The sequence below is a fragment of the Burkholderia sp. AU45274 genome (genome assembly GCF_030482505.1).
Taxonomy (GTDB): Bacteria; Pseudomonadota; Gammaproteobacteria; order Burkholderiales; family Burkholderiaceae; genus Burkholderia.
Genome location: NZ_JAUJQE010000007.1, coordinates 167566 through 223674, shown reverse-complemented (window position 1 = coordinate 223674; position 56109 = coordinate 167566). Strand labels below are relative to the sequence as shown.

The window sequence follows — 56109 nt, the reverse complement described above, 5'->3', positions numbered from 1 at the left end:
GGTGAGGGTTGAATGCCTGCGACAGCTCGCAGCTTCGCGTCGCGATCTCGCCGAGCGCGTGCAGATCCGAGGTGCGGATCGCTGTTTTCATGCGCGCCAGCATGCTGCGGTATTCGTCACGCACTTCCGCGGGCGGATCGCGTTTCTTCCGGTTGAATTCGATCGTGTCGCATTCTCCGCCGCGATCCGCGCTGACGATCATGAGGGCAGGCGTCTTGCCAAGCTGCTCGTCGAGTTTTACCTCGCGGTGGTAGAACGAGACGATGCCGTCATACATCACGCCGTCCGTCGGTTCGATGAAACGGAGGATCGATTCGATCGTCTCGGGCGTCGGCGTCCGGCCGTATGCCGACGCGGCGGCACGGATCGACGCGACCATATCCGCCGACGAGCTCGCCAGTCCCTTGCCGACGGCGAACATCGACTTGAAATGCAGCATGCCGCCCGGCGGCAAGTCGTGAAGGCGCAGATAGTCCTGAACCGCGCGACACGCCTTGGTCTTGAACCCGACATCGACCGCGACATGATCCGAATGCGTGATCTCGAATTCGACGATGCTCTTCAGGTTGACCGGCAACGTGACCAGGAAGTGCCGGTCGTCCGGCAGCACGCCTTGCATCAGCTCGCCGAAGGTCCCGTGGCATTCGCCTTTGGGAAACGGCGACAGGTGTCCGTCGCTTCGTAGCGCGTCAGCTTGCTCTGAGAGAACGGCCATTTCTCCCCCTCGAAATGAAAAAATTTTGAGTGTCGAGCTGGAAGCATAGCGACGGCAGCTCTCCATCTTCTTTGCAAAAATTGCTCACTAGTATCGAAATATTGCTCCGGAACCGGGGCGCGGGGAGGGTGCCGGCGGCTTGGAAAGTAGCCTGGATTCGATCGGCCGGCCCCGCTCGCAACGCGGTGAAAAAGGCCGCCGGATTGTTGTCGCGAAAGGGTTTGCGGCCGCGTGAACGGCGCGGCATTCGGGCTCGCCGATCGGCGTGCCATTGCGTGGCGATGCGTGTCGAGTCGCGCGATCGCGCGATGGCCCGGCACTTTACGTGCGCGGTGGGGCCGGGATAGAGTATTTCCACGACGATGAGGATGTGTCGGGCAGGGAAACGCGGACCAACAGAATTGGAACCGACGTTCCCTCCTGGAGCCTGTTCCGCAGAACACGGCATCACGTGCCGCCGAAAAATCAATCGCGGCTTCTCCGAATTAAATGGAATCGATGGAATTCGAACGCTCGGTTCGAAAGCCGTTCTGTTGATTTGTCATCCTTATCAAGTTTGAAAAATCAATCAAACTATCCGGGAAACGTGAAATGGAAACGATGTTCGCTGGCCGGTTCATGACGTTCGACGGGCGGGACGTGAGCAGGAACATGACGCTGCGCGACGCCGTCGAATGCGTGCGCGATCGGGAAGTCGCCGCGGCACTGCTGGACGTGGTTGCGCCCGCCGACATCGATACGTGGTGGAACGATCGCGGCTTTCCCGATATGCGCGGCCACCAGTACCATCGCGCCCTGAATGCGACGGGCATCACGCTCGGCCAGTTGCAACGTTCAGGATCCGAAGCGCTGGTCAGCAATATTGCCGAGTATTTCGGGCACGCCGGCGTGGCGAATCTTCACATGCGCGAGACGCATTTCATTCAGCTGTTCATCAAGGAGTTGGGTGCGGAAACCCTGCGATTCGGCAACTGGAGTCAGTTCATGCTGGCCACGAAGCGTGAATATCCTCCCTTCGAAGGGGATCCGTTCAGCTTTGCGCCGCATTGCGATTGCATCGACTTCGGGCGCGAGGTGGAGCGTTGGCCATTTCGACTCAATCTCGAGCAGCTGGGTGCGTTCATCACGATCCAGAAGGCCGAGAACGAAGCGGGCTTCGTTCTGTGGAACATCCGCCCGGAATCGCGCCGTCAGCTGGACCAGTGGGCCGAGGAGTATGCGCAGCACAAGACGCTGGGCGTGCTCGAGGGCGTCGATGCGCTGACCGTGCGGCCGAAGAGTGGCCAGCTCTGCGTCTTCAACAGCCGCAATCTGCATGCGGTCGAGCGATGCTCGTCGCTGCGTCGCACGATCGGTACGTTCCTGGTGTATCACGAGGCGGGCTGGAAACTGCTGCACTAGTCAGGCCGACGTGCATCGTGTTCAGCCGATGGTCGTACGAGGCATCCCATTTCATTCGCAAACCCAGCATATGTACGAATCGTTCGTGACGGCGTCTGACGGAGAGCGGCTGCGAGTATTTCGCGGGGATTGGCGCGAAGCGAAACCGTTCTTGACGCTGATACTACCGTTCGGGCTTCGCCTCGATGCGGCCGGAACACTGTGCGCGATGCTGTCGGGCGAATTCAACGTGGTGACCTGGCAAGGTCGCTCGCTGTGCGATCAGCCGCCCGCCGAGCACGAAAGCGGGATGACGCCCGAAGTCCATGTTCAGGACATGTGCTCGGTGCTGGACGCGTTGGGCGTATGCAAGACGGATGTGGTCGGATTCTGTTCGGGTGCCGGCATCGCACTCGTCGCCGCGCGCATCGAAGGGCATCGAATCGATCGTCTCGCGCTGGTTTGCGGAGAGTACATGCTGAGTCCCGCGGTCTGCCCTCAATCGAATTTCCAGCGGGAAGTGGACAGTCTGCTGCCGTTGGCGGCGGAAAGCCTGAACTATGCGGCCGCGTTGTGCGAGAAGCTCACGGCGAGCCGGGTAGGGGTTCCCGCCAAGACCGAGTTCGACGAAGAAGTTCTCGTGCCGTTTTCATCGGCCGCTCGCCTGCATCGTCACGGGCTGAACTACCTGTCGTATCGCGGCACCGACTTCATGGCGCTCGCCGGCGAAGTCCCGCACCGCACGCGCGTGATTTCGACCGATGGCGACGAGCAGGTCTGCCCTGCCAGCTCGCGGGTCATTGCCGCGCTGTTGCGCAATGCCGAGCGACATGTCGTGGTGCCGGGAGACCACTACGAAATTCTGCGCGAAAAGAACGCCGTCAACGATTCGATCATCGAGTTCCTCGGTCGGCGGGAGGCCGTATGACGGCGTGCACCGTGGTTCGCGTCGGGCCGTCTTGCCGCCCGGAGACGAGCGTCTGCCTTGTGTCGACCTGGAGCCGGAGATGAGCATACTCGAGCGATTCGGACAGGTGGTCCGGCTTCATGCGACGCACACGGCGCTTGCCGCGCGAAGCGCGCGTTACACCTACGATCAGCTTGACGCGCTGTCCGATCGGTTGGCGGCCTGTCTCGACGGATTCGACGTGGCCGCCGGTTCGCCGGTTGTGCTGCTTCTGCCGCGCTCGCCCGGTGCGGTGATCGCGATGATCGGGGTGTTGAAGATCGGCGCCTATTACGTTCCGGTCGATCCGGCCGGTCCGACCGCGATAGTGAACGAGCATCTGCGGGAGCTCGGCGCGCGCGTCGTACTGACCTTGCCCGAATACGCCGCGCATCTGCAGCTCGATCCGGATCTCGAAGGCATCGTGCTCGTCGAGGTCGGTCGGGACGGGGTGTTGTGGACCCGGCATGACGTTCTCGACAGGCCTGCATGTTCGCGGGCGGTGGCGCCGGATTCGCCCGCCTACGCAATGTTTACCTCCGGCAGCACGGGCAGGCCGAAGGGCGTGCTCGTGCCGCATCAGGCGATCCGGCGGCTGGTCGTCGAGACGAACTACATCGAGCTGAATGCGCAAGATCGTGTGCTGCAAATGGCGCCGATTACGTTCGATGCGTCGACTTTCGAAATATGGGGCGCGTTGCTCAACGGTGCGACCTTGGTGGTCGAGGAATCGCCGGTGCTGGATCTGAATGCCATGGGCTGTCTCGTACGCGATGAACAGGTCACGGTCATGTGGTTGACGGCTGCACTTTTTCATCTCGTGGTTCGCAACCGCCTCCCGTTGATGGCGGGGCTTCGCGTGCTGCTGGCGGGCGGCGACGTGCTTCAGCCGGAGTCAGTCAGAACCGTGCTGTCCGCGTTCCCGTCGCTCACCGTGATCAATGGGTACGGGCCGACCGAAAACACGACCTTTACCTGCTGTCATGCGATGACGGCGGCTACGCCACCGGGCGCAACGGTACCCATCGGCAAGCCGATCACGGGTACCACCGTACGCGTACTCGACGAGAACGGGCGGCCGGTACGCCGAGGCGAGGCGGGCGTGCTGTATGCGGGCGGGATCGGCCTCGCGCTCGGCTATCTGAACGATCCGGAACGAACCCGTGCCGCTTTCGTCGACGATCCTGACGGTCAGGATCGGAAGCTGTATCGGACGGGTGATCTCGTTCGCGAACGTGACGACGGTACCTACGAATTCATCGGTCGTCTCGACAGGCAGGTGAAGATCCGCGGGTATCGCGTCTCGGTGGAACAGGTGCAGCAGGTGCTCGCGATGGCCGACGGTGTCGAGGACGCGATCGTCGAGGTCGGCCAGGACGAGCTGGGGGAGAAGCGGCTCGTCGCATTCGTACAGTCGCCCGGGGATCCTGCCAAGGTCAGGGCGGCGGTCCGACAGTATCTTCGGCAGCGTCTGGCGGGTTACATGATCCCCGACGTGATTGAAGTGCAAGCGGCGCTGCCGTTGACTGCCAACGGCAAGGTCAACAGGAAGCGTCTGATGAGTTCGCGGGAGACCCGCAACACTGGAGAGGAGCATGAGCGAATCGCTGCAGTTCAAGGAGCCCATTCGGAAACGGCTGGCGGGGTTGTTGAAGGATCGTGAGGTCGGCGACGACGACGATTTTTTTGATCTCGGCGCAAGTTCGCTGTCGATCGTCGAACTGCAAGTCAAGATCGAAGCGGATCTGGGGGTGACCGTACCCACGGCCAAGCTGATGCTGACGCCGACGCTGGCCGGCTGGGCCGAGCTTTATCGCGCGGCGGCCGTTGCTGCGACGGCCGTCGAGAAATAGCACGAAGTGACTCAATCAAGAGGACCGACATGACGCAGTTTTCATTGACTCCGGACGAACTCGCTCAATTCCGCGCACAGGGCTTCTTCGGGCCGTTTCGCGTGTACTCGCCCGAGGAGGCGCGCAAACGCTACAGGGCAATCCGGGCCGAGCTGTTCGACAGGGAATACGCGATCTACGACCTGCCGGCAACCAGCCCCATCGCCAATTACGATCGTCACCTGGACGTGAACCTGCTCAGCGAGCATATCGGCAAGCGTGAGATCGTCGATCGCGTGGCGGGCATGCTGGGCCCGGACCTGCTGTGCTGGCGATCGGAGATGTTTCCGAAGTATCCGGGCGACGAGGGTACGGACTGGCATCAGGCCGACACGTTCGCGCATGCGTCGGGCGAACCTCAGATCGTCTGGCCCGGGGACAGCCGGTTCGGCGGTGCCATCACCGCATGGACGGCATTTACCGACGCGACCGAGGAGAACGGTTGCCTTCGCTTCATCCCCGGCACGCACGAGGAGATGTTCTACGACGAGTCGAAGAAGATGGCCTACGACTCGTCGAAGATCAATAACCAGGAAAAGGACGGGATCAAGCGCGGCTTTTTCGGTTACGACTACCGCACCCTTCAGAAGGATCCGTCGTGGAAGCCGGACGAATCGCAGGCGGTGTCGATCAAGATGCAGGCAGGCGAGTGCGTGATCTTCTGGTCTACGCTGATGCATTCGTCGTTTCCGAATTCGACGACCGACACGACGCGACTTGGATACGCGAGCCGTTACGTTCCGACCGGTGTGAAGGTGTATCCGAATACGGATGTCGTTGAGGAGTACGGCAGTTCCATCTCGCTCGACAAATACGGCGTGGTCCTGGTGTCGGGAGAGGATCACTACGGGCATAACAAGCGTGTCCATAACAATGCGAGAGGGCAGGTGTTCGCCTTCGAGGGTCGCGGCTGACGGCCCGGCACGGGAAATATCCGGAGCGCCGCATCCTGCGGGATGGCAAGGACGGCGGCGTTCCGATCAATGCGACGGAGTGGACATGCAGACAACCAGGGCACTCGTGAAGCGCCTTTTTTCCGAATCGCTCGGTATCGAGCACATCGCTTCCGATGCGGATTTCTTTGTGCTCGGAGGTGGATCGCTGGCAGCGGCGGTGCTGGTGACGAAGGTCGAGCAGGCATGCGGCATCGAAGTATCGCTGCTGGACTTCATGAACCATTCGACGATCGATGGCTTCGCCGGTATCGTCGAACAGCGCCTGAGCAGCGTCGCATGAGCCACGCTACCTGCTCGCCGGCCCTCGCGGACGGAATGCGCGGCGCGGTCGATGCGGACGACGTCGAGATACATTACCTGAAGCGAGGCAGCGGCCCGTTGGTCATATGCTCGCATGGCTTTCCCGACAATGCCTTCACATTCCTGCCGCTGGTCGACGCACTGGCGGAAGCCGGCTTTACCGCGGTCGCTCCGTACCTGCGCGGGTATGCGCCGTCGGGCGCAGCGCCGGTGGATCAGTACCACACCTGCTATATGGCTCGCGACCTGATCGCGCTGATCGACGGGCTTGGCTTCGAGCACGCGATTCTGGTCGGACACGACTGGGGCGCGCAGGCGTCCATCGCGGCCTCGATCCTGTTTCCGGAGCGCGTGACGAAGCTCGTCGCACTGGGTTGGAGTCGTCCCGATGCCGCGCAGCGATTGCACTACGAATACCTGAAGGGAATCTGGCATACGTTCTTCTTCCAGTCGCCGTCGGCCGAGCAGGTACTGGCCCATGACGATTTCGCCTTCATCGAAGCGTGGTGGCGCGATGCTTCCCGAAACTGGGACGTGCCGCGAGACACGATCGAATCGGTGAAGCGCACGTTTCGCCAGCCGGGCGTGCTCGAGGCTGCGCTCGCGCAATATCGTTGCCGCCACGTCCCGTTGCGTGATCCGCAGCGTCATGCGGAGCAGGCACGCATCGTCGCCGGGCCGGTACCGGTGCCGACGCTTCTGATGCATGGCACGCACGATCGGGAAGGGCGCCTCGACGCCTTCGTCGGCGACGGCGTGCCGGGGTATTTCTCGGCGGCGCTGACACGCAAGGTCGTCGAGGGGGCAGGGCATTTCCTTCACCTTGAAAAGGCAGCCGAGGTGAATCGCTCGATCATCGACTTCATTCTGGCGCAATCATGAACCGGATTCATCTGTCGGATATCCACGTGGACGACTTCGCCGAGCAGGACATCGCCCCCTGTCTCGACTACTGGTATCGCTCGCCTTCGACCCTGATGGAGTCGATGAATGTCGATGTCGACAAGCTGCCGAGCGAGCGCCGGATGCGGGAGCTGCTGACGATTCTGGTGCGATGGAACCGCAGCGGTGCCGCACCTGCGCCGATCCTGGCGATCCGGCACATGGGCCGCGCAATCGGCGTACATGAACTGACGCATCTCAGCCCGGGATGCAGCGCCGTCATGCATGCTCATATCTGGCAGTCCCGGTATCGCGGCATCGGCATCGGGTCGGTTTCGTATCCGGCGGCCATGCGCATTTTCTTCGACCGATTCGCGCTGAAATGCATCCGCTTCGAAACACCGATCGACAATCTCTCGGCGCAAAGCGTCAAGCGCAAGCTCGGGATCGAGCCGCAGGGTGAGGGCACCATCGATATGCCGATGCTTCGGACTCCGGTAAAAACGATCAGCTATCGCGTGCTGCGCAACGAACTGGAAGATATCGAGAAATTCGTCAACCCGATCGCAGGTTGACCGCGAATCACGATCAACGCCCGCTGCCTCCCGGCAGCCATTGCAATCCTATCCGTCACGAGGCACTTCATGTCGTTTGCTCTTTCATCAGGAATCGACCAATTCAAACCACTGGCGGTCGCTGCGTATATTCTCGCGTTGTCGATTACGCCGGGCCCGAACAACGTCATGCTTGCTGCTTCGGGGGCGAACTTCGGATTCGTGCGCACGTTGCCCCATCTGCTGGGCATTACGGTGGGCGCGACCGTTCTGGTGATGCTGAGCGCAACGGGGCTCGGGGTCGTCTTCATCGAGTATCCGGCGGCGAGACTGACGTTGTTCGTGATTGGCGCGCTCTATCTGGCGTACCTCGCCTACAAGATTGCGAACGCCGGGCGGCCCGCCGCGAAAGAGGCGGAAACGAAGCCGTTTTCGTTCGTTCAGGCCGCCATGTTCCAGTTCGTCAATCCCAAGACCTGGCTCATGGCCGCGAACCTGATCGTTCTGTTCTCGGTCGATGGCCAGGGATTCGTTTCATCCGTGATCGGCATCTGCATCCTGATGATCGTGATCAATTTCCCGGCGGTGTCGGTGTGGGCGGCGCTGGGCGTCGGCATGCAGACCCTGTTGCAGACCGAGCGCGCGCGCGTGATCTACAACCGCACGATGGCGCTGCTGCTGCTGGCGTGCGTGCCGTTGCTGTTCTGGAAATAAGCTCGATCGAGCGCATTCGCCATGCCGGAAATCGTCAAGTCGAGCCGCGGTCTCGTGTCTTTTTCCGCGCACGGGAAACCTGACGCGCGGATTTATTGCCTGCCCTACGCGGGCGGCAGTGCCTCTATTTTTGCCGGTTGGCGGCAGGCGCTGCCGGCGAACCTCGAGGTGTGCGCGATCGAGTTGCCCGGGCGGGGGGGCCGGTTTTCTGAACCCGCGCTGACGCACATGGATGCCGTCGTCGATGAGCTGGTTCGTGTCGTCGGCGACCGCGCGGACATTCCTTTCGCGCTGTTCGGCCACAGCATGGGGGCCGTCATCGCGGTCGAGCTGGCACGTCGGCTCGTCGACTTGGGACGTCGTCCGACCGCACTCGTCGCGTCCGCATGTGCCGCGCCGCACCTGCCGCTGCGCCGCGAGCACGTGCTGCACATCCTTCCGCGCGATGCGTTGATCGACGCGTTGATACGCCTCAACGGGTTGCCGGCCGTCGCGCTCGAGCGCAGAGACTTCATCGACACCTTCATGCCGACCATCCGTGCCGATCTGCAGTGCCGGGAAACGTGGCGCAGTACGCCGCGCGACCTGGGCATACCGATCCACGTGCTCGCCGGGAAGGACGACGAACTGGTGTCGGAAGCGGATGCGCTGGCGTGGCAGGTATTCACGTCGGCGCAATTTTCGATCACGCGCTTCGACGGTGGGCATTTTTTCATTCAATCGGCAATGCGGGCCGTACTGGATCACCTGGCCACGATCGTCCTGCGGTCGCTGCAGCCTTGTCACGGCAGCCCGGCTTCGCCCGCACGCGTCACGTGCGCCCTCAATCACGACAGAGGCATGAAGTGACTCATTTTGAAAACTGGCAGATCAGGAAACCCGTGGTTTCGGCTTCCGGCGGCATCGTTGTCAGTCAGCACTACAAGGCATCACGCATCGGGGCAGCGGTGCTGGAGGAGGGCGGTAACGCCATCGACGCGGCGATCGCCGCGAGCTTTGCAATCGGTGTGCTTGAACCCTGGCAAAGCGGCTTGGGCGGCGTGGGGCATATGGTCGTCGCGCCGGCCGACGGAACCGCATTCAACATCGACTTCGCGGCGAAGGCCCCGTTGGCGCTCGAGCCCGACGACTATCGCCTGACCGGAGAATCCGCACGGGGCATGTTCGGGTGGCCCGCGGTCGTCGACGATCGAAATCTCGAAGGCCCGTTTTCAATCGGTGTGCCGGGGCAGGTCGCCGGCATGACGCTGGCCCACCGTGAGTTCGGTTCGCTCCCGTGGCGGCGGCTCGTGGAGCCGGCGGTTCGCTGTGCCCGCGAGGGGCTCGAAGTCGATTGGTATCTGACCTTGAAGGTGGCGTCGGCTGCCCCGGGGCTCGCACGTTATCCGGCGAGCGCGGCATGCTATCTGCCCGGTGGGCACGTGCCCGCGTCGGACTGGTCCGGCGCCGCCCCGCCCATCATGCTCGAGCATCAGGCCGCCACGCTGGAGGCGCTTGCCGAACGGGGCGGCGAGGATTTTTACCGCGGCGCGCTTGCCCGCCGGATCGCTGCCGATTTCGCGGCGGTGGGATCGCGCCTGTGCATCGACGATCTGGCCGCCTATGGCGCGGAGATCAAGCAGATCGAAGCACTGTGCTACCGGGATGCGACCATCCTGACCTCATCGGAACTGACCGCGGGGCCGGCGCTGGCCTGCGCGCTATCGCTGTTCGCACGGCAACCGGCCGGCGACGACATGGCGGTTCCGGACGCGCGATTCTTTTCGCGCATTGCCGACGCGCTGGCGCAGACCTATGCCGAGCGTATCGGCGCCGGGGCGCCCACGGACGACGCACGACGCGGTACGTGCACGACGCATATCAGTGTCGTCGACCGACATGGCAACGCGGTCGCGTTGACACAGACGTTATTGTCGATGTTTGGCTCGAAAGTGACGTTGCCGCAAACCGGCATCGTCACGAACAATGCCGTCATGTGGTTCGATCCCCGGCCGGGGAACGCCAACTCGATCAAGCCCGGTGCGGTGCCGCTGTCGAACATGTGCCCGACGGTGATCCGGCGAGCGAGTGGCGACGTGCTTGCGCTGGGCGCGTCGGGTGGTCGACGGATCATGCCGGCCGTCATGCAGCTCATTGCGTATCTGGTCGATTGCGGCATGTCGGTCGAGGACGCGATTCACTTCCCGCGCCTGGACGTGAGCGGCGACCCGTGGGTCACGGTCGACGAGCGTATCGAAGCATCGGTCGTGAATGCGATCGGCGCGACGCACGAGGTTCGGCGCGCGGCCAACCTGATCGCGCCGAATCTGTTCGGTTGCCCTAACGTCGTACTGCGCCATGCGGAAACCCGACAGCTGACGGGCGGTGCGTTCGTCTCGTCGCCATGGTCGGCGGCAGCGGCGGAGCGCGACACACGTCGGGACCGCCACGATCCAGTTCATGATTGATCACGCCATGCATGCAGAATTCAACTATCTGACCGGTATTTTGAACGCACCCGTCTACGACGTCGCGGTCAAGACGCCGCTCGAATGCCTGTCCCGGCTTTCCGAGCGTTTCGGCAGTCGTGTGTTGCTCAAGCGCGAGGACATGCAGCCGAGTTTCAGCTTCAAGGTGCGGGGTGCCTACACGCTGATGGCACGGCTGTCGAGCGACGCGCTCGCGCGCGGGGTGGTGACCGCTTCGGCCGGCAATCACGCGCAAGGCGTGGCGCTCGCGGCGCACACGCTGGGCTGCAAGGCCAGCGTGTTCATGCCTCACACGACGCCTGCGATCAAGGTGCAGGCCGTGAAGCGCTACGGTGCCGAGGTGGTGCTGTGCGGTGACAATTTCGACGACGCGTGCGATGCCGCGCTGTCCTGCGCGAACGATCGAAAGCGTACTTTCGTGCCACCGTTCGACCATCCTCATGTGATTGCGGGTCAGGGCACCGTCGGGATGGAGATTCTGCAGCAGACGACCCAGCTCGATGCGATTTTCGTGCCGATCGGCGGCGGAGGGCTGGCCGCCGGCATTTGCGCGTACGTCAAGCGCGTGAAGCCGCAGATCAGGATTTTCGGCGTGGAGCCGAACGATGCCGACAGCATGAGTCAGGCGCTCGCCGGCGGCGCGCCGGTGCGGCTCGCACACGTCGGTCGCTTTTGCGACGGTGTGGCGGTACGCCAGGTCGGGGCGCACAGTTTCGCGTTGTGCAAGCAGTATCTGGACGGCATCGTGCTGGTGAACAACGACGAAGTCTGCGCGGCGATCAAGGACGTCTTCGTCGATACCCGCTCGATTCTCGAACCGTCGGGCGCACTGGCGCTCGCCGGATTGAAGGCCTGGCAGCAGCGCGAACAGCTGCAGGGGGCGACGCTGGTTGCGATTGCGTCCGGGGCCAACATGAATTTCGATCAGCTGCGCTATATCGCCGAGCGCTCGACGATCGGTGAACACCGGGAGGTGCGTCTTGCCGTATCGATCGCCGAGCGTCCCGGGAGTTTTCGCGCACTCATCGAGCAGCTCGGCGAGCGTGTCGTGACGGCATTCGACTACCGCCGCACGACCGGACGCGAAGCGCAGGTTTTTGTGGGGGTGCAGACGCCGGGTGCCGAGGAGGCGCAAAGCATCATTCACGACCTGGAAACGGCTGGCTACCGGGCCACGGATCTTGGCGGCAGTACGTTGTGGAAGACGTATGGCCATCAGCTCGTCGGCGCGGACGCATGGCATCTCGAGCAGGAAAAGCTCTTTCAGGTGATGTTTCCGGAGCGCCGCGGCGCGTTGCTGGAGTTCCTGCTGACACTCGACGATGCGTGGGATATCAGCCTGTTCCACTATCGTAACGAAGGGTTCGACTACGGGCGGGTGCTGATCGGGATTCGATGCGATCGCGCCGATTCGTCCCGGCTGACCCGTGCGCTGGAAGCGACGAATTTCGAGTTCAGCGAACAGACCGATGCGCGGCCGTATCTGGCATCGCTTCATCATCCGGAATACTGATAAAAAGCGGCTAACACGTCGTTCGAGGCTACGTTGAATACTCACCAATTGATCACGATGTGTTTTTACGCGGTTCTGGTGCTGGTTGTCCCGGGGCCGACCAACACGTTGCTGTTTTCATCGGGCATCAGTGTCGGCCTGGCGCGAACGCTGCCGCTCGTGCTGGCCGAGGCGGCAGGCTATGTCATCGCCATCTCCGTGTGGGGATTTTCGCTACTGACGTTCGCCGCGGCGCATCCTCACGTCCTGACCGTGATCAAGGTCGCATGTTCGTCGTACCTGCTGTTGCTGGCGGTCAACATGTGGACGCAGGGCCGGATGGAAGAGGACAAACTCGCGAAGGTCGTGACGTGGCGGAACCTGTTCGTCGCCACGCTGTTGAATCCGAAGGCCTTTCTGCTGGCCAGCACGGCGTTTCCATTGCAGGCGTTTCATGATGCCGGCAACGGGGTCGTGGCATTCGGTGCGTTTCTGCTGGTGCTCGTGCCCATCGGGACGGGCTGGGCCAGCCTGGGGCGCGTGACGAGCGTCCTGGCATCCGGGCCGCGGCATATTACGACGCTGCTTCGTTCTGCGTCGATGCTGCTGGTGTTGTTTTCCGGAACCCTGCTGTATTCACTCGTCAAATGAGCGTCCGGTGACCGTGCCGCTCGCCATTGAGGGGGCGGCCTTTGCGGGTGCAGATGTCCCGGATACGCTCCCGCAATCCGCGAGCGCTCGCGTCAAGGCTTTCGACTGATGCACTGCCTGACGTCGGTATCGACGGAGCGCTGCGCCGGCGTTAGCGTGCGCGTTGTCCCCCCGCCGGCTGGATCAGCCAGGCCCTCGGTCGACATCGGGTTGGTGACATCGTCGACCTTGCCATCGAGCGCCGCACCCATTCCAGCATTGACCTCACACCGGAAGCAATTTTCTTTTTGATGGTGCCGGCACGCGGCAGGACGTCGAGTCCTGTGGCATGTCGCAGTTGGGTAAAACAGTGCACCTGGATCCGGGCCTTTCGCTCGACCCGGTGTGTGCTGGGCAAGGTGAGTCGCGACGAATTGCGGCACCAGGGGCCACGGCATTGCCGGTTGGTGTGTCGCTTGGGTCGACTGTTTTGGAGGGGTGTAGTCGACTGCCATGACAGGATTCGCCGCGATGTGACCGTGTGCCCGCATCCACTGCATGACGGCTGCATGCGTTGACGAGTACGGCAGGCTGTAACAGTCTTCGTCAGCCAGATCGGGCGTAGGGCGTCTGCACAAGTCGCCCGGGCCAATCGCGTCGAGCTTCCGATTGCCGAGCCTGGGAAAGACATCGCCTTCCAGGCCGCTGATCCAGTGAATTGCATGCTTTTTACTCGTTCACCCGGGCTCACGTTCGTCGTGGACTTGGCGGGCGGCTTGCTCGAACGCAAGGGCCGCCGCAACACTGGCGCCTCTTGATCCCGATTGCGCGGGTCGATGCGGTCTGCGCCGCTCAGTAGTCCGGTCACTTTTCCGTCGAAGCAGGGTTTGTCGGGTGGTTTGAGCGTTTTGGCTTGTTTGTCGGTTAGCATCGGTTTCAGGCCCATCACATCGCCCATCGGAAATCACTGGATAGGGTGGAATTCTGTCAGCGTAAAATGGACAGGTTGATGATGCAAATTATTGATTTGTTTAGAGATAGTTGGAATTCGATAGATGTTCTTGGACAGTAATTTGGCAGAAGTGACCGAATCCGTTTCCTCGCCTCGCTCCCGTTCCAATCGTTCGTCGGCCCGTTCGCGCCCGCGCTCGGCTGCTGCCGCGGGCAGTACGTCCGCGAGGGCGACGGTGCGGTCCGGCAATGCGCCGGCCGGCGACGCGTCGCGAGACGAACGGACGCTCGACCTGTTCGGCGATCCGGTGCTCGAGCCGGGCGAGCGCGTGCCGGCTGCGGCGCGTGACGAAGCGGGCGCGCAAGCCGAGGCGGCAGTCGATGTCGCGGACGATGTGGCGTCCGGGCGGCAGGCTGCGCTGGACGGGTTCAGTGCGCCGGATGGGCTGGCCGCGGCAGGACATGTGGAAGCAGCGGAAGGTGCAGTGACGCCTGAAGTCGCGACGGTAACGCATGGCGTTTCGTCGCCTGAAGGTGGTGGTGACGCAAACGTTGACGTCGTGCCGGCTTCTGGCGCGGCTGCGATGACGGCGGTCGATATTCCCCTGGCCGATGGCGTTGCAACGAAAGCCGCCGACATGCCTGCGGGCGATGGCGCCGCAACGGTGGCGACCAAGCTGCAAGCAACCGATGGTGTTGAGGCGAAGTCGACCGGATCTCAAGCGGCTGATGGTGAAGTCGAGAAGGCTGTTGTTGTTGCTGCTGCCGCCGCCGTTAAATCCCGCGAAGGGCGATCCTCCGGTGACGCCGCGAAGGAACGCCGTGCGTCGTCGGGCGGCAAACGCCGGACGGCTGCCGGTGCAAGCGAAGCGACAACGGAGCAATCCGCGCCGGTCGTGTCGAGCGTTGGCACGGTGCCGGAGGCGGCCGGGGCGAGCCCGGTGACGACGGTCGAGCCGCAGACGTCGGCGCAGCCGGCCAAGCCGGTGATTGCCGCCAACACGGCCAACACGGCCAACACGGCCAACACCGCGAAGGCCCATGACGCCGTGTCGCGGGTCGACGCCACCGTATCCCCCGTTACGCAGCCGCTGGCTTCCGCTGCCTCCTTTGTCACGAAGCCGTCGGCGGAGCGCACGCAACCGGCCGCGCCGGCCTTCGATCCGGATACGCACCTGCGCCCGCTGACCGACCGACTGGCCGCACTGCAGGCCGATGTGGACGGCTTGACGCGTACGGCCGATCGCGAGATGCGCCGCGTCAATCGCCTGCTGCTGGCGTTGGCCGTCGTCGTGCTGGCCGGACTCGTCGCGCTGGTGATGCAGACGCGGCAGATCGCGCACCTGAAGCAGGACGTCGCCACGAAGCAGCAGCGGATCGATCGCCTTGCGGCCGATCTGTCGACGCAGCAGGCAACGCTGATGACGCTCGAGGAGCATCACGAAGCGCTTCTGTCGCAGGTCGACCGGCTTCAGCGCAACGCGAACCGCGAAGCGGCCGTCGCGAAGCGCGCTCGCCGCACGCGTTAATTGTTTCGACCCTATCCTGGGAGCCAGATGAAGCAAGGATCGTCGTGATGTATCGGCGATCGGCCGTCATGCGCATGCGGCAAACTGATGCTGTGCGCTGGCAGAGTTCAGGGAAAACCCTTAGAATGGAGTCCATCTAAGGGAAAACCCTAGCCACATCTGTCAGGAGTCTCACATGAGCTTCATCCTCGCCCTGCTGCAAAAGATCGACGACCTTTTCGTGTCCCCGCACCTGCCGCTCGACGCCGAATACTCGTACGCTGCGCGTCGTGCCGAGGCCGAGCGCGTGCGCCGTGCGCACCTCGTGCCTATCGTCCTGTACCGTCGCTGATTCGCTGATTCGCTGATTCGCTGATTCGCTGATTCGCTGATTCGCTGATTCGCTGATTCGCTGATTCGCTGATTCGCTGATTCGCTGTCAGCGCGGCGCACCAGCCTGTCCGCTTTCCGCCGCCGCATCGCGCGCCGGCGCGACCGTCCCGCTACACTGGAAGTCCGATTCCGTACACGGTGACCGGGCCATGCTGCAGATGCGGCCGATGACGGCCAGCGAATTCCACGCGTACCGCACGCGAGCCATCGACGGCTACGCGAGCGATCTCGTTTCATCCGGACAAAATGCTGTCGAAGACGCGGCCAGCCGGGCGCGCGCCTGTTTCGACACGCTGCTGCCGGACGGCCTGCGTACCTCCGGCCAGACCCTCGTCGTGCTCATCGACGGCGCCAGCGGCGACGCGGTGGGCGACCTCTGGTATGCGATCGTGCCTGAAGGGCCGAACCGCACGCTGTTCATCTACGACCTCGACATCGCCCCGTCCCGGCGCCGCCAGGGTTGGGCCACGCGTACGCTCGAGGCGCTCGATGCCGAGGCACGCCGGTACGGCGTCACCGAGATCGGGCTGTCGGTGTTCAATCACAACGCGGCGGCCCGTGCGCTGTATCGTGCGTGCGGCTTCGCGCCGATCACGACGACCTTGATCAAGCCAGTCATTTCGGACTGAAGCCACCGGCCGGCGCCGCGTCGTCGTGCGCTGGCGGTTCGACCCGCCGCGATCGGCCAATGCCGGCCGACCTCACGATCCTTCCTGTTCGCCAAGCGCCAAGCGCCGAACGGCCATTTGGCCGTTCGGCACACGTCACCGGCACACGTCACCGCGCGCGCCCCTTCCATCTCCGCAACAGCAACGCGTTGGTCACGACGCTGACGCTCGAAAACGCCATCGCCGCGCCTGCGATCACCGGGTTCAGCAAGCCGAGCGCCGCGAGCGGCACGCCGACCAGGTTGTAGACGAACGCCCAGAACAGGTTCTGCTGGATCTTCCGGTACGTGCGTCGGGAGATGTCGATCGCGTCGGCGACGAGCGCCGGGTCGCCGCGCATCAGCGTGATGCCGGCCGTATGCATCGCGACGTCGGTGCCGGTCGCCATCGCGATACCGACGTCGGCCGCTGCGAGCGCGGGGGCATCGTTGATCCCGTCGCCGACCATCGCGACGATCCCGCCGTGCGTGCGCTTCAGCTCGGCGACGACACGCGCCTTGTCGTCGGGCAGCACCTGCGCATGCACCTCGCCGATCCCGAGCGACGCCGCGACGGCGGCCGCGCTGCCGCGGTTGTCGCCCGTCACGAGTACGCTCGCGACGCCGCGCGCCGACAGCGCCGCGATCGCGTCGCGGGCGCCCGGCTTCACGGTGTCGCCGAAAGCGATCAGCGCGAGCAATGCGCGCGGCGCGTCGGCGCGCATCAGCCACGAGATCGTGTTGCCCGCGCGCTCGAGCTCCGCCGCGCGTGCGTCGAGCGCGGGCGCCGCCGCGATGCCGAGCTCGTCGCGCCAGCGCGTGCTGCCGAGCGCGAGCAACTGCCCGCCGACACGTGCTTCCACGCCGCGTCCGGCCACCGCACGGGCATCGGCGACGACGGGCGACGGTACCGCACCGCCGCGTGCGGCCAGATCGGCATCGTGCGCGGCGACCACGGCGCGCGCGAGCGGATGGTCGCTCTGGCGCTGCACCGCCGCCGCGAGCGCGAGCGCGTCGTCATGCGGCACGTCGACCGCTTCGAACGCGGTCACGGATGGCTTGCCTTCGGTCAGCGTGCCGGTCTTGTCGAACGCGATCACGGTCGTGCGCTGCGCGAGTTCGAGCGCCTGCGCATCCTTGATCAGCACGCCGTGCCGGGCCGCGACGCCCGTGCCGGCCATGATCGCGGCGGGCGTCGCGAGGCCGAGCGCGCACGGGCACGCGATGACGAGCACCGCGACCGCGTTGAGGATCGCGGTTTCGGTGCCGGCGCCGGCGATCAGCCAGCCGACCAGCGTCAGCAAGGCAATGCCGAGGATCGCCGGCACGAACACCTCGCTCACGCGATCGACGAGCCGCTGGATCGGCGCCTTCTCGGCCTGCGCGGATTCGACGAGGCGGATGATGCGTGCGAGCGTCGTCTCCGCGCCGATCGCGGTGGTTTCGACGACGAGCGCGCCTTCGCCGTTGATCGAGCCGGCCGTGACGGCGTCGCCGTCGTCCTTCGGCACGGGCAGGCTTTCGCCGGTGATCAGCGATTCGTCGATGTGCGAGCGGCCCGACACGATCCGGCCGTCGACCGGCACGCGCTCGCCGGGACGGATGCTGACGTGGGTGCCGACGCGTACCTGCGCCAGCGGCACGTCGCGCTCGACGCCGTACTCGACGACGCGCGCGCGGTCGGGACGCAGCGCGTTCAGCGCGCGGATCGCGTCGGTGGTCTGGCGCTTCGCGCGCGACTCGAGCCACTTGCCGAAGCGCACCAGCGTGACGATGACGGCCGACGCCTCGAAATACAGGTGGCCGGGATGCAGGGGGGCGCGCAGCAGCATCCACAGGCTCAGCCCGTACGCGGCCGACGTGCCGAGCGCGACGAGCAGGTCCATGTTGCCGGTGCGCGCCTTCACCGCATGCCAGGCCGCACGATAGAAGCGCGCGCCGTAGCCGAACTGGACGATCGACGCGAGCATGAGCTGGAGCCAGCCGGGCAGCATCAGGTCGATGCCGAACGGCGCGACGAGCATCGGTGCGACAAGGGGCGCGCTCAGCACGGCGGACCAGATCACGAGATCGCGTTCGCGAATCGCTTCGAGGTGCTTGCGGGTGTCCGGGTCTTGCGCGGGGCCGGCCGGTTGCGCGTCAGCCCCGGCGGTGGCGCCGGCTGATGATGCGGCGGAGAGCGACGCGCGGTAGCCGGCCGTGGTGACGGCCGCGATCAGCGTGGCGGCGTCGAGCGCGCCGGCGCCGTGCACCGACGCACGCTCGGTTGCGAGGTTGACGGAAGCGCGCGCGACGCCCGGCACGGCGGCCAGCGCCTTTTCGACGCGGCCGGCGCAGGATGCGCAGGTCATTCCGCCGATGTCGAGTTCGAGATCGGCGGAGGCGGTGGAGGCTGCCGGCGGGATCGCGGCGCCGGCCACCGGCGTCGCGCCATAGCCGGCTTGTTTCACGGCTTCGGCGAGTTGTACGGCGGTCACATCGGGCGCGGCGTCGACGGTAGCCCGTTCGGTCGCGAGATTGACCGACGCGCGCGTGACGCCCGGCACCTTCGCCAGCGCCTTTTCGACACGCGATACGCAGGACGCGCACGTCATCCCGTCGATCTCGAGTTCGATGCTGGCGGGCGCGGCAGGCGACGAAGGCGCGAACGCGGCGACGCCGGCCTCCGTTACCGTCGGCGTCGCGCCGTAGCCGGCCTGCCTCACGGTGTCCACCAGCTGCGCGGCGGAAACGTTCGCCGCGGCATCGACGGTGGCGCGCTCGGTCGCGAGATTGACCGACGCGCGCGTGACACCCGGCACCTTCGCCAGCGCTTTTTCGACGCGCGACACGCACGATGCACAGGTCATCCCGTCGATCTCGAGTTCGATGGTGGTGCTGTCGGCCGGAAGCGGGTGGCGGGTCGTGGAAGCGGCTGCGGCCAGCGGTGCGGGCGATGCTTCGACAGGATGGGCATGCGGCGTCGTGGCGTCTTCGAGCAGCGGGTCGCGCACGGCGGCGCGGTAGCCGGCTGCGTCGACCGCCTCGACGAGTTGTGTGGCTCCTACCGTTTCCTGCGCAGTCACCGTCGCCGTGTGCGTGTCGAGGTCAACTGCCGCGTCGACGACGCCCGGCACCGCGGCCAGCGCCTGTTGCACGCGGCCCGTACAGCCGCCGCAATGCATGCCGTCAATGCTCAGCTCGGTCGTATGCAGCGCTGCGGAGGCAAGTGATTCAGTCATGTCGGATTCCCTGAATGCGCGGCTCATGCCGCCAATGATCCCAGTATCAACATTCCCATGATGGTAAGGTCAAGCGGTGCGTGATGCATGCGATGCAAGGCGGGCGGATCGGCTCAAGGCCATCCTTGTTCACAGGGTGCCACGGCCCGGAAAAAGCGAACGCCCGGCTTCCGCGAGAAAAGCCGGGCGTCACGGGCTTGCACGCGATCGCGTGGCTACGCGCAGAGCTTGGCGCTGGCGAGACGGTTCAGGCTGACGCCTTGTTCGGCGGCCTGGATCACCAGCGCGCGGTGAGCCTGCGGCGGGATGCGGACCTTGAATTCACCGCTATAGGTTCGGTCGGCGATCGGTTCGGGCACCTTTTCGCCGTTCGCGGTCATGTCGCGCACGACATCGGCAACGAGCCGGCGGATGCCGGCGAGCGCGCCTTCCGGCGTCGCGGCGAGCCACGAAAGTGACGGGAACTCCGCGCACAGGCCGACGTGCTCCCCGTCCTCCGGGGACCACGTTACGCGGTACGTAAAGTGGTCTTGAGTCATGATTTCTGTTCCTTCAGTCGGTCGATCGCGTCGAGAACCTGCCGCACCTGATAGGCCTTGGCTTTCCCGCGATCGTTCTGGATATTCACTCGAGGATCGCCTTGCCACGGTGTCTTGAAAATGGCGTGGCTCGAACCGGATTGGCGGGCCTGGCCGAAGTGTGCCTCGCAGACCTTGAACAGATCGCCGAATCGCACATTCGCGGGCTCGCGCCTCATTTGTTCGAGGATCTTCCAATCGCTTGCCATGCTGAATGGTGTCAATAGTGACACCATCTGTCAATCCAGATGGCAACTCAATCGCTACTGAGACCGATCCGAAGTCGGCCGACATCGCTTCGATGTCGCCCCAATTTATCTGAAGATCCGGCGAAACATTTGGGACCGGTCAGCCCGCGAATACGCGCCACCCGCTAATCGGCATATTGGGGGATGCCCTGAGGCGCTATGATACCGGCCTGACATCAGCGCCCACCGTTATGAACCGTAGCGAGACGGTTGTCCGGGCAGGCTGGGGTGCCTTGCTTTCGCCATTCGCAAGTCGAACAAGGCGTTGACTGAAAAGAACGATATTCGGCCAGTAATCGATGATTGAAAACCAGCAGGAATCAGTTTCTCTGCGGCGCGCGTGCGCGTCGCTCGCCATCATGGCGTTGCTAGCGGGGTGCGCGTCGCAACCGGACGCAATCCAGCGGAAAACCGGCTGGATGCGCGCGGAAGTCGCCGACTCCTATGTCTACGCGTATCCGCTCGTGCTGATGGACGTCGCGAAGGAAGCGGCGACGGGCGGCGACGGCGCGCAACCGGGGCAGGCGCCGCTCAACACGCTGCGCCATGCGCAGGCGCTGCCGCCCGTCGGCGCGGTCAATCCGCCGCTGCCGGGCGTCGACACGCTCGACTCGACCGGCTGGCTCGACGTCGCGACCGAACCCGTGATCGTCACGTTGCCCGACACGCGCGGCCGCTACTGGGATGCGCGCGCACTCGACATGTGGACGAACGTGCTGTGGTCGTCGTCGAGCGTGGCCGCACGCGGGGCACGCGGCGGCGCGCGATCGCAAACGATTGCCTTCGCCGCGAAGGACTGGCAGGGCACGCTGCCGAAGGGCGCGGTCCGGATCGACGTGCCGTCGGCCAATGCGTGGCTCGAAGTCCGGCTGCAGACGAGCGGCGGGCGCGACCTGACGAACGTGAAGAAACTGCAGCGCGCGATCCGCGTGGTGCCGCTGTCCGTCTACACGGGCGCGGCGCGCGGCGCGTCGGTCGCGGTGCATGCGGGCAGCGCGCCGTCCGAAGCGGTGGGCGGCGGCACGCCGGCCGAGCAGGTGGCCGCACTCGATCCGAAGGCGTTCTTCACGCGCTTCGCGCAGGCGCTGCAGGACAACCCGGCGCCGGCCGACGATGCGCACGCACAGGAACTGCTCGGCGACATCGGCGTGTCGGCCGGCTACCCGGTGCTGTGGACCGGCGACCGCCTCGCGGCCGCGACGGCCGGCGTCGCCGAGGCGCGCGCGCGGCTCTCGACCCCGCCGTCGAACCTGCTGAACGCGAACGGCTGGAGCTGGATCGGCGATACGGCCGGCAAGTACGGCCAGGACTACACGCTGCGCGCGTACGCGGCCTACACGCAGTTCGGCACCGCGACGCGCGACGACGAAACGCTCGCGGTCGTCCGCGTCGACAGCGACGGCCATCCGCTGAACGGCGCGAACCGCTACGTGCTGCATTTCGCGCCGGGCGCGCTGCCGCCGGTGCGCGCGTTCTGGACGCTCACACCCTATTCGACCAACGGCGCGCTGCCCGACGTCGGGTCGGCACGTCGCTCGCTCGGCGATCGCGACCGGTTGCGCCGCAACCACGACGGCTCGATCGACATCGTCGTGTCGGCGTCGCCGGGCGGCACGCATGCGGCCAACTGGCTGCCGGCGCCGCGCGCCGATTTCGCGCTCGCATTGCGCCTGTACGCGCCGAAGCCGCAGGCGAGCGACGGGTCGTGGATGCCGCCCGTCATCGTCCGGAAATGAACGGATGACCGGCGGCGCTGTCCGACCGGCGGGCGCGACGGCGCCCGAACCCCGTACCGTCACCTCCTGAGCCTATACTTTCGGGATAGCGTGCGCGGCCGCCCGGTTCTCCGGCGCGGCCCGGCATTCCATCCCGAGGCATTCAAGCATGGCAAGCGCAGACAAAGAAACCGTACCCTCGACCCTCCATGCCCTCGGTGGCGTTACACGCTCGCGCCGGGCCCGGCGCATCGGCATCGGCCTGCTGATCTTCATCGTTTTATTCGGACTGCTCGGGTTCTTCGCGGCGCCGCCGCTGATCCGCCATATCGCCGAACAGCAGTTGAGCAAGCAGCTCGACCGGCCCGCCACGATCCAGCGCATCGCGCTGAACCCCTACACGCTGAACCTCGAAGCCGACGGCATCCATCTCGGCGACAAAGGCGGCCAGGGCGACTTCATCGACATCGCGAAGCTCGTCGTGCGGCCGTCGTGGTCGTCGCTGTTTCGCGGCGCGCCGATCGTCAATGAAGTGCGCCTCGACTCGCCGCGTTTTCATATCGTCCGCTACGACGCGCAGCGCTTCAACTTCACCGACCTGATCGAGAAGTTCTCGACGCCGTCGCCGAAAACCGAAAGCAAGCCGACACAGTTCTCGGTGTCGAACATTCAGGTCAACAACGGCCGGATCGATTTCGACGACCGCCTGCTGAACGAAAAGCACGTCGTCGACAACTGGACGCTCGGCATTCCGTACATCGCGACGCTGGCCTCGAAGACCGACATCTTCGTCGAGCCGAAGCTGCGCGCGCGCTTCGACGGCAGCCCGATCGCAATCGACGGCAAGACCAAGCCGTTCGCGCAGTCGCGCGAATCGGAGATCGCGCTGAAATTCGACGGCCTCGACGTGCCGAAGCTGATCTCGTACGTGCCGGCGAAGCTGCCGGTGGCCGTGACGAGCGGCCTCTTGAGCAGCGACCTCGCGGTCAATTTCGTGATGAGCGGCGAGACGCCCGCGCTGCGCGTGTCGGGCACCGTTGACCTGAAGGACGCGAAGGTGACGGACCATGCGTCCGCGCCGCTGTTCGCCGCGCGCGGCGTGCACGTCGCGGCGGCCAGCCTCGAGCCGCTGCGCAATGCGATGCATTTCGACGAGATCCGGATCGACCAGCCGGTGGTCGACCTGGCGCGCGACAAGCAGGGCGTGCTGAACGTCGAGAAGCTCGCCGCGCAGCCGGCAGCCGCCTCGAAGGCCGCCGAGGGCAAGCCGGCGGCGTCGGGGGCAACCGGGGCTTCCACCGCGGTCGCAGCCACCGCCAGCGGCGCGAAGGTCGAAGCCGCAACGAAGGAAGCGCCGCCGCTCGACCTGACGATCCGCCATTTCGCGATCGACGGCGGCACGGTCAACGTCGACGACCGCGTGCCGGCGACGCCGACCGCGCTGTCGCTCACGAAGCTCGCCGCGACGCTCGACGGCTTCACGATGCAGGGCAAGACGCCCGCGAAATACACGCTGTCGACGTCGCTGTCGCGCGGCGGCGACGTGACGGCCGCAGGCTCGTTCAATCTCGCGGAGAAGCAGGTCGAGAGCAAGCTGACGGTCGCCGCGCTCGCGCTGCCGGCGCTGCAGCCGTACCTCGGCGAGGCGACGCGGGCGCGCGTGCTCGACGGCACGCTCGGCGCGACCGTCAACGCGAAGGCCGACTGGGGCAAGACGCCGCTCGCCGCACAGGTTGCCGACAGCACGGTCAGCCTGAAGTCGCTGAAGATCGCGACGCCCGATGCGAAGGCGCCCGCGATCGTGCTGCCCGACGCGAGCGCGAAGATCGCGAAGGTCGACGTGGCCACGCGCATCGCGGAGATCGCCAGCGTCGACGTCAGCGGGCTCGCGCTCGACGTGCAGCGCCTGAAGGACGGCAAGATCGACCTCGCGGCGCTGGCCGAACCCGCGCAGGCTGCGGTGCCGAAGCGCACGGTCGCGCGCAAGGCCGAGGCCGCCGCGCCGTCGTGGCATTACCGGATCGACGCGCTGAACGTGAAGGATTCTGCCGCGAACTTCACCGACCTGTCGACGCCGCGCCCGGTGAAGCTGGCGATCAAGCCGCTGGACCTGTCGGTGCAGAAGATCAGCGACGACCTGACCAAGCCGCTGCCCGTGCAACTGAAGGCGACGCTGAACCGCAAGGGTTCGTTGAACGTGACGGGCGACGTGACCGCGCAGCCGCTGAAGCTCGGCCTGAAGGTCAACGGCAACCGTCTCGACGCGGCCGCGTTCGAGCCGTATTTCGGCAGCGCGCTGAACGCGACGATCGCCAGTGCGCTGCTCAACGCGCAGGGCAACCTGACGTTCGCGCAGGTGAAGGGCGCGCCGCGCGCGACCTATCGCGGCGATGTCGCGCTGGTCGACGTGCGGATGCTCGACAAGGCGACCTCCGACCCGTTCGCGGGCTGGCGCTCGCTCGCACTGACGAACCTGAAGGCGAACTACGACGAGAAGGGCACCGACGTCGATGCCGCGCGCGTGACGTTCTCGAACTTCTACGGCCGCGTGCTGCTCGACGCGCAGGGGCGTTTGAACCTGAAGGACGTGGTCGCGAAGGAAACGGGCCCCGCGCAGTCGCTCACGCGTGACGCGAGCAAGGGCGAGCCGGTGCCGCTGTCGCCGGGCATGACGCCGCCGGCCGCCGCGCAGGCCGCGTCGGCTGCGGCCGCGCAGCAGGCGTCCGTGCCGGCCGCCGCCTCGGCGACGGTGGTCGTGAAGGCCGCGCCGCCGCCGCAGAACCCGGTGCGCATGCATTTCGGCGAGTTGCTGCTGCAGAACGGCCGCGTGACGTACACCGACAACTTCATCAAGCCGAACTACACGGCGAACCTCGTCGCGATCAAGGGCACGGTCGGCGCGTTCGGCACGGATTCGACGACGTCCGCGCCGGTCGACGTCGCCGCGAACCTCGCGGGCAACGGGCCGATCTCGATCAAGGGTTCGGTGAACCCGCTGATCGAGAAGCCGGCGCTCGACCTCACCGCGACCGCGCACGACATCGAGCTGACCAACCTGACGCCGTACTCGGCGAAGTACGCGGGCTACCCGATCACGAAGGGCAAGCTCAACGTCGACCTGCATTACGAACTGGCGAACGACCAGCTGAAGGCGAACAACCACATCTTCATCGATCAGCTCACGTTCGGCGACCATGTGGAGAACGACACGGCGACCCGGCTGCCGGTGAAGCTCGCGATCTCGCTGCTGAAGAACACGCGCGGCCAGATCGACGTGAACCTGCCGGTGTCGGGCTCGCTGTCGAATCCGGAGTTCAGCGTCGGCGGGCTGATCTGGCGCGCGGTGCTGAACCTGATCGCGAAGGCCGTCACGTCGCCGTTCTCGCTGCTCGCGCATGCGTTCGGCGGCGGCGGCGAGGATCTCGGCTACGTCGAATTCGCGCCGGGCTCGTATCAGCTCGACGACGCGCAGCAGAAGAAGCTCGACACCGTCGTGAAGATGCTGACCGAGAAGCCGTCGATCCGCCTCGACCTGATCGGCCGCGTCGATCCGGCGAAGGACACGTCGGGGCTCGGCGACGCGTACGTCGATCGGCTCGTGCGCCAGCAGAAGCTGAGAGACGTGGTCGGGCAGGGCGAGAGCATCGACCCGATGTCGGTGAAGGTCGAGCCGGCCGAGTACAGCAAGTACCTGACGCGCGCGTACAAGGCCGCCGACTTCAAGAAGCCGCGCAACGTGATCGGCCTGCAGAAGACGCTGCCCGACGCCGACATGAAGAAGGCGCTCGCCGACCATGCGCCGGCCGACGACAACGCGCTGCGTGCGCTCGCGCAGCAGCGCGCGCAGGCCGTGCGTCAATACCTCGACGGGAAGATCGATTCGAGCCGCGTGTTCGTCGTCGCGCCGAAGCTCGATGCGAAGGGCATCGAGGACAAGGGCGCCACCACCCGCGTCGACTTCGGCCTGCAGTAAGCGAGCCATCCGCCGCCGCGTCCGTTCATCCGTTCGGGCGCGGCGGCGCGTTTTTTTTCAGCGCGCGGCGATCGCCGGTTCCTCGCGCTTGCCCAACTCCTTCTTGGCAGCCAGCGGCAGGCGCGCGTCGTCCCACTGCGCCAGCCATTCGACTTCCTTCGCGGTGAACACCTGTCCGTAGTTGCGCAACGCGTACTGCAACGCGTCGACGACGTGGTGGCGAATGATTTCGGGGGTGCGTGCATCGTCCAGCACGAACCGGAGGGCTTCCAGGGTCGACATACTCGTGCTCCGGGTCAGGGAAAACCCTTTATCACACACCAATAGTCGTGCGCCAAGCCGGAAAAAAATCGTGCGGCCGATGACGTTGCCGGCGGTTTGACCGATGCACCGGTGTAGTGCCGGCCGGTGAGCGCGCCCCGTCGCAATGTGCGCCAGGCCACCTTGCTTTGCGACCGATTCGTGTCACTTGCGATTGGTTACGTTTGATAGAAAACAGAAAGCCCCGCTTCATGCGAGCGACCCACGACGCGCCCATATTCTTGCGCGCCTGATGGCAAGTCACGCAGTTCAACGTCAATCGAAGAGGTGGGGTGATCATGTCTTTCCTTGGTAAGCAGCGGAAGGTGGTGGCGATGGTGGCGGGCGCGCTGGCGCTCGCCGGTGCGGGTGCGCACGCCGCGCAGCAGGACGGCGACAGTCAGGGCGAGGATCGCGGCCACGCGAGCCGCGTCGTGAAGCACGTGCTGCTGATCAGCGTCGACGGCCTGCACGAGCAGGATCTCGCGCGCTGCATCGGCGCGAACACGTGCCCGAACATCGCGGTGCTCGCGAAAAGCGGCGTGACGTACACGAATGCCTATACGCCGGGCCTGTCGGATTCGTTCCCGGGCCTCGCCGCGCTCGTGACGGGCGGCTCGCCGAAGACGGCCGGCCTGTTCTACGACGTGTCGTACGACCGCAACCTGTACGCGCCGGGCGACACGAGCTGCTCGGGCAAGCAGGGCTGGAACGTCGTGTTCGACGAGACGACCGGCATCGATGCCCAGAACGGCGGCGCCCTCGTCCACCTCGACGGCGGCGGCGCGTTCAACCCGCAGGCGATCCCGAACGCGAAGGTCAACGGCAAGTGCGTGCCGGTCTATCCGCACAACTACGTGAAGACCAACACCGTGTTCGAGGCCGTGAAGGCCGGCATCCCGAACGCGACCACCGCATGGGCCGACAAGCACGCGTGGGGCTACGACTGGCTGAACGGGCCGTCGGGCACCGGCGTCGACGACCTGATGCGCACCGAGATCAACTCGATCGACCCGGTGACGAAGACGGACTACACCGACGTCTATTCGCATACCGCGCAGTTCGACAACCTGCACGTGCAGGCGCTGATCAACCAGATCAACGGCCGTGACTCGACGGGCACGAAGAGCGCGCCGGTGCCGACGCTGTTCGGCGGCAACTTCCAGACGCTCAGCGTCGCGCAGAAGGCGCCGGTCGCGAAGGGCGGCGGCTATCTCGATGCGAACTTCACGCCGAACGGCCAGGTCGCGAACGCGATCACGTACGTCGACAACTCGATCGGCCATATCGTCGCGGCGCTGACGCAGGCGAACCTGTATGCGTCGACGGCCGTGATCGTCACGGCGAAGCATGGCCAGTCGCCGACCGATCGCACGAAGCTCGTGAAGAACGGCGACACGCTGACGAAGCTGCTCGAAGCGAACAACTACGTCGACCCGAACGGCAACTTCGGCCAGAACAACACGAAGACGGGCAACCTGAACGACGGCTCCGGCCTGGTCGACACGGGTTTCGTGCAGACCGACGACGTCGGCCTGATCTGGCTGCGCGACCGCAACCAGCGCACGGCCGTGGTGCAGACGCTGAAGGCGAACCTGGGCTGCAACGCGCCGGGGATCTGCGCGGACGGCCCGCAGGCGTACGTGCTGTACGGCGCGGCGCTTGCTGACCGCTTCGGCGATCCGGCCAACGGCCGCACGCCGGACATCATCGTCCAGCCGAATCCGGGTGTGATCTACACGTCGAGCACGAAGAAGGACGAGGAGCACGGCGGCAACGCGCCGGACGACAGCCACCTCGGCCTGCTCGTGTCGTACCCGGGCCTGCATCGCGCACGCACGGTGACCGACACGGTCGGCACGAAACAGGTCGCGCCGACGATCCTCGGGCTGCTCGGCGCGAACCCGCGCCTGCTGCATGCGGTGGTGGCCGAGAATACCGGCGTGCTGCCGGGGCTGGGCATCGATCGGCACTGACGACGGTTTCCGGACACCGCTGCCCGGCGGTGTCCGGTACGGCGGGGCGCGCGGTCGAGCGCGTCTCGCCGCATGACGCATGCGGGCCGGCTTACGCCGGCGCGCATTCGTCCAGCATCCATGCCCTGAAGTGCCGCAACGCTTCGCTCGTCTCGAGGCGCTCCGGCGCGTAGCACAGGTAGTGCCCCTGCGCGTCGACCTCGACGGGCGCGTCGAACGGTTCGACGAGCGTGCCGGCCGCGAGATTGTCCGCGATCAGGAAACGCGGCACGAGCGCGAGCCCGAGGCCCGCCTGCGCGCCCTGGATCAGCACCGAATACTGTTCGAAGCGCGGCCCGGCGAGCGCGTTCATCTGCGTGGCGCGATGGCGTTCCGCCCACGCGGACCACGCGATTTCGGCCTGCTCGTGCACGAGGCGCGGCGCCGTGACGGCGTCGGCGGGCGTGCGCAACGCGTGCCGCTCGCCGAATTCGCGCGTACAGACCGGCACGAAGGTTCGCCCGTCCAGGTAATCGCTTCGCACGCCTTCCCATGCTCCGTCGCCGTAGCGGATCGCCGCGTCGAGCCCGAACGGAAAGATGTCGCCGTGCGCGAGATGGCGGCGAAAGCTCAGCGTGACGCCCGGCGCGACGGCCAGGAAACGCGAGAGCCGCGGCACGAGCCACTTGGTCGTAAACGTCGGCACGCTGGCGATCGTCAGCAGGTCGCCGTTTTCGCGCGCGCTCAGCAGTTCGATCGACGCGTTGCCGATCTCGCGCAGCGGGCCGGCGACGCGGGCGTGGTACACCTGCCCGGCACGCGTGAGCACGAGGCTGCGCCCCTCGCGCACGAACAGCTTCACACCGAACAGCGCCTCGAGATTCGCGATCTGCCGGCTGACCGCGCTGGGCGTCAGGCCCAGTTCGCGGGCCGCGTACGAGAAGTTCAGATACTTCGCAGAACAGGTGAATGCATTCAGTTCCGAGACGTTCGGATACAGGTGCTTCATCGCGACTATTCCTTCGGCGCACAGATCGATGCGGGCTTTGTACGTTTTTTTCATGACGATGCCATGTCGGATCCGCACACTTCGGCCATCCAGAAAACGCGTGACAGCCCCGCCCGGCGGGCGTTGCGTGGTGTCTTCGTCTCTTGTCCGCGAGTGTTTTCATGCCTGCGTCTACCGCCCCGGCCCTGGCCGATGGTGTTCCGATTTCGCGTAACAGGCCGGTGCGCCCGAGTGCCGGACGCTTCTTGCTGCACGCGCTCGTCGCGGTGTTCGGGCTCTACCTGTTGCTGCCGATCGCGCTGCTGCTGATCGGCTCGGTCGGCCAGTCGTGGACGAATACGCTGCTGCCGACCGGCTTCACCTGGCACTGGTTCGCCGATCTCGCCGGAAATCGCAGTTTCACCCGCGCATTCGGCGTGAGCCTGACGGTGGCGCTGGCGTGTTGCGCGCTCAACGCGGTGCTCGGCCTGCCGCTCGCATATGCGCTGCATCACCGTGCGCAGGCCGGGCGCGGCATGGCGACGCGCGTCGTGATGCTGATGCCGGTGGCCGTGCCCGCGCTGACGCTCGGCTTCGGCTATATCGCGATCTTCAGCGGCGACACGCTGCCCTGGCTCGGCACGCTGCCGCTGATGATCGGGGCCCACGCGGTGCTGACGCTGCCGTACCTGCTGCAGACGCTGCTCAGCGATCTGCGCCACCTCGGGCTCGCGCGCCTCGAGGCTTGCGCGGCGACGCTCGGTGCGACGCCGCTGCGCCAGTTCGTCACGATCGTGCTGCCGAACCTGCGGCACAGCCTGTTCTCGGGGCTCGTGATGGTGGCCGCGCTGTCGATCGGCGAATTCCAGATCTCGAACCTGATCGCCGGCTTTCGCTACCGCAACTATCCGATCGTGCTGCTGCAGGCGTTCTACGGCGCGTCGGGGATGGCATGCGCGGCGACCGTCGTGCTGCTCGTCCTCGCCGTGCTCGCGACGCTCGTATCGGTCGGCACCGTGCAACGTATGAAGTGAGTCCGTCATGAGTCTCGAGTTCGAACACGTCAGTTTCCAGTATCCCGGCGCGCGACACGGCGTCGACGACGTCACGCTGTCCGCCGCGCAAGGCGAGCTGCTCGCGGTGATGGGGCGCAGCGGCTCCGGCAAGTCCACGCTGCTGCGGCTCGCGGCCGGCCTGCTCGACGGCGGCAGCGGCCGCATCGTGATCGGCGGCGCCGACATGGCCGGCGTGCCGGTATGGCGGCGCGAGGTCGGCATGGTGTTCCAGCACTACGCGCTGTTTCCGAACCTGTCGGTGGCCGACAACGTCGCGTACGGGCTGAAAATGCGCGGCGTCTCGGCGCATGCGCGGCGGCAGCGTGCGCGCGACATGCTCGAGCGCGTCGGCCTGGCGGCGCATGCGGAACGCGGCATCGCGATGCTGTCCGGCGGCCAGCAGCAGCGCGTCGCGCTGGCGCGTGCGCTCGTGATCGAGCCGAAGCTGCTGCTGCTCGACGAGCCGCTGGCCGCGCTCGACGCCGGCATCCGCCATCAGCTGCGCGACGAGATTCGCGCGCTGCAGCGCGCGTGCGGCGCGACGACGCTGCTCGTCACGCACGACCAGGACGAGGCGCTGAGCATGGCCGACCGCGTCGCGATCGTCGACGGCGGGCGCGTGCTGCAGGTGGGCACGCCGCGCGACCTGTACGAGCGGCCCGCGTCCGCGCAGGTCGCGCGCTTCGTCGGCCATTCGACGCTGCTGCGCGGCCGCGTGACCGCGCACGATACGGTCGACGTGCGGTTCGCGACGCTGCGCGTCGAGACCGGCGGGCACCGGCCGGGCGCCGAGGTCGAGGTGCTGGTGCGGCCCGAGCACGTGGAGGCCGATCCGCCGGCGCACGGCGTGAACGGCATCGACGGCGCGCCGGGCGACGTGCGCTACTTCGGCGCGACGCAACGCTACGACTTCATTCCCGCCGGCTCGGCCGACCCGCTGCTGTGCGAAGGCCGCGTGCCGGCCACCCGGCGAATCGCGATCGACCCGCGCCATCTGCTCGTGCTGCCGGCCGCGCCGGACGCGCAATGACCCCTTTCATTCAACGGAGATCCCCGATGCCTGCAGGCCACCCTCTTGTGAAGACCCTACGCGCCGGCGTGCTGGCGCTCTGCGCGTTCGCGGCGCTGGCCGCCGCGCCGGCGCACGCCGCGCCGCTGTATCCGGGCGAGGACGCGCTGTATGCGAAGGCCGCCGACGAAGGGCTCGTCGTGTCGTTCGACACGGGCCCCGAATGGGCGAACTGGAAGGCGCTGTTTGCCGAGTTTCGCAAGCGCTATCCGAAGGTCGAGATCACCTACAACGACATCGGCTCGGCCGCGACCGTGGTGTCGCTCGACAAGTCGCGCCGCCGTCCGCAGGCCGATACCGCGTACTACTTCGCCGCGTCGGCGCTCGACGCCGAAAGCAAGGATGTCGTCGCGCCGTTCAAGCCGGTCAATTTCGACAAGCTGCCGGACGTGTTTCGCTCGGCGGACGGCCGCTGGTTCGCGGTGCACTCGCTGAACATCGCGTTCCTCGTCAACCGCAAGCTCGTGAAGAACGTGCCGCAGCGCTGGTCCGACCTGCTGAAGCCGGAGTATCGCAACGCGGTCGTCTATCTCGACCCGCGTTCGACCGGGCAAGGGCAGGTCGCCGTGTTCGCGGCAGCCTATGCGAACGGCGGCAGCGTCGAGAACCCGAAGCCCGGCGCGGAATTCCTCGGCAAGCTGAAGCGCGCGGGCAATGTGCTGCGTGTCGAAGGCACGACGCCTTATGCGAAGTTCGTGAAGGGCGAGATTCCGATCCTGATCGGCTACGAGAACGACGGCCTGAAGGCGAAGTACGTCGACGGCATGGGTGACGCGGCCGACGTGGTGATTCCGCAGGACGGCAGCGTATCGGCGCCGTATGCGATGAGCCTCGTGAAGAACGGCCCGAACCCGTCCGCCGCGCAGCTCTGGCTCAACCTGGTGATGAGCGACGTCGGGCAGGGGCTGTTCGCGCAGGGCTTCGTGCGGCCGGCCGTGCCCGGCACGCCGGTCGCGCCGGATGTCGCGGCGAAGCTGCCGAAGGCGCCGCAGGTGCGTCCGCTCGACGTGGCGAAGGCGGCCGCACGCAAGGCCGAGATCGACCAGCTCTGGTCGCAGGCGACGCTCGGCCAGTAAGGGGCACACGATGCAGACCTCCCTGGCGGAACGCGGCGCGCTGCGCCGCTTCGGCGCGGTGCCGGCGGCGGTATTGCTGGCGGTGTGCTTCGCGCTGCCGCTCGCCGCGCTCGTCGGCTCGGCCTTCACGGACGGCGGCCGCGCGTTCGGCGCGGTGCTGCGCGATCCGCTCGTCGCCGATGCGATCGCACGATCGCTGGCGCTGGCGGTGGGCGCCGGCACGCTGTCGGTCGGCGTCGGCGTGCCGGTCGCATTCGCGCTGGCGGGGCAGTCGCCCGCCCGCCGCCATTGGACGCTCGCGCTGCTCGGCGTGCCGCTCGCGTTCTCCGGGCTCGTGATCGCGTACGGCTTCATCCTCGCGTTCGGCCGTGCCGGCTTCGTCACCACGCTCGCGGCGTCGCTGGGCGCGGACCCGACCGTGCTCGGCGGCGCGATCTACACGATGCCGGGGCTGGCGGTCGCGTATGCGTATTACCTGATCCCGCGGGTCGCGCTGATGATCTACCCGGCGCTCGCGAATCTCGACCGGCGGCCGCTCGAGGCGGCACTGACGCTCGGCGCGCGGCCGTGGCGTGCGTGGCTCGACGTCGCGTGGCGCGAACTGTGGCCGTCGGTCGCGTCCGCGTGGTGCCTCGTCACGGCGATCGCGCTCGGCACCTACGGCACGGCGCTCGCGCTGGCCGGCACGCAGATCAACATCCTGCCGCTGCTGATGTATCTGAAGCTGTCGGACGGGCAAACCGATTTCTCGCAGGCGGCCGTGCTGTCGATCGTGCTGACGGCGATCTGCACCTGCGTTCTTGCATTGGGGGAAGGCCTTGTACGGCAACGACGTCATGGATGAGTGGTCGGAAGCGGCGTGCGACGCGCTGGCGCAACTCGCGCAGCGGCAGCGCGGCGCGCGGGGGCACCGCATGCCGGTCGGCGTGATCGGTCCGCGCGAGGCGACCGACGAGCAGATGCGGGTCGCGCAGCGGATCGCGCATGCGCTCGCGGCGGCGGGTGTCGCCATCGTCGGCGGCGGCAAGCAGGGCGTGATGGAGGCGGCCGCGCGCGGCGTGCATGCGGCCGGCGGGTGCGCGATCGGGCTGCTGCCGGAAGACGATGCGACGCTCGCGAATCCCTACCTGAGCGTCGCGCTGCCGACCGGGCTCGGCATCACGCGCAACGCACTGGTCGCGCGTGCGTCGCTGTGCCTGATCGCAGTCGGCGGCGGGCTCGGCACGCTGTCCGAGATCGCGCTCGGGTTGCAGTGGGGCAAGCCGGTGTTCGCGATTTGCGACGCGCCGCGCGTGGCGGGCGCCGAATGCTTCGACGAAGCGGATCCGCTCGTGGCGCGGGTCGCGCGGTGGCTGGCTGATTCGGCGTAGGTCGTGTGGCGCGCGTGCCGATCGCCGGCTGCGCCGGCGGGGCGAATGCCGGTTCGAACTTGAAATGAGGCGCGCGGCCCGTCATATTGTCTGCGCCTGAACTTTCAACGACGCCCCCGGAGGATTCCCGATGCGCCTTTTGCTTGCCCTGCTGTTGCCGTGGTTCCAGTTCTTCACGATCGGCCGCCCGATCGCCGGGATCATCTGCCTGATCCTGCAAATTACGATCATCGGCTGGCTGCCCGCCGCGATCTGGTCGGTGTATGCATTGAGCCAGTACAAGACCGACCGCAAGATCGAAGCGGCGTTGGGCGAGCGGCGGTAGGCTGCCGTCGAGCGCGCGAAGTAGCTGTTTCGGCAGGGATCTACATGGATTGCCGGCCTCCATGGACGCGATTCGTATGGATTTCTGCCGAAATGACACTGTTCCTGGTGAACAGGCAGACGCCACACCATGGATCAACTTCGCCATGCCGGAATGGACGCTCGGCGTCGTGCGGCGCGCGCCGCGACAGCGATTCCCGGCGTCGTGGCAACGGCGCATCCGTCGATCGACAGAGGCGCGAGGCGTCAGGAGGGAAGGAATGCCGGTCGGTCGACCGGCTTATTTCACCGCAAACAGCGTCAGGTTCATGAAGATCTTGAACGCATAGCCGAGCGTGACGGCGCCGATCACGCCGCCCGCCCACAGGACGACGAACCACATCCAGCCGCGCATGCGCGGCTTCGGCGCAGCGGGCTGGCGATCGGCGGAATCAGTGGTGGTAGTAATGCTGGTCTTCATGGCGCACCTTGCCTCGGAATACCCAGTAACCCATCGTCGTGTAGGCGATGATGATCGGGAGGATAACCGCTGCGCCGACCAGCGTGAAGGTCTGGCTCGAACGCGGCGCCGCGGCTTCCCAGATCGTCATCGTCTGGGGAATCGCATACGGGAACAGCGTGACGAGCAGGCCGACGTAGCCGAGCAGCACGAGCGCCAGCGCGAGCACGAACGGGGTCATGTCGTGCCGGGCGCGCACCGCGCGGCGCATCCATACCGCGCAGCCGGCGACCAGGAACGGCACCGGCAGCAGGCGCCAGAACAGCCCCGAGTCGAACCAGCGCTGCGCGATGGCCGGATCCTGCAGCGGCGTCCACAGGCTGACGACCGCGATGAAGCCGAGCAGCACGACCGTCAGCGGCCACACGACGCGATGCAGGCGCCGCTGCAGGTCGCCTTCCGTCTTCGCGACGAGCCAGCAGCAGCCGAGCAGCGCATAGGTCACGATCAGGCCGAGGCCGGTCAGCAGGCTGAACGGCGTGAGCCAGTCGAACGCATCGCCCGCGAATACGCCATCCTTCACGTTGATGCCTTGCAGGAACGCGCCGAGCGCGATCCCCTGGAAGAACGTCGCGCCGGCCGAGCCGCCGATGAACGCGAGATCCCACAGCTGCTTCGTGCGCCGCGCCTTCGCGCGGATCTCGAACGACACGCCGCGGAAGATCAGGCACACCAGCATGAAGATCAGCGGCAGGTACAGCGCCGACAGCACGGTCGAATAGACGACCGGAAACACCGCGAACAGCCCGGCGCCGCCGAGCACGAGCCACGTCTCGTTGCCGTCCCACACGGGTGCGACGGTGTTCATCATCAGGTCGCGTTCCTTCTCGTCCGGGAAGAACGGGAAGACGATGCCGATGCCGAGGTCGAAGCCGTCGAGCACGACGTACATGAAGAGCCCCAATGCGATGATCGCGGCCCAGATTACGGTGACGTCCATAGGTTTTCTCGTATGCGAAAAAGGGTGGGCTCAGACGGTCTCGAGCGGCTCGTCGACGGCCGACATCGGGCGGCGCGCGGTGTGGTCGGGGCGCGTGTCCGGGGTGTCGTCGTGCTTCACGTCGGGCAGCGCGGGGCCGGCCTTCATCAGCTTCAGCATGTAGTACACGCCGGTGCCGAACACGAGGAAGTACACGATCACGAACGTCATCATCGACAGGCTGACCTGCTGCACCGACAGCGGCGATACCGCATGCGCGGTGCGCATCACGCCATACACGACCCACGGCTGGCGGCCTGCTTCGGTCGTCACCCAGCCCGCGAGCAGCGACACGAAGCCGGTCGGGCCCATCACGAGCGCGAAGCGCTGGAACCACTTCGATTCATACAGGCGGCCGCGGCGGCGCAGGAACCACGCGAGCGCGGCGAGGCCGATCATCGCGAAGCCGAGGCCGACCATGATCCGGAAGCTCCAGAACACGACCGTCGAATTCGGGCGGTCTTCCGGCGGGAATTCCTTCAGGCCGCGGATCTCGCCGTCCCAGCTGTGCGTGAGGATCAGGCTGCCGAGGTGCGGCACCTTCACCGCGTAGCGGGTCGTTTCCGCCTGCATGTCAGGGATGCCGAACAGGTTGAGCGGCGTGCCGCCCTTCTCGGTTTCCCACAGCCCTTCGATCGCGGCGATCTTCGCCGGCTGGTGCTTCAGCGTGTTGATGCCGTGCTGGTCGCCGATCACGGCCTGCAGCGGCGCGAGCACCAGCAGCAGCCACAGCGCCATCGAGAACATCTTCTTCACGCCCTTGTCGCGGCGGCCCTTCAGCAGGTGCCACGCGCCGGTCGCGGCCACCACGAGCGCGGCGACGATGAATGCGGCGATCGCCATGTGGAACAGGCGGTACGGGAACGACGGGTTGAAGATGATCGCGAACCAGTCGGTCGGCACGACGCGGCCGTCGACGATCTCGAAGCCCTGCGGCGTCTGCATCCAGCTGTTCGACGCGAGAATCCAGAACGTCGAGATCAGCGTGCCGATCGCGACCATCAGCGTCGCGCCGAAGTGCGCGCGCGGGCTCACGCGATTCCAGCCGAACAGCATGATGCCGAGGAAGCCGGCCTCGAGGAAGAACGCGGTCATGACCTCGTACATCAGCAGCGGGCCGGTGACGGCGCCGGCGAAGCTCGAGAAGCCCGACCAGTTCGTGCCGAACTGGTAGCTCATCACGACGCCGGAGACGACGCCCATCCCGAACGCGACCGCGAAGATCTTCGACCAGAACAGGCAGAGGGTTTTGTAGTACTGCTTGCCGGTTTTCAGCCAGCGATATTCGAGCACGGCGATGAAGCTGGCGAGGCCGATGCTCAGCGCCGGAAAGACGATGTGAAAGGAGACGGTGAACGCGAATTGCAGGCGGGCCAGATCGAGGGCCGAAAGAGCGGTGTCCATACCAGTTGACCGAGGCTGACGATACCCGCCGGCGGGTGCCGGCGGACCCCGGCGGACGGGCGTCGGGGTTGGCTGGAGTATGGGCCGCGATGTTGCACCGCGAAATGCGCCAACTCGTCGCAGATGTCCAGCCCGTCGCGCGCATTTCCAGGGTAAATCGTTGATTCGTATCAAGAAGGCTGCTTGCGACGCGCGCGGCCGCGGCGTGGCGGTCTGACGCACGTGCGGCAATATGGCGCGTCGCGTCATCGGAACGGTTCGGCGCGGACGCAAACGCCGCGTGACACCGCGCGTCACGGCGCCCGCGCGGCCGAACCGTTTCAGTGCGTTATCGCGTAACGCAAGCGGTCGTGCCGGCGGGCCGCGGCCGTTGGGGTCTGTCACATGGGTAACGCCGCGCAACCTTCGATACGCACACGCTGCATGAATTGCGTACACTCTGAGTCTCGTTTCGGCAGGGCCGGGCGCATCGGTTCCGGTCCGCGTTTACCCAGGACTCAGCGATGATCGATTTACGCAGCGATACCGTGACACGTCCGAGCCAGGCAATGCTGGCCGCGATGACTGCCGCCGAAACCGGCGACGACGTATGGGGTGACGACCCGACCGTGCTGCGCCTGCAGGCGGTGACGGCAGAGCGGGCCGGCAAGGAAGCCGGCCTGTTCTTCCCGAGCGGCACGCAGAGCAACCTGGCCGCGCTGATGGCCCATTGCGAGCGCGGCGACGAGTACATCGTCGGCCAGCTCGCGCACACCTACAAGTACGAAGGCGGCGGCGCGGCCGTGCTCGGCAGCATCCAGCCGCAGCCGATCGAGAACGCACCGGACGGCACGCTGCCGCTCGCGAAGATCGCCGCGGCGATCAAGCCGCTCGACAACCACTTCGCCCGCACACGCCTGCTCGCGCTCGAAAACACGATCGGCGGCCAGGTGCTGCCGGAAGGCTATGTGCAGGAAGCCACCACGTTCGCGCGCAGCCGCGGGTTGTCGCTGCACCTCGACGGCGCACGCGTGTGCAACGCGGCCGTTGCGTCGGGGCGTTCGATCGCCGAGCTTTCCGCGCCGTTCGACAGCGTGTCGATCTGCTTCTCGAAAGGGCTCGGCGCACCGGTCGGCTCGGTGCTGGTCGGCAACCGTGCGCTGATCGAGCGCGCGCAGCGCTGGCGCAAGGTGCTCGGCGGCGGGATGCGGCAGTCGGGCATTCTCGCGGCCGCCTGCCTGTATGCGCTCGACCACAATGTCGAGCGGCTCGCGGACGATCACGCGAATGCCGCGCATCTCGCCGAAGGCCTCGCACGCATCGACACCGTGAAGGTGCTGTCGCACGCGACGAACATGGTGTTCGCGCAATTCCCCGAAGCCGATTGCGCGCCGCTCGAGGCGTGGCTCAAGGAACGCGGGATCCTCACGCAGATGCTGTACGCGTCGCGTTTCGTCACGCACTGCGACGTGTCGCGTGCGGACATCGATACGTTCATCGATGCGGTCGGTGCGTATTTCGCGCAACGCCGCGCGTAAGGTGGAATGCGCCGGCCGGCGGGGACGCCGGCCCGATGTGGCGCGAAGCAGGGGGCGGAGAGGCGACGGGGGCGACGTGGCAACCCGTCTGTCGATATCGGGCGAGCCGGCGGATCATGCTTGCCGGGGTGCATCGGCGGGCGGTGTGCCGTCGTGGAACAGCGCTTGCAGTTGCGTGCGCAGTTCGGCGCTGTCGGTGTGCTGGTGAACCTGGACCGCATGCTGCACGGCGGCTTCCAGCAGTTCGTTGTCGGAGTCGGCAGAAATCGCGACCGAGCAATTCATCGCGCTGGGAAACTCGCGGCAATCGATGTAGCGGCGAGACATGATGTTCTCCTTGCGGGAAAGGGCGCGGCCGGATAGGCGTGATCGGCCGCGCGGCGCGTTCGCGAGGCCGATGGAAAAAGTATAGGCGGCGCGGCGGGGATTCTCGCCTTCAGGTATACCGCACCCCGCGCACGGTGGCGATGGCGGTGCTTACGGCAGCGGCGCGAGCAGCCGCCGCGCCGCTTCGACGACCCGCTCGGACAACGACGCCATCGTCGGCGACTGCACGGTCCACGCGTGCCAGTACAGCGTGACGTCGGTCGGATGCGCGGGCGCGAGATCGACGAGCCCCTGCGTGTCGAGCGGTTCGCTGCCGATCAGCGGCTCCGGCACCATCGCGTAGCCGAGCCCGTGCCGCACCGCCGCGAAATGCGAATGGGTGCCCGGCACGTAGTGGCACGGGTACGCGCCGTCGGGCAACCCGAACTTCTCCTTCAGGAACGACGACTGCAGCGTATCGCGCCGCGAATACGCGACGACGGGCGCCTTGCGCGCGCTCGTGCGGTTCAGCCCGCGCGGAAACCAGCGCACCGCGAACGCGGCGGCCGCGAGCAGCCGGTAGCGCATCGTGCCGAGCGGCGTCGCGAGGCAGCCGCGCATCGGTTTCGGCTCGGTCGTCACGCAGCCCACCGCCATCCCGCTTTCGAGCAACGCGAACGTGTGGTCCTGATCTTCGACGATCAGCTCGAACAGGATGCGTTCGCCGGCGAGCACGGACGTCAGCGCCGGCAGAAACCACGTGCCGAGGCTGTCGGAATTGAGCGCGATCGTGACGGAGATCGGCGATTCGCGCTCGGTCGCGAGCGTGCTCTGCAGGTCGGCCTGCAGCAGCGCGACGCGGCGCAGGTGCTGCAGCACGCGCTGCCCGGCCACCGTCGGGCGGCACGGCCGCGTGCGCAGCACCAGCGGCGTGCCGAGGCTCGCTTCCAGCGCGCGGACCCGCTGCGTGACGGCGGACGCGGTCACGTGCAGGCGCACGGCGGCCTGCTCGAAGCTGCCCGTGTCGGCGACGGCCAGCAGCGCGGCGGCCTGCTTCGGATCGATCGTCATCGACATGTCGGTGGGATTCCTGTGAACGTAAGACGAGAACAGCCGGTAGTGTAAGTCAGTGCGTATCGGCGGCCGGGTGCGGCGCGAGGTTCTGCAGCCCCGCATTCATCGTCGGAATCGGCCACGATACGCAAGCACGCCGCGTGCTCGATACCGGTGGCGCGCGCATTTTGAACTAGGCTATATGAACGCGCGGACCCCGGCATGTGCCATGCCGGCCCTTCGCGCGCGGACGATCGCGCGTCGCGCGCAAGCCGCGGCGCGGGCGTCGTGACGATTCCCCTTTCACGGAGACGAACATGTCGATTCGACTAGGCGAGGACGCGCCCGATTTCACCGCGGAGACCACTGAGGGAACGATCCGCTTTCATGAATGGATCGGCGACCATTGGGCGATCCTGTTTTCCCATCCGAAGGATTTCACGCCGGTGTGCACGACCGAACTCGGCTACATGGCCGGACTCAAGCCGGAATTCGACAAGCGCAACACGAAGATCATCGGGCTGTCGATCGATCCGGTCAGCGATCACCGGAAGTGGGTGGCGGATATCGCCGAAACGCAGGGGCATGCAGTCAACTATCCGCTGATCGGCGATGACGAGCTGAAGGTCGCGAAGCTGTACGACATGATTCATCCGAATGCGAGCGGCGGCCCGCGCACGGCGGTCGACAACGCGACGGTGCGCTCGGTCTTCATCATCGGGCCGGACAAGAAGGTCAAGGCGATGCTCGTCTATCCGATGAGCGCGGGGCGCAACTTCGACGAGGTGCTGCGCCTGCTCGACGCGCTGCAGCTCAACGCAAAGCATACGGTGGCAACACCGGTGAACTGGAAGCCCGGCGACGATGTCATCATTCCGACGTCGGTATCGGACGATGCGGCGAAGCAGAAGTATCCGGATGGCTTCCGGACGCTGAAGCCGTACCTGCGCTACGTGACGCAGCCGCGTTGACGCACCGTGCCGGCCGGATGCCGGCGATGCCGGACCACGACGGGGCGGCCCGCGCGACAGCGACAGTCGCGGCGCGGGCCGGACGACAGCGTCACGTACGCATAAAACAAGCGTCAACCAGCGACGGAGCGACTTCGCGATGATCTTCCGGCAACTCTTCGACCCGCAATCGTCAACGTACACGTACCTGCTTGCCGACAGCGCGTCGCGCGAAGCGGTGCTGATCGATCCCGTGTTCGAGCAGGTGCGCCGCGACGCGGCGCTGCTCGACGAGCTCGGGCTGCGGCTCGTCGCGACCGTCGACACGCACGTGCATGCCGATCATGTGACGGGCGCGTGGCTGCTGAAGCAGCGCACGGGCAGCACGATCGCGATATCGGCCGCGAGCGGCGCGCAGGGCGCCGACCGCTACCTGAACGACGGCGACCGCTGCGCGTTCGGCGCGCGCTACCTGACCGTGCGCGCGACGCCCGGCCACACGAGCGGCTGCATCAGCCTCGTGCTCGACGACGAATCGATGGCGTTCACCGGCGATTGCCTGCTGATCCGCGGCACGGGCCGCACCGACTTCCAGCAGGGCGACCCGCGCGCGCTGTATCGCGCGGTGCACGGCCGGCTCTTCACGCTGCCGGCCGCGTGCCTGCTGTATCCGGCGCACGACTATCGCGGGCTCACGGTGACGAGCGTCGGCGAGGAGCGGCGCTTCAACCCGCGTCTCGGCGGCGACCTGAGCGAAGACGATTTCGCGGGCTACATGCGCAACCTCGGGCTCGCGCATCCGCGCCAGATCGACGTCGCGGTGCCGGCGAACCTGCAATGCGGCGTCGCCGCGAACGCGCCCGATGTACAGGCCGCGCCCGACTGGGCGCCGCTCGTCTATACGTTCGCCGGCTTCTGGGAAATCGATCCGCAATGGCTCGAGGATCATCTGCCGGCGGTGCAGGTCGTCGACGTGCGCGAGCCGGACGAATTCACCGGCCCGCTCGGCCACCTGCCCGGCGCGACGCCGATTCCGCTCGGCGAACTGGCCGCGCGCGCCGGCGAGATCGCGCGCGACCGGCCGGTCGTGACCGTGTGCCGCGCCGGGGGGCGATCCGCGCAGGCGACCGTCATTCTGCTGAAGGCCGGCTTCGACACGGTGGCGAATCTCGGTGGCGGGATGCTGCGCTGGCGTGCCGAAGGGCGCGTCGTGATGGACGGCCGGTCGTAACGCCCCGAGTCGCACGACAAAATAAATGCCGACTCGCTGTCGAAACGGGCGCGTGCCGTTCGTCGTCAAGGTATCCGATCATGTGGCGCCGCATCACGCGGCGCCGAAACCCTGAGAGACCGCACGATGATGCCGACGCTCTACGCCCATCCCTTTTCGTCCTACTGCCAGAAGGTGCTGACCGCGCTGTACGAGAACGGCACGCCGTTCGCGTATCGCGTGCTCGCGCACGACGATCCGAAGCCGATGCAGGAGCTGGCCGCGCTGTGGCCGCTGAAGCGCTTTCCGGTGCTCGTCGATGCCGGCCGCACGGTGATCGAGGCGTCGATCATCATCGAGTATCTCGGCCTGAACCATCCTGGCCCCGTGCGCCTGCTGCCCGACGATCCGCACGCGGCGCTCGAGGTGCGGACGATGGATCGCTTCTTCGACAACTACGTGTCGACGCCGCAGCAGAAGGTCGTGTTCGACGCGCTGCGGCCGGAGGCCGAGCGCGACGCGCGGGGTGGCCGATGCGCGCGCGATGCTGGAGACGTCGTACGCGTGGCTGGACAAGAAGATGGCCGATCGCGAATGGGCGGCCGGCGACCGCTTCAGCCTCGCCGACTGCGGCGCGGCGCCGTTCCTGTTCTACGCGGACTGGACGCATCGGATCGATCCGTCGTTCGCGAACGTGCTGGCGTATCGCCGGCGTCTGCTGGCGCGGCCGTCGTTCGCGCGCGCGGTCGACGAGGCGCGGCCGTTTCGCCCGTTCTTTCCGCTGGGTGCGCCTGATCGCGACTGATCGGCGCGGGCGATGCGCGGCGCGCCGCCACTGCGCATGGCCGGCAGCGCGTGCCGGGGCGGCGGAACGTAAGCAGCGGCAGCATCGCGGCGTCTCTCCGTCACATCGTGTGGGTGGCTGACTGCGCGAGCGTCAGCAGTTCGTCGAACTGCGTGATCAGCTCGAAGCACAGCAGGAACGCGAGCGTGTAGGCCGGCGCGGGGAAGCGCTTGATCATCGCGAGCACCTGCGGCGCGAAGCGCGAGCGGATTGCATCGCGCGTCAGCAGCCACGCGAGCGCGATGCCGATCGCGGCGCCCGCGATCAGGTCGGTCGGATAGTGAAAGCCGAGATACGCGCGCGGCACGCAGATGAACACGACCGCATACACCAGTGCCAATACGCCGACGCGGCGCGCGATGATGAAGATGCCGGTGGCGATCGCCATCCACAGCATCGCGTGATCGCTCGGAAACGAACTCCATGCCTGCAGCGTGGCCGCGCGGAGTCCCGCCGACGGAAAGTGCAGGTGCAGGTCGGCGTTGTAGATCGGCCGCACGCGGAACGGCAACACCTGCGCGAGCAGCCGGCCGAACGCGAGCGCGATGAGCCCGCTCGCGATCGTCGCGACGACCAGCTCGCGCTGCCGCTCGCGGTTCGGGCCGGGCTGGAACCACAGCCAGCACAGCACGGGAATGAGCACGAAGCCCTTGAACGTGTACAGGCCCGCGATCACGCGGATCGCGTGATTCATCAGCGGGCCGAACGTGATGTGGGTGAGGAAGGTCTGGATCGTGGTGTCGAAATCGTTCATGTTCTGTGCGACCCGGGCGGACGCTCAGCGCATGACATGCGGCCGGCAGGATCGAAAAGCGCGCTCGTACCGGAGCGCAACGGGGGGCAAGTATGTCACCCGATATTTCGAAGAAAATGCGAAAAAATACCGGGAATCCCCTGATAAAACGGGGCTGTGCGGTGGGGCCGGATGGGCGGGCGCCACGTGGCGGGGCGCATCGAATCGTCCGACGTTTTCGCATTGATGCACACGGCCATCGGAAAAATAATCGGTTGAACTGGACATTCGTTCGAGCGGGTGCGGACCTTGCGCCGCATGGGGGCTTTTCGTGCCGAATGCGCACGAATCGGCTGGACTGCGCAGCGTCATGCGTGCGCCGATCGAAAATAAAAGAAAAGGCGGACAAGCCCTGTGGGCCTGCCCGCGTTGTGCGTGCGATGCGGAATTTCAGTGGCGCCAGATCCGCACGGCGAGCGCGGCGAGTGACGTCACGACGGCCAGCCCGGTCACCGCATTCCAGCCCAGTTGCGCGAGCAACAAACTGCCGATCGCGGCGCCGGCTGCCATCCCGATGAACATGCCGACGAACAGCACCGCGTTGAGGCGGCTGCGCGACGCGGGGTCGATCCGGTAGACGATTGCCTGGTGCGCGATCAGCGTGGCCTGCACGCCGAGATCGAAGCCGATCGTCGCGACCGCGAGCAGCACGAGCTGGGCATGCGCCGACATCAACGGTGCGGCGGCCATCGACGCGAACGACACCGTCGCGATGCCGATGCCGATGCGCGTGACGCGCTCGGGGCCGTGATGGTCGGCCAGGCGCCCGGCAATCGGCGCGGCCAGCGCACCGGCCGCACCTGCGAGCCCGAACGCGCCCGCGGCCGCGCTGCCGAGGTGGAACGGCGCGCCGTGCAGCATCACCGCGAGCGTCGACCAGAACGCGCTGAACCCGATGGCCAGCAGCCCCTGCGCGAGCGCGGCGCGGCGCAGCGCCGGATGCTGGCGCCACAACTGGCCGAGCGACCCGATCAGTGCGCGATACGGCAGGCGCGTGGTCGGCTCGAAGTGCGGCAGCCCGCGCGCGGCCACGACGCCGATCACGGCGACGCTGACGGCCGCAAGCGCGAACATCGCGCGCCAGCCGGCCGTTTCGGCGACGAATCCGGCCACGACCCGCGACAGCAGGATGCCGAGCAGCAGCCCCGTCATCACCGTGCCGACGATGCGGCCGCGATGCGTGTCGTGCGCGAGCGTCGCGGCGGCCGGCACGACGTCCTGCGCCATCGTCGCCGCGAGGCCGATCGCGAAGCTCGCCGCGAGCAGCAGCCCGAGCGACGGCGCGATGGCGGCGAGCAGCAGCGCGACGACCAGCGTCGCGGCCTTGGTCACGATCACGCGGCGGCGGTCGAAACGGTCGCCGAGCGGCGCGAGCAGCAGGATGCCGAGCGCATAGCCGAGCTGCGTGAGCGTCGGCACGAAGCCGATCGCGCGTGCCGACGCGCCGAGATCGGGCCCGAGCGCGCCGAGCATCGGCTGCGCGTAGTAGAGCGGCGCGACCGCGAGGCCGGCGGCGGCCGCGAGCAGCAGCACGAGCCGGCGATCGGGCATCGAATGGGCGGCCGGCTGGGCCGGGGCGTGAGCGGCGCGGGGCGCGGCATCGAGACGGGACGGGGTGGACATGGCGTGCATCCTGGTTGCGATGAAGGAATGGACGCGAGTGTGGCGGCATGCGGCCGGCCACGGTAGTGCCGCCCTGCGCAGATTTGTTATACGCTCCACGAATGACCGAAAAATCCCCCTTCTCTCCCGCTGCTGGCGGGTCTCCGCGCATTCAGGCGGTGCCGGTGGACGGCGCCGGCTATCGTTTCGAGCTGATGGAAACCTTCGTGCGCATAGTCGAAGCCGGCAGCCTGTCGGCCGCGGCCGCGCAACTGCATACGACGCAGCCGACCATCAGCCGGCGGCTGCAGGCGCTCGAGCGCTCGCTCGGCATGCGGCTGCTGCAGCGGACCACGCACACGATGCGGCTGACCGTCGACGGCGAGCGCTGCTTCAAGCGCGCGAAGGAACTGCTGGCGAACTGGGCGGCGTTCGAGGCCGATCTGCGCGGTGCGCAAGAGGAGCCGGACGGGCTGTTGCGGGTCGCGGTGCCGCACGCGTTCGGCCAGGAGCGCTTCGTCGAGCCGCTCGCGCGGTTCCTGCGCGACTATCCGCGCGTGTCGGTCGAGTGGCTGCTGCAGGACGAGGTGCGGGATTTCGTCGGCAGCGGCATCGATTGCGCGATCCAGGTGGGCGAGCCGACCGATCCGGCCGTGGTCGCGATCCGGCTGTCGAAGGTGCCGCGCTTCGTGGTCGCCGCGCCGTCCGTGCTGAACGGCGCCGACGTGCCGGCCGACCCCGATGCGCTCGCCGAGTTGCCGTGGCTCGCGCTGCGCACGTACTACCGCACGGAGCTGGCGCTCACGCATTCGGTCACGGGCGAGACGCGACGCATTGCGATGCGCCCGCGCATCACGACCGCGAACCTGTACGCGCTGCGCAGTGCGGCGCTGCTGGGGGTGGGGGCGTGCGTCGGCTCGTCATGGATGCTGGCCGATCACCTCGCGCGCGGCGAGCTCGTGCACCTCGCGCCGGAGTGGCAGGCCGCGCCGCTGCCCGTCTACCTGACCTACCCGCATGCGCAGTTCTATCCGTCGCGGCTCGTGCGGTTCGCCGCGATGATGCGCGAGGCCGTGCCGGGGCTCGTCGAAGGGCGCGACAGCTGACCTCCGACGCGGGATGTGCCGCAAGCGGAGGGCGGCGGGCGGCCGCAGCGGCTTCAGCCGCGCCGGATCCCTTCGGGCAGCGCGCTGATGCGGCGCACCTCGGGCGAATCGAGCCACGCGCGCGACGTCGCGCAGTCGGCGAACATGTCGGTCGCATCCTCGCCCCAGAACAGGTCGCCGTCGAGTGCGAAGGTCGGCACGCCGAATACGCCGTGCGCGATCGCGTCGTCGGTGTTTGCGCGCAGTGCGTCCTTCACCGGCTGGGCGTCGACGGCCGTCACGCCTTCCGGAAAATCGACCGCTTCGCACAGCGCGGCGAAGCCCTCCGGCGTCGACACGTCCTGGCCGTCGCGCCAGATATGCCGGAAGATCCGCCGGATCGCGTCGGGAGAATTGCCCATCGCGATCGCGAGGCGCAGCGGCTTGATCGGATTGAACGGGTGCGCGGGCGGCATCCGGAACGCAATGCCGAGCTTGTCCGCGCGATATTGCGCGTGGCGATAGGTGAAGACGCGTTTCGCCGCGATCTCGGCCGGCGCTTTCTGGCCCCAGTGGGCGAGCAGTGCGCCGAGCACGATGGGCTTCGGCTCGAACGCGGCGGCGGCCGGCAACCGGTCGAATTGTTCCTGCTGCAGATAGGCGAACGGCGAAACGAAATCGAAATACCAGGTAGCGGTGCGCGCGGTGTTCATGGTGGCGACCCTCAAGCGTGTCCGGTTGGCGGTGGCTCGCGCGGCATGCCCGCAGGCGGCGCGCGATGCATGCATCGGCGGCCAGTGTCGCACGCGGCCGCCTTTTGCGCTGTTGCGTGGCCAGGCGCGCGCCGCCGCCGGTTACGACGCCGCGTCGCCGTGGTCCGCTGGCGATGCGAGCCGCGCGAGGCTGTCGCGCACGGCCGCTGCGTCGTAGCGTGCACCTGAGCCGCCGAGCGCGACGGTCGCCTTCTGCGCGAACGGCAACAGCATCGCGAGCGCCGCCGCCATGGCCGGTGCGTCGGCGAGCCGCGATTTCGGGCCCGATACGGTCAGCGCGCCGACGCACTCGCCGGCGGCGCCGAACACGGGCACGGATGCCGACGCCGTCTCCGGGTCGCGCTCGCCGTACGACGCGGCCCACAGCTGTTCGCGCACGTCGTGCCATTGCGCATCCTGCATGTCGGTGAACGCCAGCAGCACCTTCCCGGACGCACCCTGGCGCACCGGAAACTCCTCGCCGACCCGAATCGACACGCGCACCGCACGGGCGGGCTCGACCCGGTACAGCACCGAGCGCATGTCGCCCTGGCGCACGTAGAACGACGCCGTTTCGCCGAGTTCGCGGCTCAGCGTCTCGAGCAGCGGCTCGACCACCGGGCCGACCCGGAACGAACGCTGATACAGCGCGGCGAGCCGCAGCGGCTCGTGTCCGATCGCGTACTGGCCGTCGTCGAGCTTGCGCATGAAGCCGCCATGTTCGAGCGCCGTGAGCAGGCGCAGGATCGTGCTCTTGTACAGCCCGGTGCGACGCGACAGCTCCGCGAGCGACAGCCGGTCGTCGGTCTGCCCGAACGCACGGAGGATCGCGAACGCGCGATCGAGCACGGCGACGCCGCTGGACGCTTCTTCGGCCGACGAATCGGGCTCGCTGCCGGCGTGATCGGTTTGAGTCTTGGGCACTGCGTGCTTCCTTCTGAGGATGATCGATCGACTATATCGTTCTGTCTGACAGAACTCAAGTTCCAAAAAATCGCAATTTCACGGGTATACCCCGCTTACAGCCCATTCGACGCACGCATAGAGTTCTATCAAACAGAACGATGTTCTTTCAGACAGAACGATGGAGTGTCAAATGAGCGTTTCCGAATATCCGAAGGTGCTGGTCAGCGAGGTCGGGCCGCGCGACGGCCTGCAGAGCATCCAGGCCGTGATGCCGACGGCCGGCAAGCTGCGCTGGATCACCGCGCTGGCCGCGGCCGGCCTGCGCGAGATCGAGGTCGGGTCGTTCGTGCCGGCGAAGCTGTTGCCGCAGATGGCCGATGTGCGCGAAGTCGTCGCGCACGCGCTGGCGATTCCCGGGTTGCACGTCGCCGCGCTCGCGCCGAACCTGCGCGGCGCCGAGGGCGCATTCGAGGCCGGTGTGCACAAGCTGACGCTGCCGGTCTCGGTGACGGAAGCGCATTCGCTGGCGAACATCCGCAAGACGCCCGCGCAGATGATCGACGAGGTGCGTGCGATCGTCGCGCTGCGCAATGAGCGGTTTCCATCGGTGCAGATCGAGGCGGGCGTGTCGGTCGCGTTCGGCTGCACGATCGCGGGCGCGGTGAGCGACGACGAGACGATCGCGATGGCGGTGGCGATGGCCGAATGCGGCGTCGACGAGATCGGGCTGTCCGACACGAGCGGCTATGCGAATCCGGCGCAGGTGCGCCGGCTGTTCCTGCGCCTGCAGCGCGAAGTCGGCGACAAGGCCGGCGGCGCGCATTTCCACAACACGCGCGGGCAGGGGCTCGCGAACGTCGTCGCGGCGCTCGACGCGGGCGTGACGACGATCGACGCGAGCCAGGGCGGCCTCGGCGGCTGCCCGTATGCGCCGGGTGCGACCGGCAACATCGTCACCGAGGATCTCGTGTTCCTGCTCGAGGCGATGGGATTCGACACGGGTATCGACGTCGACGCGCTGCTCGCCGCGCGCGCGATCCTGCACGCGGCGCTGCCGGCCGAGGCGTTGTACGGCCATGTGCCGGACGCCGGGTTGCCGAAAGGCTTCCGTTACGCGGACGGCCGCGCTCCGAGCGCGGTGCAACCGGAAGGATGCCTGACGGGAGTCGTGCAATGAACGACCACCAACCGGCTTCGACGCTGCCGTACGCAGGCACGCGCGTGATCGAGATGACGCACATGGTGATGGGTCCGACCTGCGGGATGTTGCTCGCGGATCTCGGCGCGGAGGTCATCAAGATCGAACCGATCGCGGGCGACAGCACGCGCGCGCTGCGCGGTTCCGGCGCGGGCTTCTTCGGGATGTTCAACCGCAACAAGAAGAGCCTCGCCGTCGACGTGAAGGATCCGCGCGGGCTGGAGATCGTGCTGCGGCTCGTGGCGACCGCGGACGTGTTCAGCGAGAACTTCAAGAGCGGCACGATGGACCGGCTAGGCCTCGGCTATCCGGCGCTGCATTCGCTGAATCCGCGCCTCGTGTACGTGTCGCACAAGGGCTTCCTGCCGGGGCCGTACGAGCATCGCACCGCGCTCGACGAAGTGGTGCAGATGATGGGCGGCCTCGCATACATGACGGGCCCGGAAGGGCGGCCGCTGCGCGCGGGGGCGAGCGTGAACGACATCATGGGCGGCATGTTCGGCGCGATCGGCGCGATGGCCGCGCTCGCGCAGCGCGAACGCACCGGCCGCGGCCAGCAGGTGCAGAGTTCGCTGTTCGAGAACAACGTGTTCCTCGTCGCGCAGCACATGATGCAGTTCGCGGTGACCGGGCAGGCCGCCTCGCCGATGCCGAGCCGGATTTCCGCGTGGGCCGTCTACGACGTGTTTTCAGTTAAGGATGACGAACAGATCTTTCTCGCGGTCGTGTCGGACACGCAGTGGGCGCTGTTCTGCGATGCGTTCGGCCTGGCCGCGCTGAAGGACGATCCGCGCGTCGCGACCAACAACCTGCGCGTGCAGGCGCGCGAGTGGCTGCTGCCCGAGTTGCGTGCGCGGCTCGCGCCGCATTCGGCCGCGGAGATCGGCGCGATCTTCGAATCGAACGGCCTGCCGTACGCGCCGATCACGAAACCGCAGGACCTGTTCGACGATCCGCACCTGCTCGCCACGGGCGGCCTCGAGGCCGTGACGCTGCCGGCCGACGCGAGCAGCGCCGGGCGGCCGGTCGACACGCGCACCGCGCTGCTGCCGCTGACGCTTGGCGGCGAACGCCTGCGGCTGCGCGCGGCACCGCCCGCACTCGGCCAGGACACGCGCGCGCTGCTCGGCGAGCTCGGCTACACGCCGGACGAGGCGCGTGCGCTGATCGAAGCCGGCGTCGTCGCGGGGCAGCATGGCGCGGACGATGCGGCGCCGGGCGGCGCGCCGTCACCGAACGAACTGGCGAGCGCGTAGCGCGGCCGCGATTCACCGAACGAACAAAGGCGTCCCGGCCGTGCCACGCACGGGCGCGGCCGCCCCATCCACGGAGACAACCATGACATCCGCTTCCCCGGCACTGGCCGACGATCGCGAGACCGACGCGTCGCTCGAGCAACGGGCCGTGCGCAAGGCCGCGTGGCGCTTCATTCCGCTGCTCGCGCTCGCGTACTTCTTCAACTACCTGGACCGCACGAGCGTCGGCTTCGCGGCGCTCACGATGAACCGCGATCTCGGCCTGACCGCGACGCAGTTCGGCTGGGGCGCGGGGATCATGTTCGCCGGCTACTGCTTGTTCGAGGTGCCGAGCAATCTCGCGCTGTACCGCTTCGGCGCGCGGCGCTGGCTTGCCCGCATCATGATCACGTGGGGGCTGATGGCGGCCGCGACCGCGCTTGCAACCGGGCCGACGAGTTTCTACGCGATCCGGCTGCTGCTCGGCATCGGCGAAGCCGGATTCTTTCCGGGCGTGATCTTCTTCCTCGCCGTGTGGTTTCCGGCGAGCTACCGCACGCGCGTGCTCGCGTGGTTCACCGTGTCGACGCCGCTGTCGTCGCTGATCGGCGGTCCGTTGTCGACGTGGCTGCTGCAACTCGACGGCGTGTTTGGGCTCGCCGGCTGGAAATGGATGTTCATCGTCGAAGGGCTGCCGGCGTGCGCGCTCGGTTTTCTCGTGCTGAAGCTGCTGTCCGACTCGCCGGCGCATGCCGCGTGGCTGTCCGACGACGAGCGGGCGGCGCTGCAGCGTGCGTTCGAGCGCGACGGCGCGGCCGCCGGCCGCAAGAAGCGCTTCGGCATCGCGCTGCGCGACGTGCGCGTGTACCTGCTCGCGCTGATTTCGTTCGGCTTCACGATGGGGTCCTACGGGATCGGCATCTGGCTGCCGCAGATGCTGAAGGCGCACGGCATGTCGACGATGCAGACGGGCTGGCTGTCCGCGGTGCCGTACTTCTTCGCGACCGTCGCACTGCTGTGGTGGGCGAAGCGCGTGGACCGGCGCGGCGGCCCGGTTGCGAACCTGGCGATCGGGTTGTTCATCGGCGCGGTGGCGCTTGGCGTGTCGACGCACTTCCAGACGCTCGGGCCGGCACTCGTCGGCATCACGCTCGCGCTGATCGGCACGATCGCCGGCCGCACGATCTTCTACACGCTGCCGTCGCGCTTCCTGTCCGGCCAGGCCGCGGCCGGCGGGCTCGCGCTGATCAACTCGATCGGCGCGCTCGGCGGCTTCGCGGGCCCTTATCTCGTCGGCTACCTGAAGGACAGCTTCGGCACCTTCACCGCCGGCATGCTGGGCCTCGCGATCGTGCTGGCGATCACGACGCTGCTCACGCTGTCGCTGGTTGCATTCGACCGGAGCGAATGACATGGACACGACGATGTCGATCAAGCGACGCCGGCTGCTCGGCGCGGCCGCCGCCTCGCTCGCGCTGCCCGCGTTCACCAAGGCGCGCGCGGCCACCCAGGAAGGAGTTTCACGCATGACGACGCAAAGCAACTATCTCGCGGTCCGCCCCGACTGGCTCGCGTCGGCGCTCGAACCCGCGCTCGAGCCCGACCTGCCGATCGTCGACGCGCATCATCACTTCTACGAACGGCCGGGCTGGATCTATATGCTCGACGACTATCTGCAGGATGCGCGCTCGGGCCACAACATCCAGGCGTCCGTCTACATGCAGGCGCAGACGCGCTATCGCGACTCGGGCCCGGCCGAACTGAAACCGGTGGGCGAGACGGCCTACGTCGCGGGCGTGACCGAGCCGCTGCAGCACGGCCCGGTGGCGGTCGCGAAAGGCATCGTCGGCCACGCGGACCTGCGCCTCGGCGAACGCGTGCGCGAGGTGCTCGAAGCGCATCTCGAAGCCGGTCGCGGGCGCTTCCGCGGGGTGCGTCACCTGACGACCTGGGACGCCGATCCGACGCTCGCCAATCCGCTGTCGGCGGTGCCGCGCGGGCTGCTGCTCGATCCCGCGTACCGCGCGGGCGTCGCCCAGCTCGCGCCGCTCGGGCTGTCGTATGACGCGTGGCTGTTCTTTCCGCAACTGCCCGAACTGTTCGAGCTGGCGAAGGCGAACCCCGATACGCGCGTCATCGTCAATCACTGCGGCGGTGTCGTGCGGATCGCCAGTTATGCCGACAAGCGGCCGGAGGTGTTCGAGCGCTGGTCGGCGTCGATGCGTACGCTCGCGCAACTGCCGAACGTGTACGTGAAGGTCGGCGGGCTCGGGATGCGCATCAACGGTTTCGATTTCGAGAAGGGCGAACGGCCGCCGTCTTCCGTGCAGCTCGCCGACACGTGGAAGCCGTGGATGATGACCTGCATCGACGCGTTCGGCCCCGGGCGCTGCATGTTCGAGAGCAATTTCCCGGTCGACAAGGGCTCGTATTCGTTCGTGAACGGCTGGAATGCGTTCAAGCGGCTGACCGCGCAGGCGAGCCCGGACGAGCGCGACGCGCTGTTCCGCGGCACGGTCACGCGCGCTTACCGGCTCGGCTGACGCGCGCGGCGGCGGGCCCGGCGCGGCAGGGGCTTACTCGGCTTCCACCAGCGCCGCGAGCCGCGCCAGCGCCATTTGCCAGCCGGTCTCGTTGTCCGCGGCCGGCACGCCCGGCGGCACCCCGTCGTGCACGGCGTCCACACGCGTGCCGCCCGCTTCGTCGGACAGCGTGATCGTGATCGTCATGGCGCCGCGCAGCATCGGGTCGTCGGTCTCGAACACGTCGATCTCGACGATCTGCTCGTCTGGCACGAGCGTGACGAAGCGGCCGTGATAGGTATCGGTGCGCGCGGTGGTCTTGCCGGTGCCGGCCGAAGGCGCTTCATAGCTCAGCGATACCCGCAGCGCACCGCCTTCGCGCGCGTCGTACGCATGCACGCGGCAGGTCATGCCGTCGGGCACTTTCCATTGCTCGACCGCGTGCGGATCGAGGAGCGCGCGGTAGACGCGGCCGCGCGGGGCGTTCAGGTGCCGGCTGACCCGGGTCGAATGCGTGTGCGTGTGCAACATGTGGCCTCCCGCGGAGTGCGCACGACGGTGCACGCCGGCGGCCGGCGTGTCGTCATGCTTCCTTCAGGAATCCTAGGCGCGCGAGCGGCGGCATGCAATGACCGCACACGCGGCCGCGGCCGGCTCAGCGCAATGCGGCCGCGAATTCGTCGAGCTGCGTGATGCAGGTGTTCCAGCCCTCGAAGAAGCCGAGCGCTTCGTGGCGCTCGCGCGTGGCGGCGTCCGGATGCATCACGCGCGCTTCGTAGCGGCTGCCCGCGTCGTCGTCGGCCATCGTGATGATCGCGGTGAAGCCCATCCACGGCGCCTGCGGCCGCCAGCCGCCCGTGAGCATCGACGTGAACGCGATGCGCGATTCGGGCACGATCTCGAGGAAGCAGCCGGGATTGTCGCTGGTGCCGCCATCGGGGCCGCGCATGTAGGTGTGGAAGGCGCCGCCCGGCCGCAGGTCGAACGCGCGCACTTCGGTGGTCCACGGTTTCGGGCACCACCATTGCTTCAGCAGTTCGGGCTCGGTCCAGGCACGCCACAGCGCGTGGCGCGGCGCACGCAGCGTGCGCGTGATGACGAGGTCGTGGGCTTCAACGGGGTCGACGGGGCTGGCTGACATCTTGCTCCTCCTGGTGACGGCGTTCGACGAATTCGACGAGACGATCGGATCGGGCTTCCCACAGTGCGCGCTGCTCGGCGAGCCATGCCTCGGCTTCGGTCAGCCGGCTGCCGACCAGCGTGCAGGTGCGCGAGCGGCCGGCCTTGCGGGTCTGGACGAGACCGCTGCGCTCGAGCACGGCGACGTGCTTCATGAACGACGGCAGCGCCATGTCGAACGGTTCGGCCAGCGCGGAGACGGTCCGTTCTCCGTGGCCGAGCATGCTGACGATCGCGCAGCGCGTCGGATCGGCGAGGGCGTGGAAAACGTCGCTGATGCCGGGTTGAAAGTTAGCCATGTGGCTAAGTATAGGGGGGGCGAACGGCGATGCAACGGAAATTTTCGTCGCGTAGGATGATGGGGCGGTAACACGCGCCGGCCGGGTGCGGCGTTGCCGAGCGCCTGCCGCCGTTGCGCGAGCCGCGACGGCAGGCCGGTGTTTCCTTCCCATCCGGCCGCACGCCGAGCCCGCGTGTGCGACCCAACTGACTACCGGAGTTGGCATGACCGAATCCGTTACCGTCCGCCGCGTCGGCGCGGACGAAGCGAAGCGCTGTGTCGAAGCACTGGCCGACGTGCTGATCGATTGCGTCGAGGGCGGCGCGTCCGTCAGCTTCATGTTGCCGATCGAGCGGGCGACCGCCGTCGCGTTCTGGACGAATGTCGCCGACGGCGTCGCGAACGGCGAGCGCATCCTGCTCGTTGCCGAGGACGCGGCCGGCCGGATCGTCGGCACCGTGCAGGTCGTGACCGCGCAGCCGGAGAACCAGCCGCATCGCGCCGATATCTCGAAGATGCTCGTGGCGCGGCACGCGCGCCGGCAGGGCATCGCCGCGCGGCTGATGGCGGCGGCCGATGCGGCCGCGCGCGACGCGGGCAAGACCGTGCTCGTGCTCGACACCGTGACGGGCGGCGACGCCGAGCGGCTGTACGAGCGGGCCGGCTGGCAGCGTGTCGGTGTCGTGCCGAACTACGCGCTGATGCCTGACGGCACGCTCTGCGCGACGACGTATTTCCACAAGCAGCTCGCGTAACGGCATTCGTCATGCATCCCGTCGCCCCGTTGCTCCTGTTCGTCACGCTCGCGGCGGGTGTCGTGGCGCTGACCGCGCCGGTGTTGCTCGCGGTCGCATGGCGGCGCCGCGCGCAGGTGCCGTTGCGGGTGTTTTTCTACGGGATGCTGACCTTTTTCGTGTTCCAGCCGGTGCTGCGCCTGTCGTGGCAGGTGCCGTTGTTCCGCTGGCTCGCGCACGATCCCGGCTGGCACCTGCCGATGCTCGTGTTCGCCGCGCTGACGGCCGGGCTCTTCGAGGAGTGCGGGCGCTGGGTCGCTTTCCGGTATCTGCTGCCGAAGCGACATGACGCGCCGACGGCCGTGATGCTCGGGCTCGGGCACGGCGGGCTGGAAGCGATGCTGCTGGTCGGCGTCGGATTCATCGCGCTCGCTGCCGCGTACCTGCTCGCGCGAGCAGGCGTCGTGGTGCCTGAAGGTGCGCAGTCACTGATCGGGTCGCAGTTCTCCGGCATGACATTCGCGTCGCCGTTACTCGCGCTGTTCGAGCGCGTGAGCGCCATGGCCGCGCACGTGGGGCTGTCGCTGATCGTGCTGCAGGCATTCGTCCGCGGCACGAAGCGCTGGCTCGCGTATGCGATCGCGCTTCATCTCCTGTTCGACCTCGCCGCCGTGCTGCTGACGCGGTACTGGCATGTCGATACCGTGCTGGTCGAGGTGCTCCTGTTCGTGTGCGGTGTCGCGCTTCTGTGGCTGGGTGTTC

At 67.0% G+C, this 56109-nt stretch carries 53 protein-coding genes and 1 pseudogene (2 of these 54 cut by a window edge); 36 read left to right on the top strand and 18 right to left on the bottom strand.

Features of this window, described 5'->3' with window-relative positions; translation table 11 throughout:
- On the bottom strand, positions 1–781 hold the 5' portion of the coding sequence (locus QZM35_RS25045; protein WP_254600225.1) for a GHMP kinase. It extends 188 nt beyond the left edge of the window; only the first 781 of its 969 coding nucleotides appear in the window; the start codon lies at positions 779–781; its stop codon lies off the left edge, out of view.
- A 525-nt stretch (positions 782–1306) separates the two neighbouring features.
- Between QZM35_RS25045 and QZM35_RS25040 the strand changes: the two genes are divergently transcribed.
- The 16 genes from QZM35_RS25040 to QZM35_RS24965 all read left to right on the top strand — a co-directional run bounded on the left by QZM35_RS25040 (position 1307) and on the right by QZM35_RS24965 (position 16410).
- A complete protein-coding gene (locus QZM35_RS25040; RefSeq protein WP_089428860.1) occupies positions 1307–2116 on the top strand; it encodes a hypothetical protein in 810 nt (269 codons plus the stop codon).
- A gap of 70 nt (positions 2117–2186) precedes the next feature.
- Entirely contained in the window at positions 2187–3023 is an 837-nt protein-coding gene (locus QZM35_RS25035) for an alpha/beta fold hydrolase (RefSeq protein WP_174974002.1), read from the top strand.
- A gap of 79 nt (positions 3024–3102) precedes the next feature.
- Entirely contained in the window at positions 3103–4704 is a 1602-nt protein-coding gene (locus QZM35_RS25030; protein WP_301777004.1) for an amino acid adenylation domain-containing protein, read from the top strand.
- A complete protein-coding gene (locus QZM35_RS25025) occupies positions 4637–4894 on the top strand; it encodes an acyl carrier protein (protein ID WP_089428863.1) in 258 nt (85 codons plus the stop codon). The genes QZM35_RS25030 and QZM35_RS25025 overlap by 68 nt, the downstream gene beginning before the upstream one ends.
- Positions 4895–4923: 29 nt before the next feature.
- Positions 4924–5847: a chlorinating enzyme gene (locus QZM35_RS25020; RefSeq protein ID WP_089428864.1), complete on the top strand. Its 924-nt coding sequence runs from the start codon at positions 4924–4926 to the stop codon at positions 5845–5847.
- Between the two features lie 106 nt (positions 5848–5953).
- A complete protein-coding gene (locus tag QZM35_RS25015) occupies positions 5954–6169 on the top strand; it encodes a phosphopantetheine-binding protein (RefSeq protein ID WP_242808564.1) in 216 nt (71 codons plus the stop codon).
- 35 nt (positions 6170–6204) lie between these two features.
- Positions 6205–7071 (top strand): alpha/beta fold hydrolase, encoded by an 867-nt coding sequence (locus tag QZM35_RS25010; RefSeq protein WP_256976940.1) that lies wholly within the window; start codon positions 6205–6207, stop codon positions 7069–7071.
- Positions 7068–7646, top strand: coding sequence for a GNAT family protein (locus QZM35_RS25005; RefSeq protein WP_089433463.1), 579 nt, complete (start codon positions 7068–7070; stop codon positions 7644–7646). Before QZM35_RS25010 ends, QZM35_RS25005 begins: the two co-directional genes overlap by 4 nt.
- A 69-nt stretch (positions 7647–7715) precedes the next feature.
- Positions 7716–8339: a LysE family translocator gene (locus QZM35_RS25000; RefSeq protein WP_301777003.1), complete on the top strand. Its 624-nt coding sequence runs from the start codon at positions 7716–7718 to the stop codon at positions 8337–8339.
- Between the two features lie 21 nt (positions 8340–8360).
- Complete coding sequence (locus QZM35_RS24995; protein WP_301777002.1) at positions 8361–9188, top strand: thioesterase II family protein; 828 nt, start codon at positions 8361–8363, stop codon at positions 9186–9188.
- Entirely contained in the window at positions 9185–10786 is a 1602-nt protein-coding gene (locus QZM35_RS24990) for a gamma-glutamyltransferase family protein (RefSeq protein ID WP_089428870.1), read from the top strand. The genes QZM35_RS24995 and QZM35_RS24990 overlap by 4 nt, the downstream gene beginning before the upstream one ends.
- Entirely contained in the window at positions 10779–12320 is a 1542-nt protein-coding gene (ilvA, locus tag QZM35_RS24985) for a threonine ammonia-lyase, biosynthetic (RefSeq protein ID WP_301777001.1), read from the top strand. Before QZM35_RS24990 ends, ilvA begins: the two co-directional genes overlap by 8 nt.
- Positions 12321–12377: 57 nt before the next feature.
- Positions 12378–12950: a LysE family translocator gene (locus QZM35_RS24980; protein WP_301777067.1), complete on the top strand. Its 573-nt coding sequence runs from the start codon at positions 12378–12380 to the stop codon at positions 12948–12950.
- Positions 12951–14011: 1061 nt separating this feature from the next.
- Positions 14012–15409 carry a flagellar hook-length control protein FliK gene (locus QZM35_RS24975; RefSeq protein ID WP_301777066.1) on the top strand — a complete coding sequence of 466 codons (1398 nt, stop codon included), beginning with the start codon at positions 14012–14014 and terminating at the stop codon, positions 15407–15409.
- Positions 15410–15584: 175 nt separating this feature from the next.
- Positions 15585–15740: a hypothetical protein gene (locus QZM35_RS24970; RefSeq protein ID WP_006481665.1), complete on the top strand. Its 156-nt coding sequence runs from the start codon at positions 15585–15587 to the stop codon at positions 15738–15740.
- A 190-nt stretch (positions 15741–15930) separates the two neighbouring features.
- Positions 15931–16410, top strand: coding sequence for a GNAT family N-acetyltransferase (locus QZM35_RS24965; RefSeq protein ID WP_071333859.1), 480 nt, complete (start codon positions 15931–15933; stop codon positions 16408–16410).
- 148 nt (positions 16411–16558) lie between these two features.
- Here QZM35_RS24965 and QZM35_RS24960 read toward each other — a convergent pair whose 3' ends face one another.
- From QZM35_RS24960 to QZM35_RS24950, 3 genes are all read right to left on the bottom strand, one after another.
- The gene (locus QZM35_RS24960; RefSeq protein ID WP_301777000.1) at positions 16559–19648 is read right to left on the bottom strand and encodes a heavy metal translocating P-type ATPase; all 3090 of its coding nucleotides are present in this window, start codon (positions 19646–19648) and stop codon (positions 16559–16561) included.
- 215 nt (positions 19649–19863) lie between these two features.
- On the bottom strand, positions 19864–20187 hold the full coding sequence (locus QZM35_RS24955) for a type II toxin-antitoxin system HicB family antitoxin (RefSeq protein ID WP_089428874.1): 324 nt from the start codon (positions 20185–20187) through the stop codon (positions 19864–19866).
- Positions 20184–20462, bottom strand: coding sequence for a toxin HicA (locus tag QZM35_RS24950; RefSeq protein ID WP_206124945.1), 279 nt, complete (start codon positions 20460–20462; stop codon positions 20184–20186). Before QZM35_RS24950 ends, QZM35_RS24955 begins: the two co-directional genes overlap by 4 nt.
- Before the next feature lie 311 nt (positions 20463–20773).
- Here QZM35_RS24950 and QZM35_RS24945 point away from each other — a divergent pair, with 311 nt between their 5' ends.
- Together QZM35_RS24945 and QZM35_RS24940 are read left to right on the top strand one after the other, a co-directional pair.
- Entirely contained in the window at positions 20774–22210 is a 1437-nt protein-coding gene (locus tag QZM35_RS24945) for a DUF1254 domain-containing protein (RefSeq protein ID WP_089428876.1), read from the top strand.
- Between the two features lie 148 nt (positions 22211–22358).
- Positions 22359–26162 carry a DUF748 domain-containing protein gene (locus QZM35_RS24940; RefSeq protein WP_301776999.1) on the top strand — a complete coding sequence of 1268 codons (3804 nt, stop codon included), beginning with the start codon at positions 22359–22361 and terminating at the stop codon, positions 26160–26162.
- 57 nt (positions 26163–26219) lie between these two features.
- On the opposite strand, the gene QZM35_RS24935 is transcribed toward QZM35_RS24940, so the two are convergent.
- Complete coding sequence (locus QZM35_RS24935; RefSeq protein WP_027790361.1) at positions 26220–26444, bottom strand: hypothetical protein; 225 nt, start codon at positions 26442–26444, stop codon at positions 26220–26222.
- Positions 26445–26755: 311 nt separating this feature from the next.
- On the opposite strand from QZM35_RS24935, the gene QZM35_RS24930 reads away from it, so the two are divergent.
- Positions 26756–28438 carry an alkaline phosphatase family protein gene (locus tag QZM35_RS24930; protein ID WP_301776998.1) on the top strand — a complete coding sequence of 561 codons (1683 nt, stop codon included), beginning with the start codon at positions 26756–26758 and terminating at the stop codon, positions 28436–28438.
- Between the two features lie 91 nt (positions 28439–28529).
- Here QZM35_RS24930 and QZM35_RS24925 read toward each other — a convergent pair whose 3' ends face one another.
- A complete protein-coding gene (locus tag QZM35_RS24925) occupies positions 28530–29426 on the bottom strand; it encodes a LysR substrate-binding domain-containing protein (RefSeq protein WP_174974019.1) in 897 nt (298 codons plus the stop codon).
- A gap of 161 nt (positions 29427–29587) precedes the next feature.
- Here QZM35_RS24925 and QZM35_RS24920 point away from each other — a divergent pair, with 161 nt between their 5' ends.
- The 6 genes from QZM35_RS24920 (at position 29588) to QZM35_RS24895 (ending at position 34300) form a co-directional block, all read left to right on the top strand.
- Positions 29588–30439, top strand: a complete 852-nt coding sequence (locus tag QZM35_RS24920) for an ABC transporter permease (protein WP_089433455.1) — start codon at positions 29588–29590, stop codon at positions 30437–30439.
- Between the two features lie 7 nt (positions 30440–30446).
- On the top strand, positions 30447–31490 hold the full coding sequence (locus QZM35_RS24915) for an ABC transporter ATP-binding protein (RefSeq protein WP_301776997.1): 1044 nt from the start codon (positions 30447–30449) through the stop codon (positions 31488–31490).
- A gap of 26 nt (positions 31491–31516) precedes the next feature.
- Positions 31517–32605, top strand: a complete 1089-nt coding sequence (locus QZM35_RS24910) for an extracellular solute-binding protein (RefSeq protein ID WP_089433453.1) — start codon at positions 31517–31519, stop codon at positions 32603–32605.
- Positions 32606–32615: 10 nt separating this feature from the next.
- On the top strand, positions 32616–33449 hold the full coding sequence (locus QZM35_RS24905; RefSeq protein WP_089428883.1) for an ABC transporter permease: 834 nt from the start codon (positions 32616–32618) through the stop codon (positions 33447–33449).
- A complete protein-coding gene (locus QZM35_RS24900) occupies positions 33442–33975 on the top strand; it encodes a TIGR00725 family protein (protein WP_089428884.1) in 534 nt (177 codons plus the stop codon). The genes QZM35_RS24905 and QZM35_RS24900 overlap by 8 nt, the downstream gene beginning before the upstream one ends.
- Before the next feature lie 130 nt (positions 33976–34105).
- Positions 34106–34300 carry a YqaE/Pmp3 family membrane protein gene (locus QZM35_RS24895; RefSeq protein ID WP_060317401.1) on the top strand — a complete coding sequence of 65 codons (195 nt, stop codon included), beginning with the start codon at positions 34106–34108 and terminating at the stop codon, positions 34298–34300.
- Between the two features lie 279 nt (positions 34301–34579).
- Here the strand turns inward: QZM35_RS24895 and QZM35_RS24890 are convergent, their stop codons facing one another.
- Genes QZM35_RS24890 through QZM35_RS24880 form a run of 3 tightly spaced genes read right to left on the bottom strand, consistent with a single transcriptional unit; the run spans position 34580 to position 37181 of the window.
- The gene (locus QZM35_RS24890; protein ID WP_089428885.1) at positions 34580–34759 is read right to left on the bottom strand and encodes a hypothetical protein; all 180 of its coding nucleotides are present in this window, start codon (positions 34757–34759) and stop codon (positions 34580–34582) included.
- Positions 34731–35738 (bottom strand): cytochrome d ubiquinol oxidase subunit II, encoded by a 1008-nt coding sequence (gene cydB, locus QZM35_RS24885; RefSeq protein WP_039364378.1) that lies wholly within the window; start codon positions 35736–35738, stop codon positions 34731–34733. The genes QZM35_RS24890 and cydB overlap by 29 nt, the downstream gene beginning before the upstream one ends.
- Before the next feature lie 30 nt (positions 35739–35768).
- Positions 35769–37181, bottom strand: coding sequence for a cytochrome ubiquinol oxidase subunit I (locus tag QZM35_RS24880; protein ID WP_089428886.1), 1413 nt, complete (start codon positions 37179–37181; stop codon positions 35769–35771).
- A 503-nt stretch (positions 37182–37684) separates the two neighbouring features.
- On the opposite strand from QZM35_RS24880, the gene ltaE reads away from it, so the two are divergent.
- On the top strand, positions 37685–38698 hold the full coding sequence (gene ltaE, locus QZM35_RS24875; protein WP_089428887.1) for a low-specificity L-threonine aldolase: 1014 nt from the start codon (positions 37685–37687) through the stop codon (positions 38696–38698).
- Positions 38699–38812: 114 nt separating this feature from the next.
- Here ltaE and QZM35_RS24870 read toward each other — a convergent pair whose 3' ends face one another.
- Complete coding sequence (locus tag QZM35_RS24870) at positions 38813–39025, bottom strand: DUF1059 domain-containing protein (protein ID WP_089428888.1); 213 nt, start codon at positions 39023–39025, stop codon at positions 38813–38815.
- 150 nt (positions 39026–39175) lie between these two features.
- Positions 39176–40081, bottom strand: coding sequence for an HTH-type transcriptional regulator ArgP (locus QZM35_RS24865; RefSeq protein ID WP_089428889.1), 906 nt, complete (start codon positions 40079–40081; stop codon positions 39176–39178).
- A gap of 293 nt (positions 40082–40374) precedes the next feature.
- Between QZM35_RS24865 and QZM35_RS24860 the strand changes: the two genes are divergently transcribed.
- The 3 genes and pseudogenes from QZM35_RS24860 (at position 40375) to QZM35_RS24850 (ending at position 43022) form a co-directional block, all read left to right on the top strand.
- On the top strand, positions 40375–41028 hold the full coding sequence (locus QZM35_RS24860) for a peroxiredoxin (protein WP_089428890.1): 654 nt from the start codon (positions 40375–40377) through the stop codon (positions 41026–41028).
- Between the two features lie 139 nt (positions 41029–41167).
- Entirely contained in the window at positions 41168–42238 is a 1071-nt protein-coding gene (locus tag QZM35_RS24855) for a rhodanese-like domain-containing protein (protein WP_089428891.1), read from the top strand.
- A gap of 126 nt (positions 42239–42364) precedes the next feature.
- Positions 42365–43022 (top strand): annotated as a pseudogene (locus QZM35_RS24850) (glutathione S-transferase family protein).
- 100 nt (positions 43023–43122) lie between these two features.
- Here the strand turns inward: QZM35_RS24850 and QZM35_RS24845 are convergent.
- Positions 43123–43815, bottom strand: coding sequence for a phosphatase PAP2 family protein (locus QZM35_RS24845; protein WP_089428893.1), 693 nt, complete (start codon positions 43813–43815; stop codon positions 43123–43125).
- A gap of 429 nt (positions 43816–44244) precedes the next feature.
- Positions 44245–45477: an MFS transporter gene (locus QZM35_RS24840; RefSeq protein WP_089429218.1), complete on the bottom strand. Its 1233-nt coding sequence runs from the start codon at positions 45475–45477 to the stop codon at positions 44245–44247.
- 101 nt (positions 45478–45578) lie between these two features.
- On the opposite strand from QZM35_RS24840, the gene QZM35_RS24835 reads away from it, so the two are divergent.
- Positions 45579–46562 carry a LysR family transcriptional regulator gene (locus QZM35_RS24835; protein ID WP_089428894.1) on the top strand — a complete coding sequence of 328 codons (984 nt, stop codon included), beginning with the start codon at positions 45579–45581 and terminating at the stop codon, positions 46560–46562.
- 53 nt (positions 46563–46615) lie between these two features.
- Here the strand turns inward: QZM35_RS24835 and QZM35_RS24830 are convergent, their stop codons facing one another.
- Positions 46616–47254 carry a 2-hydroxychromene-2-carboxylate isomerase gene (locus QZM35_RS24830; protein WP_089428895.1) on the bottom strand — a complete coding sequence of 213 codons (639 nt, stop codon included), beginning with the start codon at positions 47252–47254 and terminating at the stop codon, positions 46616–46618.
- A gap of 141 nt (positions 47255–47395) precedes the next feature.
- On the bottom strand, positions 47396–48217 hold the full coding sequence (locus QZM35_RS24825) for an IclR family transcriptional regulator (protein ID WP_089428896.1): 822 nt from the start codon (positions 48215–48217) through the stop codon (positions 47396–47398).
- A 172-nt stretch (positions 48218–48389) separates the two neighbouring features.
- Between QZM35_RS24825 and QZM35_RS24820 the strand changes: the two genes are divergently transcribed.
- The 4 genes from QZM35_RS24820 (at position 48390) to QZM35_RS24805 (ending at position 53175) form a co-directional block, all read left to right on the top strand.
- Entirely contained in the window at positions 48390–49376 is a 987-nt protein-coding gene (locus QZM35_RS24820) for a hydroxymethylglutaryl-CoA lyase (RefSeq protein WP_089428897.1), read from the top strand.
- A complete protein-coding gene (locus QZM35_RS24815; protein ID WP_089428898.1) occupies positions 49373–50653 on the top strand; it encodes a CaiB/BaiF CoA-transferase family protein in 1281 nt (426 codons plus the stop codon). Before QZM35_RS24820 ends, QZM35_RS24815 begins: the two co-directional genes overlap by 4 nt.
- A gap of 82 nt (positions 50654–50735) precedes the next feature.
- Positions 50736–52043 carry an MFS transporter gene (locus QZM35_RS24810; protein WP_089428899.1) on the top strand — a complete coding sequence of 436 codons (1308 nt, stop codon included), beginning with the start codon at positions 50736–50738 and terminating at the stop codon, positions 52041–52043.
- A gap of 1 nt (position 52044) precedes the next feature.
- Positions 52045–53175 (top strand): amidohydrolase, encoded by a 1131-nt coding sequence (locus QZM35_RS24805; RefSeq protein WP_089428900.1) that lies wholly within the window; start codon positions 52045–52047, stop codon positions 53173–53175.
- A gap of 33 nt (positions 53176–53208) precedes the next feature.
- On the opposite strand, the gene QZM35_RS24800 is transcribed toward QZM35_RS24805, so the two are convergent.
- The 3 genes from QZM35_RS24800 to QZM35_RS24790 form a co-directional block, all read right to left on the bottom strand.
- The gene (locus QZM35_RS24800) at positions 53209–53685 is read right to left on the bottom strand and encodes an SRPBCC family protein (RefSeq protein WP_089428901.1); all 477 of its coding nucleotides are present in this window, start codon (positions 53683–53685) and stop codon (positions 53209–53211) included.
- A gap of 124 nt (positions 53686–53809) precedes the next feature.
- Positions 53810–54295, bottom strand: a complete 486-nt coding sequence (locus tag QZM35_RS24795; protein ID WP_089428902.1) for an SRPBCC family protein — start codon at positions 54293–54295, stop codon at positions 53810–53812.
- Complete coding sequence (locus tag QZM35_RS24790; protein WP_089428903.1) at positions 54267–54632, bottom strand: helix-turn-helix transcriptional regulator; 366 nt, start codon at positions 54630–54632, stop codon at positions 54267–54269. The genes QZM35_RS24795 and QZM35_RS24790 overlap by 29 nt, the downstream gene beginning before the upstream one ends.
- Positions 54633–54837: 205 nt before the next feature.
- Here QZM35_RS24790 and QZM35_RS24785 point away from each other — a divergent pair, with 205 nt between their 5' ends.
- Together QZM35_RS24785 and QZM35_RS24780 are read left to right on the top strand one after the other, a co-directional pair.
- Positions 54838–55368 (top strand): GNAT family N-acetyltransferase, encoded by a 531-nt coding sequence (locus tag QZM35_RS24785; RefSeq protein ID WP_089428904.1) that lies wholly within the window; start codon positions 54838–54840, stop codon positions 55366–55368.
- 11 nt (positions 55369–55379) lie between these two features.
- Positions 55380–56109, top strand: partial view of a YhfC family intramembrane metalloprotease gene (locus QZM35_RS24780; RefSeq protein WP_089428905.1) — the 5' portion only. It continues 56 nt past the right edge of the window; 730 of the gene's 786 nt are visible here — the first part of the coding sequence; the start codon lies at positions 55380–55382; its stop codon lies off the right edge, out of view.

Excerpts from the sequence above, each read along its gene's own strand:
- QZM35_RS25035 (WP_174974002.1), top strand. The coding sequence starts at position 2,187 with ATGTACGAATCGTTCGTGACGGCGTCTGACGGAGAGCGGCTGCGAGTA.
- QZM35_RS25005 (WP_089433463.1), top strand. The coding sequence starts at position 7,068 with ATGAACCGGATTCATCTGTCGGATATCCACGTGGACGACTTCGCCGAG.
- QZM35_RS24915 (WP_301776997.1), top strand. The coding sequence starts at position 30,447 with ATGAGTCTCGAGTTCGAACACGTCAGTTTCCAGTATCCCGGCGCGCGA.
- QZM35_RS24830 (WP_089428895.1), bottom strand. The coding sequence starts at position 47,254 with ATGAACACCGCGCGCACCGCTACCTGGTATTTCGATTTCGTTTCGCCG.
- QZM35_RS25030 (WP_301777004.1), top strand. The coding sequence starts at position 3,103 with ATGAGCATACTCGAGCGATTCGGACAGGTGGTCCGGCTTCATGCGACG.
- QZM35_RS24960 (WP_301777000.1), bottom strand. The coding sequence starts at position 19,648 with ATGACTGAATCACTTGCCTCCGCAGCGCTGCATACGACCGAGCTGAGC.
- QZM35_RS24805 (WP_089428900.1), top strand. The coding sequence starts at position 52,045 with ATGGACACGACGATGTCGATCAAGCGACGCCGGCTGCTCGGCGCGGCC.
- QZM35_RS24860 (WP_089428890.1), top strand. The coding sequence starts at position 40,375 with ATGTCGATTCGACTAGGCGAGGACGCGCCCGATTTCACCGCGGAGACC.
- QZM35_RS24820 (WP_089428897.1), top strand. The coding sequence starts at position 48,390 with ATGAGCGTTTCCGAATATCCGAAGGTGCTGGTCAGCGAGGTCGGGCCG.
- QZM35_RS24880 (WP_089428886.1), bottom strand. The coding sequence starts at position 37,181 with ATGGACACCGCTCTTTCGGCCCTCGATCTGGCCCGCCTGCAATTCGCG.
- QZM35_RS25020 (WP_089428864.1), top strand. The coding sequence starts at position 4,924 with ATGACGCAGTTTTCATTGACTCCGGACGAACTCGCTCAATTCCGCGCA.
- QZM35_RS24840 (WP_089429218.1), bottom strand. The coding sequence starts at position 45,477 with ATGTCCACCCCGTCCCGTCTCGATGCCGCGCCCCGCGCCGCTCACGCC.
- QZM35_RS24970 (WP_006481665.1), top strand. The coding sequence starts at position 15,585 with ATGAGCTTCATCCTCGCCCTGCTGCAAAAGATCGACGACCTTTTCGTG.
- QZM35_RS24810 (WP_089428899.1), top strand. The coding sequence starts at position 50,736 with ATGACATCCGCTTCCCCGGCACTGGCCGACGATCGCGAGACCGACGCG.
- QZM35_RS25000 (WP_301777003.1), top strand. The coding sequence starts at position 7,716 with ATGTCGTTTGCTCTTTCATCAGGAATCGACCAATTCAAACCACTGGCG.
- QZM35_RS24920 (WP_089433455.1), top strand. The coding sequence starts at position 29,588 with ATGCCTGCGTCTACCGCCCCGGCCCTGGCCGATGGTGTTCCGATTTCG.
- QZM35_RS24865 (WP_089428889.1), bottom strand. The coding sequence starts at position 40,081 with ATGTCGATGACGATCGATCCGAAGCAGGCCGCCGCGCTGCTGGCCGTC.
- QZM35_RS24815 (WP_089428898.1), top strand. The coding sequence starts at position 49,373 with ATGAACGACCACCAACCGGCTTCGACGCTGCCGTACGCAGGCACGCGC.
- QZM35_RS24800 (WP_089428901.1), bottom strand. The coding sequence starts at position 53,685 with ATGTTGCACACGCACACGCATTCGACCCGGGTCAGCCGGCACCTGAAC.
- QZM35_RS24900 (WP_089428884.1), top strand. The coding sequence starts at position 33,442 with ATGGATGAGTGGTCGGAAGCGGCGTGCGACGCGCTGGCGCAACTCGCG.
- QZM35_RS24890 (WP_089428885.1), bottom strand. The coding sequence starts at position 34,759 with ATGAAGACCAGCATTACTACCACCACTGATTCCGCCGATCGCCAGCCC.
- QZM35_RS24855 (WP_089428891.1), top strand. The coding sequence starts at position 41,168 with ATGATCTTCCGGCAACTCTTCGACCCGCAATCGTCAACGTACACGTAC.
- QZM35_RS25040 (WP_089428860.1), top strand. The coding sequence starts at position 1,307 with ATGGAAACGATGTTCGCTGGCCGGTTCATGACGTTCGACGGGCGGGAC.
- QZM35_RS24980 (WP_301777067.1), top strand. The coding sequence starts at position 12,378 with ATGTGTTTTTACGCGGTTCTGGTGCTGGTTGTCCCGGGGCCGACCAAC.
- QZM35_RS24955 (WP_089428874.1), bottom strand. The coding sequence starts at position 20,187 with ATGACTCAAGACCACTTTACGTACCGCGTAACGTGGTCCCCGGAGGAC.
- QZM35_RS25010 (WP_256976940.1), top strand. The coding sequence starts at position 6,205 with ATGCGCGGCGCGGTCGATGCGGACGACGTCGAGATACATTACCTGAAG.
- QZM35_RS24845 (WP_089428893.1), bottom strand. The coding sequence starts at position 43,815 with ATGAACGATTTCGACACCACGATCCAGACCTTCCTCACCCACATCACG.
- ilvA (WP_301777001.1), top strand. The coding sequence starts at position 10,779 with ATGATTGATCACGCCATGCATGCAGAATTCAACTATCTGACCGGTATT.
- QZM35_RS24965 (WP_071333859.1), top strand. The coding sequence starts at position 15,931 with ATGCTGCAGATGCGGCCGATGACGGCCAGCGAATTCCACGCGTACCGC.
- QZM35_RS24790 (WP_089428903.1), bottom strand. The coding sequence starts at position 54,632 with ATGGCTAACTTTCAACCCGGCATCAGCGACGTTTTCCACGCCCTCGCC.
- QZM35_RS24940 (WP_301776999.1), top strand. The coding sequence starts at position 22,359 with ATGGCAAGCGCAGACAAAGAAACCGTACCCTCGACCCTCCATGCCCTC.
- QZM35_RS25025 (WP_089428863.1), top strand. The coding sequence starts at position 4,637 with ATGAGCGAATCGCTGCAGTTCAAGGAGCCCATTCGGAAACGGCTGGCG.
- QZM35_RS24905 (WP_089428883.1), top strand. The coding sequence starts at position 32,616 with ATGCAGACCTCCCTGGCGGAACGCGGCGCGCTGCGCCGCTTCGGCGCG.
- QZM35_RS24785 (WP_089428904.1), top strand. The coding sequence starts at position 54,838 with ATGACCGAATCCGTTACCGTCCGCCGCGTCGGCGCGGACGAAGCGAAG.
- cydB (WP_039364378.1), bottom strand. The coding sequence starts at position 35,738 with ATGGACGTCACCGTAATCTGGGCCGCGATCATCGCATTGGGGCTCTTC.
- ltaE (WP_089428887.1), top strand. The coding sequence starts at position 37,685 with ATGATCGATTTACGCAGCGATACCGTGACACGTCCGAGCCAGGCAATG.
- QZM35_RS24835 (WP_089428894.1), top strand. The coding sequence starts at position 45,579 with ATGACCGAAAAATCCCCCTTCTCTCCCGCTGCTGGCGGGTCTCCGCGC.
- QZM35_RS24950 (WP_206124945.1), bottom strand. The coding sequence starts at position 20,462 with ATGGTGTCACTATTGACACCATTCAGCATGGCAAGCGATTGGAAGATC.
- QZM35_RS24945 (WP_089428876.1), top strand. The coding sequence starts at position 20,774 with ATGATTGAAAACCAGCAGGAATCAGTTTCTCTGCGGCGCGCGTGCGCG.
- QZM35_RS24870 (WP_089428888.1), bottom strand. The coding sequence starts at position 39,025 with ATGTCTCGCCGCTACATCGATTGCCGCGAGTTTCCCAGCGCGATGAAT.
- QZM35_RS24910 (WP_089433453.1), top strand. The coding sequence starts at position 31,517 with ATGCCTGCAGGCCACCCTCTTGTGAAGACCCTACGCGCCGGCGTGCTG.
- QZM35_RS24925 (WP_174974019.1), bottom strand. The coding sequence starts at position 29,426 with ATGAAGCACCTGTATCCGAACGTCTCGGAACTGAATGCATTCACCTGT.
- QZM35_RS24895 (WP_060317401.1), top strand. The coding sequence starts at position 34,106 with ATGCGCCTTTTGCTTGCCCTGCTGTTGCCGTGGTTCCAGTTCTTCACG.
- QZM35_RS24935 (WP_027790361.1), bottom strand. The coding sequence starts at position 26,444 with ATGTCGACCCTGGAAGCCCTCCGGTTCGTGCTGGACGATGCACGCACC.
- QZM35_RS24995 (WP_301777002.1), top strand. The coding sequence starts at position 8,361 with ATGCCGGAAATCGTCAAGTCGAGCCGCGGTCTCGTGTCTTTTTCCGCG.
- QZM35_RS24795 (WP_089428902.1), bottom strand. The coding sequence starts at position 54,295 with ATGTCAGCCAGCCCCGTCGACCCCGTTGAAGCCCACGACCTCGTCATC.